Raw genomic sequence first — 50,809 nt, 5'->3', positions numbered from 1 at the left:
CTGGCGGATGAACTCCGCCAGCTGCTCCGCGCTCATCGCTTTGCCATCGAACTTGAGCTGGGCGGCCAGCCACTCCAACGCTGGCTCATCGCCCGTGGTGGCCTGATGTTGTTGGCTCAATCGCAGAGCCTTGAGCACCACCGCTGCTTTCTCTGCCGGGAAGCGGATTGCGCGCTTGGCGCGTTGTTCGAATTCGGTGAACCCCCGCCGCACCCAGAAGGTGGCGTAGGTGGAGAACCGATAACCCTTGGCCGGATCAAATTTCTCGGCGGCCCGCACCAGATTCAGCGCCGCTTCCTGCAGCGCATCGGCAGTGGTGTCGTCATGGGCGGGAAGGCTGCAGCGATGGCGCCCCCAGGTGTGAGCCACCAGGCCGAGGTTGTGGCGCACCAGTTGTTCTCGGGCCCGCAGGGCACTGCGGCGCACAGGTTTCGGTGCATGGCTTGGGCCATCGGGGTGTTGCTGCCAGCGCTGAATCCGGCGCGACAGCTCCATCACCGTGCGCTCGCACAGCGGGCGATGGGCACTGCTTGTGTTCAGCCAGGTCTTCACGGTGGAGGCAACGGGGGCATGACGGGCAGGCATGGGGAAGGGCGGCAACTGCCGCGAGCATTCCCCGTGGTTTCACCCTTGCGCCGCTGGCTCGTGTTGGGTTACTGCGATGGCGTGAGTGATGCACCCCATGCCTCACCTCCGCGGTGGATCGTGTTGAGCAGTGCTTCACCCCGTGTATCAGTGACTGCTGCACCCCGTGCCTCAGGGGTGATGCATCCCGTGCAGCACATCTATATCTCTCAAAGGGTTTAGAGAATCAATCCAAAACAACAGCCCCGAGCAGACCAACAGCCGGCTCTGTGGGGAAGAGGGAATCAGGGGACGTGCTCGATCAGAGCAAGCAATCGCTCTCGATGTCGAGCAACAAGACACCACCAGTAGCCTTCCGCACCTCGTCAGGAGCAGGTCCTCCTGAGACCCCCGTGCAGTTCTTCTGCATCCGCACTGAGGCGATCCGCCAGACCTACAGGGCCCTGCAATCCCTCAACGAGCAGCGCCAGGGATCGCTGCGGCCTGGACGGGTGATGCGCGTCGCGCAGCTCTACGGCTATTTGCAGTGGCGCAGCCGGGGCAAGCGCCAGGTTCAGGTGACGTTGCGGGATCTGGGAGCGGCATGGCTGGTGCAACCACGCCTGTTGCGCGCTGATCTTGAGGACCTGCAGAGCCTCGGCTGGTTGCGCTTTCGCAGTGATGCCAATGGCACCACGGTGCAACTCCTGAGCGATGCCCAATGCGACGAGATCACGGCGGAGGACAGCAACCCTGCAGTGGAGGAGTACTGGGAGGACGGTTCGGATGTTGAGCCCAAGAGCACACCCGCGCACAACCCGTTAATCGCTCGGTTTGTTGCCACCTACAACCAGCACAAACCCCAGAGCTGGCCGGCCTACAACCCCACGGGATCGGCCCTGGCCGGCCGGCTGCAGAAGGCGATCCGCCACGCCGGTGGCGCCGAGGACTTCTGGGCGGTGCTGATCCAGGCGCTACGGCGCATGCCTGAGTTCTGGCGCCTCACCTACCCCCAGGGCCGCAGCGGTGTGGACTGCGCCACGGTGCTCTTCTCCGCGGATCGCAAGGCGGCGGGCCTGGGGGTGGAGTTCTGGCATGTCTTCTGCTGGGGCAGCCAGAGCCAGACGGCTGGTTTATCGGGTCCATACACCCAACGGCTCTCGAGCGGCATCGGTGGGAACACTCCAGAGGTGGGCTCTGGGGTTGCACCGGCCGCACAGGAGAGCGATCTGACCAAAGCCAACCGTCTGCTCTTTTGGAACCGCGATCACTGGCATGGCCGGGGGATCGAGGCCGCCAAGCTCGATCGCCGCGAAAAGCAGCGGTTGGCAGAGCTGCTCGAGGCCCAGGGAGAAGGCACACCGGGCGCCGCCGCCGCCCAATTCAGCCAGCCCCCCAGACAGCACTGATTAGGGGCAAAGCCCCTCACGCCAACGCAACCCCAACTGCCCTGTTCATCGCCCAGCAGGCCATGTCTGACTCCAACACCAAATCGAACGCCGCCGTCATCACTGGCGACAACGCCGCTCATCAGCCGGAGATCCAGGCCACGATGCTCGGCGCCTTCGATCCGTCGCTGATTCAACGGCTGATCGATGAAGGGGTGTTCATCGAGACCGCCGCTGGCTTGATGGCGGCTGAGGTCCCGGACGTGCCGGCCGATCACTCCCTGGCGGAGCACGAGAAGAATCTCCTGGCGGCCGTCCTGGTTGGAACCGACGACCAACGCGAGCGCTGGGGTCTCTTCCGCCGCGCCATTGGCCTGCGGTTTGACGAGGTGGTGCCCGGCTCGATCTGGACCCAACCGGGGCTCAGGGCCCTGGCCCTGGAGATCGATGAGCTCTTCCGCGGCCGCCGCGACATTGATGTGCTCAATGCCAACGCCATCCGTGAGGACTTGCGCCAACGCGCCCTGGAAGGCCGCTTCCGCGGGTCGCTCTTTCAGCTGGAGGAGGCGCTTTCGGAGGTGATCGCCTGGGGTGATGACGGCCTGATCCACCCGGAGCTGGACTTCAAAATCGCCTGCCGTCTCTTCCAGAGCGCCAAGGCACGGGCGCTGTTTTATCCAGGCCTGCGCAAGCTCCTGGCGCGTGAGCAGATCGACTGCGGCATCGATGGCGAACTCGAGAGCTGCCGCCAGCTCCTCAATGACGCCACCTCGATCACCGCGGGGCGTTATCGCCAGAGCTTCCAGGTCTGCAGCGAGGCCGATGCCAGGCGCGAGTGCCTCGCGCTGGCTTCCCTCCCGGCAGAGCAACGCCCCAAGCCGATCTCCACGGGGATTCCCTCGCTGGACATCGACATGCGCGGTGGCGTGCTCCCGGGAACAGGCGACAGCACCTGGGTGTTGGCGGCAAAGTCCGGTGTGGGCAAAACCACTGTTGGCATTGCCGCCGCGATGGGTCTGGCGATCAACGGCGCCTCGGTGTTGGTGCTCTCCTGTGAACTGAGCCGCCGGGCCATCGGCGCACGGCTATTGGCCAACTACTGCCGCCGCGCCAGCGGGGTGTTCACGCCGCGCTACTCAGCCAATGAATTGGAGGGCCGCGGTGAGGTGATCGAGGGCCGCGATTTCGAGTACCTCAACCAGCTCTCTGCTCAGTTCGAACAAAGCATTGCCCCCAACGGGCAGCGGATGGGCCGGGTGCTCTACCAGTCGCACTTCTCCGCCACGGTGGAAGAGCTGGCGGCTCTGGTGGAGGACTGCAAAAGCGCTCACCCAGAGCTGGCGGCGGTGGTGCTCGATCACTTCCACGCCATGGGCCCCACGCCTGGTTACGGCAGCAACACCACCGCTGAATTGGCTGCCCGTGCAACCGCCATCAAGGCCCTGGCCGGCCGCTGTGAACTCGATGTGTTCGTGGTGGCGCAGCTGAACCGCGGCGCCTACGGCAACCCCACCGGCCCCGATGTCTCCCACCTGGCGGGGACATCAGAACTCGAGCGATATGCCTCGGCGGTGTGGCTGATCGATCGGCCCAAGGTGGATGAATTCAGCAAGCCCAAGCCGGGTGTGCTCGAAATCCACCACGGCAAGTTCCGCCACGGCCAGATGAGCGGAGAAAACGACTGCAGCAAAACCACGATCCGCATGGACCGAGCCCACTGCTACCTGGAGGCCGATGAAGCCCGGCATCTCTTCCTTGGCAGTGATCTCTACCCCGGGGTGGAGTGCCTATGAGCAGCACTGGCATAGCCAACGGCAGTGGCCAAGCCACCTTTCATCGGGTGGTTGCAGGTACGGACCGGCGCGCACCCAGCGGGCACCCCTCGGGTCGCCCGGCTGGGCTGCTTACGCCAACGGTGTTGGAGAGCGTGCGCGAGCGGGCCCAGGTGATGGATCTCTTTGGCCCCAGCGAGCTCAAGAAAGCGGGCCGTGATTTCGTGGCCCGTTGCCCTTGGCATGACGACCGCCACCCATCGCTCACGGTGAGCACCACTCGTAACCGGGTGCATTGCTTTGTCTGCGGCAAGGGCACCGATGCCATCGGCTGGCTGCAGGACCGGCAGGGGCTGAGCTTTCAGGAAGCAGTGCTGGAGCTCGCTCGCCGCACTGGCGTCAGCGTCGCTGAGGGTGATCCCGAGGCACAGGAGCGCTTTGAGCAGGAGTGGCGCGAGCGCAGGGCACTGATGGCCAAGCGCACCGAGCAGCGCACCCAGTTCCACCAGGCTCTGGTGCAACAGCTCGAGCAGGGCGGCGATGGCGCCGACTACCTCCAGGCCCGTGGCATCAGTGCCGACACCGCTCGCGCCTGGCAGCTGGGTTTTGCCGGTGGGCGCCTGGTCATCCCCCTGAACGATGCCTCTGGTCAGACGGTGGGCTTCTGCGGCCGCGCCACCGGTAACCAGGAACCCAAGTACCGCAACAGCCCGAACGACCTGTTGTTCCAGCGCAATGGGCTGGTGTTCGGGCTGGATCAGGCAGCCGATGCCGTCCGTAAAGAGGGCACGGCGTTGTTGGTGGAGGGACCGCTGGATGTGATCCAGCTCCACCAGGCCGGGTTCACGAATGCCGTGGCTTGTCTTGGCACGAGCGTGTCGGCGTTGCAGTTGCAGCTCCTCAGGCGACAGGGGATGAAGCACCTCCTGATTGCCCTTGATGGGGACAAGGCTGGGCAGGCGGCGACAGAGAAGCTGCTTGAGCAGTTGCAACCCCAGCTGATGGCCGGCGGGCTTAGTGCCTCGGTGGCGCAGCTGCCCGATGGTCAGGACGCCGATGGGCTGCTCCGCAGCAATGGATCACCAGCCATCGAGGGACTGATCGCTGGTGCACGGCACTGGCTGGAGTGGCGCTTCGATCGACTCTTGGCACCTCTGTCAGCGAGCACCGGCGAGGCATCACTCGAAACCCTGCAAGCGGTGGAGCGCAACGGTCAGGCCCTGGTGGAGCAGCTGCCCGACGGAGTCCTTCGCCGCTCAGCGGAGCAACGCCTGGAGATGGCCTTACGCAGTAGCGGCGAGCAGACCCCTGGGACCTTGCCTCCTGCCGCTGCAGCCGCTGAACCCCACACAGCTACAGCCCGCCGGCGCGCCGAGCGCAGGGCCCTGCGGCTGTTCGTCCATGCACCCGACTGTCGTGAATTGCTGCAGTGCCTCACGTTTCAGGACCCGTCTTGTCGTTCGGCGATGGAGTGGTTGGGCAGCCTGGCGGTGGTGGCAATGGAGCGCCCCATGGCACCAATGGCGCTTGAGCTCTCCTCACGCGTTCCGGGCGCCGTGGGGGCCGAGCTCGCACTGTCAGCAGCGCCGGGACCTGATGTGATCTCGGCGTTGCAACGGGAGCCTCAGGAGGAACTGCAGGCCTTGTTGGATCTGCTCGAGCCGATGGGTCCTCACACGTCAGAACCTCATCCAACGGTGGAAGAGAACAGCCCGGAACAAGCTCGGATCACCAATTGGTTTGGGACAACAGTTGCCTGTCCGCTGACTGGTGATGACAGCTTTGCGGGCGCCTAAGCCAAAACACGCCGCTCGGGCAGCAGACAGGACGCCAGGAGCAATTCCATGGCGGTTTTGAGGATGGCCAGCGAAGTCAGTGTGACGAGCAGACGAAGCATGGGCTCAAATGCAAGGGTTCGGGATATTCGGTGTCGTGAACCGGCTTAAAAGCCATTAAGACTTCAGCTGCGCCTGAATCGCTTGGTTGGTGCTGGCTTTCTCGCTGAACCAGGCCTTGAGGAGATCTTTAGCGAGAGCGCGAAGGGCTTCAGGGTCGCTCTGAGCATCGATGTCGCGCTTGAGGCGTTCAACCTCAAAGGTTTGCGCCATGGTCAGCTCGATCGGGGCCATCGGTTGGATGCGATGGGACAGGCAGAACCTATGGCGTTTCACGCTTGAGATCGTCACCTGGACTACCGAATACCTGCTCTGTCAGCAGCCACAAACGGTGACTGTTTGTGACACACTCGGCTCCGGCACGCGCTGCCTGGCTGTATTCGCTAGGACACACGAACGATGGATTGATGTCATGCGCCTGAGTTGGAGTCAGCACCTGGCAGCCGCCAGAACACTCGAACTTGCCGGGCGTGAACAGACGGGTACAGCGCTTGCCTTGATGGGGATGGCGCTCGTGATGCTTCTCCAGGACCTCCAGGGCATCAGCGCATCAGAGTCATCGGCTACAGATCAGTCCTGAGCCAGGTTGTTCTGGTAACAGCAACGACATTTTCCAGGAATCTTCCACAACATCCTGTGTTAGTTGAGCCACGGAAGTCGATCGATTCCATAGTTTGTGAGGACTTGCTGTTGCGTTCGTGTCGGATTTCCAGCACTCCGTCCAGCCAGCCAGCTTGAAATGGCAAGAAGACGGCGAGCTCTCTGCTCAGGACATTTTCAACCTGGTGTGCAGGCTGCGAGGGGTGGAGCCCGGCGAGAACAGCAATGAGCTGTGGCGACTGGGGCAGAAATATCCAAGGACCACACGCCGCCGTCCGCAAGCCAGTTGATTCGCTTGCACATGACGCACGAGGGCGATGGCAGCAGATTCGGAAGAGCACTGATCAAAGAGGCTAATCAGACCAGTTAATCCGTCTGATTGAAGCGTTCTTTTCGCTGTTGATTTGCCCACATCCACCTAATGCGTAGTTTTTGCTACGAAGAAACAGATGCCCGTCGATAACGTTGGCGCGTTGTTCACTGATGTGGTCATGTCGAGCACGCAAGAACTCACAATTGGCCAGCAGTTTGAGGTGGAACGCTTTTCTCGGGCGATTGACGCCACTGCGGATCCCGAGCAGCTGAAGGCTTTGGCGAAACAGTTGCTGCAGGCCTGGCATACGCAGAAGGCCGCCACCGAATGGGTGAAGTCTCAGCAGCTCTGATGGTCCATTGCATGACAACAGAGTCCAACAGTGCCTGGTGCTGATGCGTATGAGCGATTGTTCTGGGTCATCATCACGCCATACCCATCAGCGGCTCGTGCAGGAACGGACTCGCAGACTCCTGACTCAGCTTGACCAGGATCATCTCCGCCGGCGCATGGCGCTCGAGCCCCAACGTGCCGCTCAGGTTGATCAGGAGATGGTCCAGACGTTTGGATCATGGTTCGATCCTCAGTCATTGAATCGGCCAAGGCTGCTCTGGAACCGCAGCCATGGCGATGATTAAATCCGCCGCCAGGATCTGCTAACGCAGCACTCAAAAGGACGTGAAACGCACAATTCATGCGCTGGCGAATTGCAACAGTTGATGAAACTTTCTTTTGACAATGCGCACCTCACGTTCGATCGAGCTGCTCTCTGCGCGTTCCAGCGGATCAGGCGCCACATTTTTCTCTGAGCCGCTCGCCAGCGATGAAACCTTGATCGCGGAAGTTCGCCATAGCGAACGCGGCCAACTGTTTTGCCACCGCTTTCAGACCGATCAGTTGCAGGTGATCAGCGGCAGTCTGGATCTGATCGTGTTGCAAGATCGGCGCCTGCGTTGCATTCATCTGCGTGAGGATGAGCCGATCTGGCTGCGGATTCCACCCGGAGTGCCCCACGGTGCCATCAACCGCAGTTCACGTCCGGCGGTTGTGGTGAATGCGGTGCTGCGTCATGGCGCCAGTGATCCGCGTGACTACCAGCCGCGGGCGGTTCCCAGGGCTCTTGCCCAGATGTGGTCCGACCTGCAAGCGGCCTGAGAGCAGGGATGAAGGAGTTCGGGCGGAGACTTGCCCAAGGGCCAGGTGCCGTGTCTGGATGGTTGTTGCTTGCCCGCGATGACGCCCGAACTCGCCGCTTGCGTTTTGGAGGGGCTGCTCCTTTTGCATGAGGAGTTGTCGGTGGATCCAGAGGCCCCCTGGTACGTGGGGACGCCGGATCAGACGCAGGTGTTGCATGACGAGCTTTGGTTGCTGGCTGGTCAGCTCAATCCCAGCTCCAGCGCGGCACTGGTGGAGGCTTGGTACAGCTCCGGCCGATCTGCCTTGCTGCCCGTTGAATGCACGGGAGAGCTGGTGAGCAGCCGTCATCAGGCGGCCTGAACTGGCTGAGCTTCTTGGTTCAGAACCACTCCAGAACCGCATCCTCTTTGCGGTTCACCCGCGCCTGGGGTGTGCGGCGCTCGAACTCCAGACGAATCGAGCGCTCCTGTTCACCATCGGCGGCCACGGCCTTGATCGGATACAGCTGCTCGCCATCGCGGAAGGGCACATGCACCCGGAAGGTGCCATCGGCCTCAAGGGGAATCTCCTGCTCACCGATGGACAGGCGTGCGCTGGGTTCAGTGGCGCCGTAAACGATCAGCTCCGCATCAGCCACCAGCCAGAAGGAGCGCGGCCGCACGATGCCGCTGCCTGATTCGCTGCGGCCGCTGGCCCAGAGGCCGGCGCCGGAATCGTTGAGGGCGCCGCTGCGCGCAGAATCCTGATCCCACTCATGTAGCACTTCTGATCCCACGCGGCGGCTGCGCAGGCTGCCTGCGGTGGCCAGTTGATAGATCCGCTCGTGCTCCACCCCACCGCTCACCACCGGCTGGGCTGCGGCCATCACGGGTGCATCCAGGCAGAAAGGCACAAAGGCATCGGCCACCACGGATGCAGGCTCCAGCGCTGGCATCCGCGCCACCGAGGAGGTGGCCAAGGAGAACCAGCCTCCAGCTTTGGTGCGGTAGCCGAGTTCCACGCGGTAATCGCGGTCGCTCACGGGCATCGGAAGATGCCATTCCCGCGCGCCGCTGCTCACCACCAGCTCCTGCAGGGTGTGGGGATGGGCAGCGCCGAGGGGCAGCCCGGTGACATCCGCCACCCGCAGTGCCAGTTGCGTGGCACCCGCGGCGTTGGCGCGCTCCTCATCGCTGCTGCTGATCTCCCAGAACACATACGCCCACTGGGGATCACGGGGCAGGAAGGTGATGTGACTGGGCAGCTCTGGCGTGGCTGCAGCAGAAGAAGAAGCGGCTGACTCGAGCTTTTCGGGAGCGGTGATCACCGCAGGTCTTGAGGCCTCTGGTTGGCTCATCGCCTCAATCAGACCGTCTTTGGTTAAGCGGCTGTAGCCGCCAAGGCCGATGCGTTTAGCCAGCTCCCGCAGTTGGATCAACGTGCGGCCGCCCAGCTCACTGAGGCTGTTGCCGTTGAACTCACCACCAGAAGCCGCCATCTCACCCATCTCCAATGTGGCCAGATCATCGCCTGAAGTTCAGCGCTTAAGCGGGCTGCGTCAGCAGATCGGCATCGCTCGGAGCATGGCCAGCACAGGCTTCCTGCCGTGCCTCAGCGCGCCGCGATCTCGGGTTTGCGGAACAGGCCATCGAGGTAGTGGCGCACCACTGGCTTGTCCTGACAGCCCTGTTGAAACAGAAACCCCGCCAGCGCTGATTGCATCAGCCGGTACTGGTCCCACTGGGGGTGTTGTTCGATGAATCCCACCATCGATTCGAACAAGTCCGCCGGGAATTGGTTTTCCACACTCACATGCGGAGCCAACGCATCAGGAACCTCTGCCAACCAACACCTCATCCGATCACTCACCCATCAGCGCATAGCGGTGGTTGCGCCGTCAAAAGCCACTCTCACTGTGAGATGCACGGGCCATTGTCGTGGGACTGACTGCGCTGCAATGGTTCATACCGATTGATCGATGGACGCCCCCAGCTGTTCTGCAGCGCGCTTCCCGGCTGTCAAGGGGAGAACCGTTTTCCAGAAGAAACCCTGAAGAAGCTGTTGACAGCCTGCGTCTGTCATTGGACGCATGTGGAAAAACTGTGGAAAAGGTGTGCGGCCCTGTGGGTTGGCCCACGGTTGAGGGGTGCTGATCAATAGCAGCGGCGGTGCAAGCAATCGCGATCAGAGGCCGATCTGCTGCTCGCTCCCCATTGACCGGCGGCTGCCTGGCCCGCTCATCCAGGGATCGCCTGATGCCCCACCGGCCCATCGCGATCGGAGCGATAGCGGAGCCCGCTCTCAGGCAGCAGTTGTTGCAACCGCTCGAGCAGCCGCTCGAGCACGCCACGGCTCAGCGGCGCCCCGTGGCCCATGCCTTCTCGGCTGGTGACCAACACGCCAAGCTCACCGCGGCCCTTGAGCTCCAGCAACACCTGCACAGGCACAGCCGCACTGCTGGGCATCAAGGCCAGGGAGGCATTGCGCTGATCGAGCCAGGTGAAGGTGCCGGCATGGCCTGGATCCAGCTGCTCGAGCACCAGACGCAGCTCCCGATCGCCAGGCACTCCCGTGAGGATCGCTTCCAGGCGGGCCAAGCGCTACGGATCGAGGGAACTCGATTGTGCATGCTCCAGCGCACCACGGGCTGGTTGATGAACCGATGGGTTCAGCTGTGGCTGAGCGTCACGCCAGCTGGAGCGAACAGAAAGGTGCACTCCCCGATGCGCTCTACCTGACCATCAAGAGCGCTGACGGCGCCGGATAGGAAATCGATGATGCGCTGGGCTTCTGCCGGTGCGGCGTCATCGAGTTGGAGCAACACGCAATGGCGTTGGCGGATGGCCTCCACCGCCTCTTGGGCGTCGCTGAGCTTGTGGCTGCGCAGGATCGTGACCTGCGGGAGCCACACCCCAAAGGGGGTTTCCATGCGGAGCGCTGCCAATCCCTCAGACAGTGTTGTTGAACACCCTCGGAGCCCTCGCCAGGCGACAAGGATGGTTTCTCAACTGGTGGATGGACCGGAGATGACGGGTGCTGCCACAAGGGTTCGTGTGCATCACCACCACGTGCCTGCGGAGCGCCGCTACCGGTTGATTGATGGCTGCTGCGAACCCCATGCGCAGCTCGATGGTGAGTATCAGAGCATCGATGAGGCGATCGGTGAGGCCATCAATTGGTTGCTGGCATCGACGGGCGGCGATGAGCAGAGCTGGATCGGCGTTGAGGTCTGCACCGGCAACGGCGACTGGCGGACCTGCCGCCTGCCGATGCCGCTGCTTTGCGAACTGCGGGCAGGTCCTACCAGCTGATGGTGGTGTAGGTGATGACAGCGGTGGGCGCGAACCCTGCGCTCACCTGGCATCTGGCTTGTTCGCCCTCAGCTGTGGCTTGGGTGTAATGAATCAGGGCTTGGTCGGCGGCTTGATCAGCACTCAGGTGCGGCGCAGTGGACGGGGGTTGAGCAGTGGCCGTGTCGGCGCGCATTGGGAACAGACTTTCATCGACGCTATAAAACGACTTTGTCAATTTAGGTAGCAACAGCTACCAAATACCTGAGATTTGTTCACTGTGATACAGCTCTCGCGATTGGGGGGCTTGTGTCTTGCCTCTGCGGTTCAAGAGGTAACGGCGAGAGCCGATCGCCCATCGAGCATGTGCTCCCGCTCACATCAGCTGGCACGGCGAATGAAATGGCAGCAGCGTTGATGTGGCGATCGGCAGCTGATTCAGGTCGCTACAGGATTGGCCATGACAACAGAAGATCTCAGCGGTGTCCCTGACCCTGGCTTGACGCTTGTCGCTGGGGATGGGGCGGCCATGGAGAGCGAGTCGAGCTACCGGGAGCGTGAGGAGCGCTACCGGAGCTCTGAGGAATACGCCGCCATGCAACGGCACTATCCACAATTGCGTTTCTGGATCTCTCGCTGCCCTGGCTCTGATCTGGTGGGAGGAATGCGCCCCGATGGTTTAGGTCACCCGCAGGGATGAACAGCGATTGTCAACGCCCCAGGCATCGGTTCAGCGACCCAGGGGGAAACTGTTATTAACACAACATAATGCAGTCGGACAGAGAGGATCGGCGGGTTTTTGATTGACTGATCCCAAAGTCAAGTGATCGATTTCAGTAAGACGTTCATTTTGGTGTGAGTCTGAATGGATTGAGCTCATCGGAATCCATGGTCATCATTCAACGGCGTGATGCGTTCACAGGCCTGTGGGTTGATGTTGTCTCACGTCATTCCATCTGGAACGCCCAACGAACAGCCAGGAAGCGATGCAGAGTCACCGGTCACGACTTCAGGCTCATCGCAGCGCATAGTGGAGCTGTGCTGGAAACAGCGTTGGCCAGTGAACTCGGTCGCTGTTGTCCGATTGACAGCAAGATGACTAAACGTGCGCACTTTGGTTTTGAAGTGGAGACATGAGCAGGATTCTGTTGTGATGACGACCATTTAGCAGGGGTGGAGACCGTGATCCCACAATCTTCCAGAGAATGGACGCGATCAGGCCATCTCTGTCGCTTAGATAGAGAGAGATCAGAACACGTGACGATGTTCATTATTGAATGTCTTCATCCGGATGGATGGCGGCAAAAAGGCCGCACTGCTCAGGAGTACTGGGCGTATCAAGAGGCACAGGTCCGTTCCTGCTCAGACGGACGGACATACCGGATTATTGATGCCACAAGCCATCTCGTGGTCGCGATGGTGTCAGGCTGTCAGTCCAAAAAGAAGCAGGCCTCTGGGTCCTTGCTACTGACGTGACTGGCTGAGGGCGGCAAAGATCCAGGCCAACAAGGTGGACACGGCTGCCCCGCATGCCAAGGCAGCGATCAAGAGGTCAGTCCGCTCCATCAAGCCACATTGGCAGAGCCATCAATGGGCGCACTGCGCAACGCCTGCACGGTGTGGGATTGCTGTTGGTAGCGCCATGCGTACGTTGAAAACACAGCGCATGGTCGTGGATGGAAGAGCAGTCTTACGAAGGTGGAAGCCCCCATTGACGTGCTCGCCAGGATTCCAGATCTGCAACGCCAGCACCTCCGTTCTCCTGCTTGGCATCTGGATCATGATGAAGTCGACCAAACATGTAGCCCACACCTCGGATGGTCAGGATTAATTCCGGATCGTCTGGATCCACCTCAAGTTTGGCTCTGAGACGTGAAACAGCTGAATCAACCAATCTGCGCATTGAGATGAATTCGGAGTCATACCCCCAGACGGTTTGCACAAGTTCTCGACGAGTGAGCGTTTCACCGGCGTGACTGATGAGTACCTCCAGTAACTTCATCTCCAAGTCCGTCAGCCTGATGCGTTGCTGACCGCGGAATGCTTGACGACGCTGGAAGTCGAGATGCAAATCTCCCAGGATTAAACCCTGGGGCGCACGATCTTCATCCTGATCAAGTACGACCTCTGAGTGGCGGTTGATTCGCCTTAGGACCGCCCTGATCCGCGCCTCCAGCTCCCTGACGCTAAAGGGCTTGACCACAACATCATCAGCGCCAAGCTGGAGTGCTGTTACGCGTTCTCTGACCTCGTCATTGGCTTTAAGAAGGATGAGTGGTGTATTGGAGTGTTGGCGTAGTGTCATCAGGCTATAGAGCCACATCTCACCATCCAGGATGATCAGATGTGGGCAGGTGAGACGCAACAGGCTTAACGCGTCAGCGATATGATCAGCCGCAAGGACGCTGTGCCCAAGTGTGATCAAGCGACTCGGTAGTTCTTCGCGGATTGAGTCGTCCAGATCGACGGTCAGAATGCGCGCAGACATCGCTCTTGGTTTTGATATTGCATGGAGCCGTGAGCATCCCTGCAGAACGCGGTGTGATCTGAAATGATCTGGGTGACCGATCCCTGTATCGAAAAGCCTGGCAACGTCGCGGATCGCAGTAATCGATACGGTTCTCTGACTTTCAACAACGCCTTAAGAAGGAGCCTGCACTGACATGGAGCCTTAGTAGCTATTGCGGTTGAGCGCATGCCAGTACAGGCCACGCCAATCAGGCCGAGCGGATCCTGCGGCTCGATCTGCGCCGCCCCCGCTGTGCGCTGCGGAGGTGAGGCGTTCAGCTGCAACGGCGGATAACCAACAGGTCATCGCAACGGCAAGATATCCCATGTAACCGGGGCAATGATTGAACTCTGATTGCATTGATTCACCGATGTCAGTTCAGGACGAACATGGTGGCTTTAGTGAGTATTGGTGCCTATTAAGGGCTTCATCCAGACCGCCAAATGAGTAGTGATTGTCACATCCAGCGGTGACTCTGTCAGCTTTGATTGACTTGTGCAGGCGATAGCGCCTGTGTACTGGGTCTGGCTTCATGTTCAGGATCTAGTCGATCTGTTCATTCGCTCTCGCCATTGCGATGGAAATTCTCTTTGTTGCCCTGATCTGTACCGCCGCCTCAGTCGCAGCAGCTCGCATGGGGCGCGGGTGACGCTTTCAAGTGTCGGGGGTCGTTGGATGACGAGCCCCACGATCGAGATCACCAAGCGTTCCGCAGCGCAGAAAGCGATAGTGGGACCTGGTCACGCTGTCGACGGCAACCCAGTCAGCAATTACCCTGTCGTTTAAATCCAGCACGCGGTGGCTCCTCCCATGTTGAGCCGTGCGTGTACGCGCTGCTGCTAGGGCGCGAAAGTGTGTTCGATAGATATGTTCGTCAACAAGTTGCCATCGCCCGGCAACCTGCTCCTCAAGTCGAAACATCGGGATTGAGCGGCTGATCACAGCCTGCCTCAACCCTGAACTGGTGCCAGTTTATTTAACCTCTGCCTTGGGATCAGCATTACGGAGTCGATGCTTCTGGTCTTGACGTTCGATGTAGACCCAGGCGCGCCCCCCGGACTCCAGTGGTGCCTGTACGCGTTCGTAGTCATCAACTTCATAGGCATCCGCTTGGCTCAACTCCTCTTCCGTAACCTCAAATACAGTCCCTGGCACACGATGCCGGACATTGCCGGTTGCTCGAATCATCGGGTGTGTCGCCTGTCCGCTGACTTCGACAACCTTCGCATCCGTAATCTTGATGGCAGTGACGATGTAGCCAATGATCTCGTCGGGATGACCCTGCAAGAGCCTCCCAAAGGTGCTGAGCTGGACTCGTTCCTGCTGCAACGTCCCGTAAGAGAACAGTTGATGCATCTGCTGACCCTCAGTAGTGGTCATGTCTGCCACTGTTGGCTCCAGCCATGCGTGCTCAAGTAAATCGAGAAGGCCTGCGCTTCTGACAGCGATTTCAGGTAAATCAGTTCAACGACCTTGCGTTCACCGTGGGCTTGCTCGACTTCATGCCTGGCGGTGTATTGCCGATCGGTATTCTGAAGAATGATCCACTCTCCGCGATAAGGCGTCGCTTGATGAATGAGTGTGGCGAGTCGCGGAGTTCGATACTGCGTGGTCATGGCTGGACAGATTGCAGAGCAGGGGAGTGCTGAGCGCTTCAAGCGATCTCTAGCTCAAGCATTCGTGGTCAATGCGCACCACTGCGTATGCATTGGTACCGCAGGACAAATGTTCATCACTTGCCGCTTGATCGTTCAAGCCTCGATCAAACCGCCGCGATGGATGCAGGCGCAACGTTGGAGTGCAGCCGCTGGAACATGTAGCCCATGCCCCGGGCCGTGAGGATCAGCTCTGGATTGAGCGGATCGGGTTCCAGCTTGCCGCGTAGGCGGGAGATGTGGACATCCACCACACGGCTGTCGGAGGCGCGCTCGGGCTTGTAACCCCAGACCGCCTCCAGCATGTCGAGGCGGTTGATCGGTTCGCCGTTGCGGCTGATCAACAGCTCCAGCAAGTGAAATTCCATCCCCGTCAGGCGGATGCGCTCGCCGCAGCGGAAGGCCTGCCGGCGATTGAAATCAACGCTGAGATCACCAACCGCGATCACATTGGAGCTGGCTGAGCCAACGCTGGATCCGCCCTGGCCCTGACTTGCCCTGCGCATCACGCATTGGATGCGTGCCTCCAGCTCCTTGGGGCTAAAGGGTTTGACCATGTAATCGTCGGCGCCCAGCTCCAGCCCAGTGATGCGATCGGCCACATCGCCCAGGGCGGTGAGCATGATCACTGGAACTTCCGATTGCGCCCGGATGCGCTCGAGCACCGCAAAGCCATCGAGCTCGGGCATCATCACGTCGAGCACCACCACATCGGGTTCAACGCTGCGGAACAGCTCCAGTGCTTCTGTGCCATCCTGAGCAGCAGCCACCTGGTGGCCTTGCATCGCCAGGCGGGTTTCAAGGATGCGGCGAATGTTGGCTTCGTCGTCCGCAATCAAGATCTTGAGCGGCTCTTGAATGGTCTCCGGCATAGAAGGATTCGACTCAGGTGGTGAATAAACAGATGGCGGCGGTCGTCAGCCAGCCAGCGCTTGCTGTTGGTCCACATCCCGCTTGACCATGGCGTAATGCACCACTGGGTCGTGGTATTGACGCGGCAGGGTGGTGTGCAGCAACTGCAGGCGATTCCAGCAGACGGTGCGTTGGATTTTGTTCAGCGACGTTCCGTCTTGCACCAACATCCGCAAGGCCTTGCAATACGCCGGGTAGCTCGCTTCTAATTGAGCCACGGTGAGTGCCGGAGCTGCTGCGGTCTTGATCGACTTCATCAGTGCTAGTAAGAACCGCTCGCGGGCTGAATCCCAGCGAACCTACGCGTCCTGAGGTCAGCACAGAAGTCTTGACAGACCAAGGACTCCATGCTCAGGCGTTGTTCTTTTGTTGTTGGCGCTACATCAAGCCCGGTGAAAGCGAGTGACAGGCCCAATGCACACTTGAATAAGGACGGCAATCTAAAGAAATCCCAAAGAAGTTTTGCGCGGTGTTTCCACGCGGATTCTCCGGTCTGCTCCCAACAGAAAGCCCTCGGCGGGTGAACCGAGGGCTTTCCGGAGCGGCCTGGCGAGGGAGATGGGCGCTCAAGCAGGTGCGGCTGTCTCGTCAGCACCTGCGTGGATTGTGCGCCTTCTCGACGGCTGCGTCATCCCCGTTCAACGAATGCTCACTGTTGATCGCTGTAAGGGCAAGTCGCAGCGCGCCCTTGCACTTTGTTCATCACCTGAGCCATGACCGAGCGGTGCTCGTTCACCAGCCGGGAGCGGTTCTCACCCCCCGGCGGTCCTATGGCGCAGCACCGGGCCTTACTCCTTACACCGCGGCCCCCCTCTTGTTCTCACCAAGGCAGTGGCCCCCGACCCGCCGCGGCGTTGCAGCCCACCTGGGAGCCGAGCAGTGCACCGAGGGGAATCGCCCAGGCCCGGCCGTCATCCCGTGACATGGCGTAGGCGACAGCGCCACCACCGAGGCCACCGATCAAGCGGCCGGTGTTGCAGCGCTGGGCCTGTTGCTCTGGGGTGAGGGGCGGGGTGCCATAGGCCTGATACCCGTTGCCTGTTTGTGCGCCGTAGCCCGAGCCGTAGCTCTGGCCTGAATTGCCCGTCCACCACGGGCGCGGCGCTGATGGCGCAGCGGCGGGATAGTCCTGAACGCTGCCAGTCCAGCGCGATTGCGGGATGGGCCAGGGGCGTGCCATCGCCATCTGCGGCAGCAATGCGCTGATGGCTGCGGAGACGCCGAGGCAGCTGAGCGCCGTCCGTTGCAGCCAACGGCGCGAAAGCGGGAAGCCGGTCATGTCGTTTGAGGCGGTGTGCGAGGAGGCCAGAGCAGCCGCGCTGCTTGACCTGTCACCAGCCAAATCCGACCTGCCAGAGGAAGGGTGACTGAACCTGGATCAGGATCTGACCAGATGCGACTGTCTGATCCATCTGCCGTAAGCGCTCTGTCGCCACCCGGCGGCGGGGGTTGAGGATGTCACACGGCGCCAGGGCTTCGCGAGCCGGCGTAGCCGCTGCGCGGACACCGGCCCTGGCGCTCGCGTGATCATTGCCTTCCTTGCCGCCGCCGGGATGTGTGGCGTTGGTTCATCACGCCAAGCGTCCTCCCGCGGCTGCGGTGGCCCGGCGCATTGAGGCCCGCCTGAGGCTCCTGGAAGCGCTTGTGGTGGCTGCGTTCCGAGCGCTTGATAGATACTCGGCTTTCAGAAGATTTGCCCCGCTGCTGATACCCCAGGTGCCTGGATCTAGAGCCGTAAAGATTCAAGAAGAGAGCCTCGCAGGTCCCGTCTCACCTGGCGCATAGTACGCCCGTACTGGTACAATAAGAAGGTGATCAAGGGATGGTCTCCGCTGTTGCTGGAGCCCTTGAAAGAAATCCTTCTACGCTCATTTCCTTCCCATGCTTTCGCTTGCCCAGGCCGCCGCATTGGCGCCGCCTGATCCTTCTCTGTTTGCCTCAATCGTTCTGCCAGGCAGCGGCCAGCTCGTGGTTGTGGCTGGTGGTGGCCGTGATCTCGCCTGGCCCTCCGAGCTGATTGCCACCCATCTCCTGCGCGCCACCCGTGGTCGCCTGGTGCAGGCCCTGCTCCATGGCGCTGCCCGAGGGGCGGATCAAGCCATTGCCGCCGCCGCCGATCAGCTGGGCTGGCCGCAGATCGCTTGCCCTGCGGCCTGGAGCGAGCACGGCCGCGCCGCAGGCCCGATCCGCAATCGCCAGATGCTCGAGCGCTCATTGGATCTGGCCTCCGCTCTCCCCCTGGGGGCTGGCCTTCTGGTGATCGGCTTCCCCGGTTCCCGTGGGACCACCTCCCTGCTCGATCAGGCAAAGCGCCTCAGCCGCCGCTCGGCCATTCCCATCGAGGTGATCCAAATCCCTCAGGCGGCATAGGCCTCATCCCTTCTTCCCCCATTCCTCACACCCCAGCCATGTCTGTCGCCATTCCCGTCACCACACCTCCCGCCGATACCCTCCAGCTCCCCACCCTCTGGGAGCTCGGCACCGATCTCCAGGCCGAAACCTCTTGGATTGCTCGCCTCTCTGAACGCCTCGATACCGAGGACGACGACGAGCGCGCCCTCGCCATTGCTGATCTCGAGGAATCCCTCGCCCTGGAAGACAACAAACGCGAGGCCTTTCTCCGCAAAGCCGATGCCACCTGTTGGGTGATCGAACGCCTCCGCGCAGAAGCCAGCTACCACTCCGGCCAATCCAAGCGCTTCTCAGCCCTCGCCAAACGAGAAGACAACCGCGCTGACGCCCTCGAATCCACCCTCATCCATCTCCTCTCCCGCCTCGATCCATCCGCCACCGCCCACAACCTCCTCGATCACCGCCTCACCTCCCGCACCACAGAAGCCATCGAGATCGATGACCCCGATCTCCTCCCCCCAGATCTCCTCACCACCCAAACCACCACCACCCCCAACAAAACCTCCATCAAGGCCCGCATCCGCTCCGTCATCTCATCCGCCATCTCAGGCCTCCCCAAACCAGAAGCCGCCCACCTCGCCTTCTCCCTCTCCGCAACCGCCGTCCCCGGCGCACGCCTCATCAAACGTCGCCACTGGTCCATCACCTAGCCCCCACAGGGGGCCTCGTAATGGGGTTTTGCAGGTGCGGGCCCCACTCCCTTTTTTCCACTCCACACACACCACTTCATCGCCATGGCCATCACATCCACAGCCACTACCCACTCCGCTCCAATTCGCCGCAACGCCACCAGCCGGCCACCCACAACGCTCCAGCTGCTGCGCGAAACCCTCAGCCAAGACGCTGCTCAACCATCGCCCGCCTCTGCAACCGCCCATAGCGAGGGGGCCCCTGGCCCCGGCTTTAGTGAGAGGCAGGTGGCGTTGCTTTCGGCACCGTTGGATCGGGCCCATGTGCGGCAGCGGGAGCAGGGGCGCAGCCGGGTGAGCTACCTCGAGGGGTGGCAGGTGATTGCAGAGGCCAACCGCATCTTTGGGTTTGACGGCTGGGAGCGCTGCACCCTGATCAGCCGTTGCGTGGCGGAACACGAACGCCCGATTGGGCGTGATCGCAAAAACGGTTGGGGTGTGACCTACACGGCCCGGGTGCGCATCACGGTGACCGCCGGCAATCGCACCCTGATCCGCGAGGGCTCAGGCGCCGGCCATGGCATTGATGCCGACAAGGGCCTGGCCCATGAATCGGCGCTGAAGGAAGCGGAGACCGATGCCACCAAACGGGCGTTGATGACCTTTGGCAATCCCTTTGGCCTGGCGCTCTACGACAAGCAGCAACGGCAGGTGAGCGATGGCAAGCCGGTGGCAGCTGCAACTAAAAGCCCATCGGCTGAGATGGCTGATGTTCCCCTTCAGCCTTCGGCGATCACTGGGCTGCAAGAGCGGATCAAGGCCCTCGCCCCTGCTCGGCTCGAGGCCTTCTCCAAGGGCTTTCGCACTGCCTTCCAGGTGCCCGATACCCAGCCATCCCTGGCGGGGCTGATCACCACTAGCCGGCACAAGCGATGGATCGAGGGATTCCTGGCTGAAACCGCTACCGCCTGATTCCGGCAACCTGCCTACGATCTCTTTGGCCCTTTGAGGCAGCCGCCATGTCGACAACCAGCCAGCTGGATTGGGCGGACTGCTCCGCCGTGGAACGGGACCCCCAGCGCGTGAGCGGCGCCTGGGTGTTCCGCGGCACGCGCATCCCGGTGGCGGCACTGTTTCAGAACCTCGAGGACGGCGTTTCCCTCACGGAGTTCGTGGAGATCTTCCCTGGGGTGACGATCGAGCAGGCACGGCTGGTGCTCGAGCACGCCGCCAGAAGCACAGCTGTAGCCCTGGCGTAGTGCGCATCCTGTTTGACCAGGGAACACCTGCCCCCCTGCGGCGATCCCTCACGGCCCATGTGGTGAGCACGGCCTATGAGCAGGGCTGGTCCACCGTGACCAATGGCGATCTGATCCGCCTGGCTGAGCAGCAAGGCTTTGAACTGCTGATTACCACTGACACCAACCTGCGCTATCAGCAGAACCTTCAGGAGCGCACCATCGCGATTCTTGTGCTCTCAACCACCAGCTGGCCGCGGATCAGAGCTGCCGCCGATCAGGTGGTGGAGGTGGTGGCTGATCTGAGCGCAGGCGACTACTGCGAACTCCGCATCCCCTGAGCTTCCCTATGGAAACAGCAGACAAGGCCGGAAATATCCGGCCTGACCAACAGCGGGACGATCAAGCCCCCTGCTGCCTCATGGCATCCGCTTGGCGTTCAAGCCAATAGGCCGCGGTGTTGGAGAGGGAGCGCCCTTGCTCCGAACTGGTCTCAATCAGTGCCTGATACGTCGACCAGGGAAGGGTGATCGTGAGCCGCTGGGGCTTGCGACTGGCGATCCCGAGCGACGGGGATGCCTGGTTACGAAGTAAGCGGAGACGTGCCTCGGACATCTCAGTTAGATGAATTGCGAAGAAATTATTAAACAGCGCCTAGCTCAGTCATGCCCACAAATGGGGGGGGTAAATGTTGTCTCGGTGGAGCCTTGTATCCACATGCACCACTAGTTGCCCATGCATTTTGCGAATAGTCGAGGTCTCGCCTGGTTTCTTCAGATGCCTATACAGATTTTGCATATTTCCCATCTGCAGTAGATCTGCTGCATCTGATCGATTGCTTTTTGTTGCATGAGGGCTCTAAGAGCTGCGCTCTGCTGTGGCTGCACGCCTTCATGCGTGCGGGAACAAGCCGTCATGCAGATTATGCATGGCATTGAGCAGCACCGTGCTCCCAACAGCCCAGATCAGCGCTACGAACCAGCCGCGTTTCCCGTGGTCCTCGGCGCCTTTCCACATCGCGCCCTGCACCGTGAAGGCAATGAACAGGCCAAATGCCTGCAAGAGCCACAGAAGCGGGTAGTAGGCGTGCATCACGGTGCTGCATGCAGACTCGACTCTCGCGCATCAGCCCGGCTTGCGCTATTCCCTGATGAGGGGATGGCTGGATGGATGCCCCGATCGGTTGGAGGTGGTGGCTGACCGCTCTGCAGGCGACACCTGCGAATTGCGCATCCCATGACCTGCCCAACGGGAGCAGCAGAAAAGGCCGGCACTGCCGGCCTGGCCCTCAGCGGGCCTGATGAGCCTGGAACTCCAGCTCTTGATCGGCCTCAATCGCTCGATCAATCGCCTCCACCCTTGCGAGAAACACCGCCATCGCAGGCAGCAGCTCCTCCTCCAGCAAGGCGATCTCTTCCTCTCCATAGGGATGATCGATCCAGGGCCTGGGGATCAAGAGCCCTTTGGCGGTGTGGGTGGCAAGCAGCCATTCCACGGCCCGATAGCAGGACTCCACCAACCCAACAGGATCCTCAGGACCAAAACCAACGGCATGGCTGACCATGACGAACTGACGCCTTCCGGCGCAGCGACGGGACGCCTTCAGGACCGCTCCGCCAGTCAAGGGGCGAGTCCTTCCGCTGATGCGCGGTGAGCACCGGCCCCGCCGGGGCGATCGCGCCACAGCAACCAGTCAGCTCGCCGCGCGTCAGCCCTTGACCAGGGGCGATCCTGGAGGTGCCCGGCGCGGCGCTTCTGGTGGTGCGACTTGAGCCGGTGGGGTGCATCTGGCGGACTGCTCGCCATCTCGGTGATCCACTCCTGGCCATAGGCCTTGAGGCTCTCCCTTCTGGTCCGCACCAGCAATCGGCTCACCCCACAGCCGCGGCGGCGCGTGCCATGGAAGCGGCGTGGACCCTCCCAGCGTGCCCACTGCGTCAGAGGCGGCAAGGATCAGGCCGGGCCGCTGCGCGGTCCTTGCCGCCTCCGCCACAGCGGGCCTCGGTCGGGGTGTTCCACGCCTTCCCCTTCCATGGCACGCCCCACCGCTCCCTGCTGCGAGATCCGCTTCCTGGTGCTGCACACCTATCCCGATGGCATCAAGGCCTATGGCCATGAGCGCATCACCACCCCCATCGGTCGCCGCGGGAAGCCCGTCAAAAAGCTCCGCCTGATTCCTGCAGAAGATGCCCATGCCATGGCCCGGCACTTCCAGGGTCAAAAGGGCACCACGGTCTCCGTGATCTGAGACACCTCGGGAGGCTCCGCCTCCCGCCGGCCGGTATCCCGGCCGGTTTTCTCTGTGCTGACGCAGGGTCTGGCGGAGTGTGATCTGCGGAACCTGGCGCACTCCAGACGCCCTTGGCATGGTGAGAGACCCAGGGGTCCATCCCATGAGCTGGTCAGAGCTGGAGCGTTTTGTGGCCGATGTGGAGGCTGATGCAGCGCTCCAACGCGCTCTCAAGCACTGCCGCTCCCGCAAGGAGCTGATCCTGGCGGCACGGCGACTGGGCTACCGGATCACGCGCATTGATCTGCAGCGCGCGTGGCAGGAGGAGCAGCTGGAGCCTCAAGGACCTGCTGAAGCGAGCCGCTGAACCTCGCTCTTCATCTCTCCGCCTGGCGCTCCGCGTACCCCGCTGCCCACACCGCCGGCGCGAGCCCATCGGGCACGAGCCGCCGATAGCTCTCGCTGGCGAGCACCTCACTCACCGCCTCACCGAGGCGTTCCACCGACCGACTACCCGATAGGCGGCGGTTGAGCTGTTGATGCATCCGCAGCAGATACCAGGCCGAGCCCTCCAGCCCGGCGTTGAACTTGATCCACATGCCGGGATCGCGGCGGGCATCGAGCACAATGTCTCCCGCGTTATGGGCTTTGTCGGCCGCCGTCACCAAGAGAGACGCCTCGGGCTTGTGCTCCAGGGAGGCGATGTAGCGGGTCTTGCGCAGCAGCCAGGGCTCCTTCTCTCCGCCCACAGGTGTGCCGTTGGTGTCGGTGCAATCAAGCACCATGTCGGCCACGGCGCTGCCAAAGCGTTCGGCGATGGACGCGTGGCTCTGGCCGGCGTCCTCGATGGCGTCATGCAGCAGGGCGGCGATGGCCTGGTCTTCCGTGCCGCCGTCTTCCCACACCAGGGCGCTGACGCTGATCAGGTGGGAGATGTAGGGGATGGCCTTGCCTTTGCGGCGCTGATCCCGGTGGATCTGCTCAGCCCAGAGCAGGGCTTCCCCGTAGCGGGCGCTCACGCTCATCGAAGCCTTGGCTGATGGGTCTCCATCCTGCGGCGGCCTGGTTGGTTTTTGGTTGTGCGCTGCTCAAGGCAGATCCATCCAGCCGCAGACCCGGTTGCAGATCTCAAGCGCCAGCGGATCGTGCCGGCATCATGAGCTCCGATTCCCGGCCAAGCAGCCACACGACACGCCATGAGCCGTACACGCAACTTTCTGACTGACTTCCGAGCCTTCATCAACCGCGGCAATGTGGTTGATCTGGCTGTGGCCGTGGTGATCGGCGGGGCCTTCGGGAAGGTGGTGAATGCGGTGGTGACTTTGGTGATGGATTCATTGCTGCAACCTGTTCTCAAGGCGGCGAACGTTGACGCCATTGCCAGCTGGCCAGCCGGTGAGGTGCTGGTAGCAGCGATCAATTTCCTGGTGATTTCATTTGTGGTGTTTTTGATCGTGCGCTCGATCGAAGCCCTGCGGCGCAAGGAAGAAGCCGTTGCCCCACCCGACACTCAGGCCCAACTGGCTGCAGCGGTGACGCGCTTGGCGGATGCCCTGGATCGCCGCCAGCTCTGAAACGAGTCCGGTGTCGTTCTCTCCCCAGCGAATCCGGTCTGGCGGCCGGTTTTCTCATGCCTTGATCAGGAACGATGGCCACAATGCCTGCACTTAAACGGTGCAGGTGGCACGTGGTTTACGGGCTTTGTTGGCTTGTGCACAGAACAGATAAGCAGGTGCATCTTATTGCGTAGCGCGAGCGGAATGACCGTATATTGACGTAAACATTCTTGCCTCTGTTGTCAGCTCTTGACCGCTTTTGGATACTTGGGGTGCAGTGCTACTCAACCATGACCTCTTTCGATCTAAAGCAGGAAAAGCGAAAGGTCAAATCCACGAAGCGCATCACGATCACGATCCCCGATGCGACACTCGAAAAGCTTCTGGCGCGAAGCAGCTCAGAAGGCCGCTCGCTCAGCAACCTTGCCGCTTATATCCTTGAGCGCGGCGTTGATCAGTAGATCAGGATCCTGACTTGCCTTGGGGCAATGGTGGCAGTCGCCGTCATTGCCCTTGAGTTGATTGCGGTCAATATTCGCCGAGCTCCTTGTCTAGAGCCTCCAGTATTAATTCGTCGATGGAGCGGCCGGTCTTCAGGGCAAGCTTCTGAAAATGCTCGGCTATTTCAGTTGGTAAGTCGATCGAGAGTTGCTTGGGGAACTTTTCTGGATCGATTTCGTATGGCTGTTCTGAGGGGGATTCGCTTGTCATGCAGGATCCTCCGGGGGTTGACTTTTGATGTAAAGGTCAAAGCCCCCTTCTCGTTTGAGGTATTCAACAAGTGCTTCTTGCACTAAAGCGCTGATCTTTGCATTCCTTTGCAAGGCAAGCAGCTTTAGTGCCAGGTGATCTTTGTCTCTCAGTGTAATTGAGACACGTCCCATCAACGCGTTTTCGGTTCGCGCGAGATGCTACCAAGGGCTGTTGTCTTCTGCACTTTGCGTTTCTGCACCAAAGCGCAAAAGCACTAAGCCTGCTCTTGGGGTGTCTTGGCCCCCGATGGTTGCTCCTGCACGGCGGGGGGGGGCATGGAATCGGGATTAGAGCCTGGTTTTTGGCCGGTTGAATGGAGAGGTGCTTTGAAATGGTCGGCTTCAAAGGAATGCAGATGTCATGAATAAAGCCTCTCTGTGAGGGAGCCATGCTGCAGGACTACCGCGTTCTGGGCTCCAATCTGATGTGTCTCAATCGGCGCGCACAGGCGCCTGAGCGGCATGGCGTAAGGATGCTTACATCAGCATCGATGGCCGATCTCATCGGCATCCGTCTGCTCATTGCTGCAACCCTTGAGCAGGCTCGACTGGCCCAACTGCTCTCGCTAGACCTCTCACACATCGATCTTCTTGATCGCACGGCTGCCGCCATCAGTACCCTCTTGCCGCGCCTGCCCGATGCCGTTCTGGAGTACGCCATGAATGAGGCCGCTCAACTCCTGAATGCAGCTCCGGCCTGATCTGCTCGATCAGCGGTTCTTGCGCACGAAGCTCGAAGGCCTAGAGCGATCGATCGCATGGCGCCCATGGTCGGGTTCTTCTGCCTGATCGGCATGGGTTTGCTTGTGATCGAGCTTGCGCTCCGCATCGGGTTCCCAGGTCGTCTCGTTCTCGGCGTCTGACTCCGGCATGAACTGGTGATGAGTGGCAGACATCGTCGATCGCGTCGCTGCGTCCATCCAAGGCTCTGTTCTCCACCGAGACCGGCCCTGCTGCGGATCAGCTGGCGCCATCCATCAAAAAGGCGCCCCGTAGCGGGCGCCTTATCACCGGTTGCGGATGGTCACCTTGGCAGTTGGGGTGCCATCCGGTCGGGTACCTGTGGTTCAACGATCTCGATGGGTTTGACCCCGTGGTTGTCTCCCTGCCGTGTCGCGGCAGGGATCGAAGGGCCGAGTGACGGCACTGAGCAGAGATGCTCAAGGCTTGGCCTGCTCAGTTGTTCACTCCGCCTGGGTTATGCAGCCCAGGTTTGGACTGTGGGGAGTTTGTGGGTGGCATATGACTCAAGCTCTACGGGATGGCGCTCACGCCGCGCCATCGAGGACAAGGTTTGTGCTGGTGTTTGACGCATTTCGAGCGCACCTCCGTTGTGCGCACCGGCTCGGGTGATCCCTGGCCGGACTCTGTTGGAGGCAGAGGTGTCGGGGTGGTTACCGCTCCTCCCCTCAATTTCACGTTACGCCGATTGGTGATCAGTGGTGGGCGCGCAACGGTTCCTCTTCCCGAACATCGTGTCGCAATAGAAAACCCCCGGTGGGTAGGCCGAGGGTCCTAAGAAGTAGCCGAGTAAGGGGGGCTTGGCGCTCAGCGGGGTGCTGCGTTCAGGTGCACAACTGATCTCACTGACCGTTCACCGCCAGCTCGTGGAATGGATACGCATGATGCCCAGAGAGAGCCTCACTCCTCCTCGTCCACACCACCCACGGGGACCAGGCGCACCTGCTTGCGGCCGAGCTTGATCTCAAACTCATCGCCGGGCTTGAGGTCGAGCATGGCGGTGTAGGCCTTGCCGATCAGCAAGTTGCCATTGCCCTGCACGGTGGCGGTGTAGCTGAGCTTGCGGCCACCCTTGCCCCGGCCCACGCCATCGTTGCCCAGGCTCAGGCCTTTGGCTTCCAGCAGGGCTTCATAGAAGGCGGTGAAGTTGAGGCGCTCGCCCCCATCTTTCTTGGTGCTGACGTAGCCGCAGCTGCGCACCAGATCCGATTTGGAGACGTCGCCCAGCTCCTTCACCTTGGCGAGCAGGTCAGAACCGGTGAGCATTGGATGTCAATTGATCAATCCAGCAAAGATTAACGAAATCACCAGCCTTTCGCCCGGTTCTGCCTCGGTTGATAGCCAGTACAACAGGAGGCCTCCTTAGCCCCCCCCCCTTTTTTTGTGAATGCGCATTTCAGTGTCCGCAGAGACCTGGTCGTAGACCTAAGGCGGAGCTGGTTCATTCGATGCTCTGCAGCAAGCATTCATCTGAAGCGCTTGATCGCGGTGGGCCTCAGTCGGTAGCGGGTGGAACATCCCTCGGCCAACGTGCAACTGGGCCCCTGGGTCCAACTGCATGTGCTGATCACTGTGCAAAGCCATGCTCGTCCTTGCGGGACTGAAGGTGATGGGTGATTTGGAGCAGCAGCAGAATGTGTCCCCGATCTGGGGCCTCAGTTCCCTGGTTTGATCTGAAGCCACTAGTTGCTGTCAGCGCCCTTCGCCATCCACTGGCCCTGCTGACCATTTCACTGCTCTCGCGGGTGATGGGTGACTCGGTCGGGGATGCATGGCCCTTGTTTTGACGGTAGTTGCTTGTCCGCTTGGCTGATGGGACTGGCAATGTGGCGACAACCACACAGAGTCGCTTTCTTCTGAATTCCTTCGGAATCTCTTGAACCCGAAGCTCATCCGTAGATTTCGTTGCATTCGGGTCGGAATCCAGGACAGTGTGAACGCAACTGGCGAGATGCTGCACCCTGGTGATCGTGATTCAAAGCCGCGCAAGTGGTGAACTCGTCTGGCGTGATGAAGTTTTGAGGACTAACCACTTCAAGGCTTACATGACGGCCAAGGCGAAAGCTCGGCTGACTGGTCGCGTCTATCGACTGGTGGATCGAGATGGTGTTGTTTTGGAACAGATCATCCATTAACGCTGTGATGCCCTCCGCGACGTCTGTCGCAGCTCTCAAGCAAGCTTCGAACGGCCTTGCTGTGAAACGCCGACCGGCTGTCAGCTGAGTGTCTGTGTTGGCGTGCCGCTAATCGCCATCACCACTCGGGTTCGATCCGCCTTGTGTTGCCATTAAAAAAGGAGGCCTCCTCAGACCTCCTTGGACAAGCAGTTGTCGTCCTCTGCTCTGGCCAGGTTGTAACACCCCCTGTGGGGTTGATGCCATCAAATGCCCTGCAGCAGGCGCTCCAACCGCACCAGTTGATAGCGGTTGGCCTCTGTGGGCAGAGCGTTGTACATCGCCCAGCACTGGCGCAGCTGGGCTTCCAATCCAACCCGCACATGGTGATCGCTGTGCAGGGGGATGGTCGCCATGGCGGGAGTGAAGGTCATGGGTGATCGGGCGCAACTGCTGGAAGTGTTCCCCGCTTTGGCACGTCAGGTCCCCGCGCTGATCTCGATCCACCAGCCGCTGCCGGCGCCCTCCACCATCCAGCGGCGCCCCCAGTTGCGCTCGGAGTAGCGCTGAGCCGCTCCGCTGCCAATGGCGGTGTTCACGTAGCCGCCGTTCACCAGATCGGCTTCCCCGTTGGGGTCATGCATCAGGAACTGGCGCATAGCCGGATCCCAGCCGATTACCAGGCTCCAGTGGCCCCCGCCAGTTGGGGCAGAGACGGGCCCTTTGTGGAGCCAACCCACTGGGCAAGGGAGTCCCCGTTTGAGTTGCTCGATCAGGTCTTCGATGGAGCCGTCGGTGCGGAAGCGTGCCTGCAGGCCCAGGCTGTGGAGTGCAGCGACTTGGGCATTGGCATCAGTGGTGTCGCCATGGCGTTGCACCAAGGCCAGGTATTGATCGTCCAGTTGGCCGTTGCCTGTGAGGGCGCCGCGTTTCAGGAAGGCTGCAGCCATGGCGCAGGTGGAGGAGAAGCACATGCGCGGCCCATGGCTGGTGGCGCTGTCGTTCTGGCTCAGGTAGGGCACCGGCAGTTCGATGAGGCCTGGCGCCTCCGGCTTGGGGGGCTCAATCGATCGCGCCCCTGGAGTGCGAAACACCTCCGAGAACGCATCCCGTTGCTCCGCAGTGAGCGAGCGCTCCAGCTGGAACCAGGCCTCCTGTTGATGCGCCAATCCCTTGTGGTGATGCACCGCGTCCAGGAGGTGAATCGGCTTGTGGCTGGGAACCGGAGCTGCGGTCTTTGTTTGCTGCTGTGGAGAAGTGGCCTCTGGCATCCGTGCATGCGAAACCTCAGCAGCCCTGCGGCGCTTAAGTCCTTCCAGCGGGCCCTTGGGGCCCTTGTTCCAGCGGGGGAGCTCCTGGGCGATCACCACAGCCGGGGATTCACCGGCGAGCAGGCGCTTGCGCAAGGTGGAGCGCTCGAGGGCTCCCGCGCCGACGTTGAAGCAGAAGCTGATCAGGGACTCGCGTTGATGAGCCGTGAGGGTGACGCCGGAGAGGAGCCGATCCACTGCGCCGGCCGCCTCAGCAACGTCTTTGTTCAGCCAGGCCTCGGCCTGCTCTTGAGTGATCGTCAGCCCCGGCACGACCTCCGCGCCGGTGTGGCCGAAGCCGATGGTCCAGGGAGCACCGCCGCTGGCGGGGTCGGGATAGGCGCTCAGGCGGCAACCCTCCCAGGTTTTGAGCAAGGTCCAGCCCTCAGGGGTGAGTGGCATTGAGGTGAGGCAGAGAACCCTTGAGGGTTCCGGCGGCCTCGGAACCCTTTCAAGCAGTTCGAACGCGCTCCATGGATTCCCGCCGGCTGGTGGTCTGGATCTCCACCGGGATCCTGGGGTTCCAGGGCGCCACGTTGGCGTTTGATCTGCTCAACTGCACCGCCCTCAGCTGGCTGTATGTGCGGATGAATGGGTTGCCGGCCCTGGAACGGCGGGCTGCGGCTCCCGACGGGCGGTCCGGACTTCTTGATCCTTATGCTGCTAATCCGCCTACTAATGCATCAACGTCAGAGCATCCCGTAGCCCTGTTTTGTGCTCGTCCCCAGGGGCGCATCGATGACGCGGTGAATCAGGGACTCAGCATCCTGGCGGGCTTGGCCCTTGGTAGCTCCGTGAATGGTCGCGGTCCTGGGCAGCCATAAATCGTCTGGACGGACTTGCAGCTTCTTCGATATGTCGGTCGTGAGCCGGTCAGGGCGTTTTTCTGGCAAGATGTTCTCACCAGTCGCAGCCGATTTGTTTGGGGGAGTGTTTGGGGGTCGTTTTCTGAGCCTTTGCACCGCAAGGGATCTCGGGAATCTCCAGTTGGCTTTTAACCGATTGGTCCTGAGTTCGAATCTCAGACGACCCATTTTTTGAGATCGTTTGGACTGCAGGGGTTTAACCATGCAGCGCAAGGGATTTCAGGGTTTGCAAAATGCTTCCGAGTCGGTCGAAATGAGACCGTACAAGGACGCCGAAAACCGTAGTTGTGTCATTTCCTTGGCATAACTGCCAAGAAACTGCCAAGGACGCTCGGCGTCTCAAGGGTCGTCTCATGGCCCTTGTTCACAGAAGCGGGGAACCCTCACCTCAGTGGTTCCACCGTTATGCCTTGCCTCGTTTCTCCCCTGGAGCGCGCCAACGGGATCCTGCGACTCCATGACCTGCCCCTGCGCATCCGTGTGCGCCGCCATAGCCAGTGGCTGAGCGTCTATGAAATCCTTCCTGGTGGGGGCACGCGTGAGCGGGCCATGCGGGGCTACTCCGCCCAGAGCGACGCGGATGTGCAGCGACTCTGCGATTCGCTGGTGGAGCAAGGCCGGAGCGATCGGCCCCAGCTATGGACGGCTCTAGCCGAGCCCAGTGCTGGAAGCGCTGCCCATCTCGCGGCCCCCTGCTGGCCTGAGATCTGCGCCGCGGTAGTGGCGTTCCAACGGGGCCAGGGGGTGAACATGAACCTCGTGGGGCCCTTCAAGGGAAAGGGCTACTTCTGCCTGCTCCCGGCGGACCGTGCGGCCACGGAAGAGGACGTGCGCCGGTTTGCGCTGCACAGCAGCGAGAGCCTCAAGGCACGGCTGGACGATCCAACGGCGCCGCTGATGCCAATGGCCACGCACCGCCAGGGCTTCCGCCAGAAGCGGGAGGTGGTGTCGTTGCTCCGGCGGGCCGGCTACGGGGCGATTGCACCGGAAAGCCTGAGTGAGGAGCTCAAGGGAATGGTGAACCGCAAGAAGGGAGCGCTGGTGGCTGCCGGTGAATCCAGACGCCGCATCCCGAGCACCGCAGCGATCCGGGAGTGGCTTGATCAGGTGGTGGAAGAAGACCCGCTGTGGGGCTGGGTGTTCGCAATGGTGGCCACTTATGGGCTCAGGCCCCACGAGGTGTGGCACATCGCGGAGCTCCCCGATGAGCAGGGGATGGTGAGCATCGGTGTGGCCGCCCGCCACATCAAGGTGACCAAAACGGGCTTTCGGGTGGCATTGCCATTACCCGCCGAATGGGTGGATCGCTATCAATTGGGTGGGGAGAACGGAGAGCAGCGGCTCGAGGAACTGCGCCGCCGCTACGTGCCCAAATTCGTCAATGAAGACGGCCAGCCGTTTGATCCCGAATGTGATCTGGTGAAGCGCTGCGATAACAACGAACGGCTGGGTGCGGTGTGCTGCCACAAGCTGCGTAGCTCCGATGCCAAGGCCGAGTTTGAGCTGAAAACCAAGCTCTACGCCTGGGTGGAAACAGCACCGGCCCAGGGCAAGAAGAAAGCGCAGAAACGTAAGGAGCGCTGTGTGCCCTACGACCTGCGCCACGCCTACGCCATTCGCGCCAGGGAGACCACAACCTGGAACTACGCGGATGTGGCCGCGGTGATGGGCCATAGCCCGGAAGTGCACCGCCGCACGTATCTGAGTGAGATCACAGGCGAGCAGACGAAGGCGTCGGTAGCGCGGCGGATGCTCGGCGATCAGAGCGAAGCGGCTTGATTCAGGCTCTGCACAGACCAATCAAAAAGGGGGCCGATGGCCCCCCTTCTTGTGGTTATGGCTTGTGGAGGACAGAGCGGCAGGCTGCCAGCGACCAGAGCTGATCGGAGCAGGGAGCGGCAGGGTTCTTGCGCACCCAGTGGACGCCCTGACGGAACACCTTGCGCTGCTGCCAGCGGCAGAGTTTGGAGCGGCTGATGGTGAGGGCAGTGCAGAGCTGGCTGGTGGTGAGCCAGGCGCTGTTGGAGCTGCCCATGGCAGCCATCAGCTGATCCTCCCGAGCGCCAATTCACACCGCTGGCGGTGCCAGAGCAGGTGCGAGCGGGAACTGGTTGGGTTCTTGGACACCAGATGCCGCCCGTCCTTGAGCAGCCCCGAGCGGCGGATGGCAAAGAGGGTGGAGCGGCTGATAGCCAGATGGGAGCAGAGCTCGGCAGTGGTCAGCCAGAGGTGTTCACTCATCGGCAGCCAGGCAGACGACGCTGCGACCAGAGCGGGGCACGGGAGGCTACTGGCTGGTTCTGAACCCTCAGACCTCCTCCTCCCAGAGCCCCATCCGCTCGAGCCAGGAATCGGACTGCTCAAAGCTCCAGCCGTGATCGGCTTCCAGAACATCGGCGATGGCGACCATGACATCGAAGGAGCGGCCGTCATAGCCGCCTCGGGCGATGGCGCTGCGCTGCAGGGCCGATCCCAGTTGCAGGAGATCCAGTTCCGCCAACCAGTCGCCCTGCTCAAAGACGGCAAAGGCGTGGTCTTGCTGGAACGGCGGAAGCGTGAGCTCGTTGGCTTGGTCTTGCTGGAGAGCTGGGGGCGTCAGACAGGAGCGCGTCCAGCTGAGCATTGGCAGCAGGGTTGGGCTTCCCATTGCAGTGCACACGATTTGGCAATGATGAACATCTGCGAGGCCATTCAGCTATGGCTTGGGGAGGAGACGTAGGGAACAGCGCGTAGACCCTAGATGTTATGAAAATCAGAGGGCAAACATCCAAATAACTCTATAGCCCATTGACACTGACTGGCCGTTTAAGGTCGATATTCCACTGAAGAGATGTCCCTTGATCAAGCAAGCCAGGGTATATGAATTGATTTATGGCGTTAATAACCAACGTTTGAGCTAGCGGCTGCTTTGGTGTCTCACCTTGCGCAGCGGTGACCAGGTAAGAGCTGAATATTTTGTCGGGATTTTGACCTGCATATGCTCCCGGCTTTATGCTTTTGAGTACAATCAGGGCACCTCGTCCATCTCTAGACTCGACCGGTACATAAGCTGCGTTATTGGAGGAAATCCCATAAGACTTATTTCCGAACAGTGCGCCTCGGTTGTAATTGCCAGAAAACTCCCACCTAACATTGTCAAGGTAAATTGTGCCGACACCCGTAACCATGTCAATCTTGCCAGCAACCTGGCCTATTTCGACCTCTCCAGTAGTGGAAATCGACGAATCAAAAGGAAGGCTGCGCTTAATTGTGACCTCTGGACAAACAAAAGTTAGAATATCTCCATCTTCATTTGTGCCGATTGAAACAATGTCGTCGGAGAAATCCAGAGTCCCAGATTGACTGATGCCAAGAAAGTTTTTGGGTGAGTCCCATTGAAAGCGCACACCACTTGCCTCAAATTTCTTAGTGACCAGAGACCTACTCGAGTGGTTGTCTATAAGTTGAAGGCCGCCTACGACACTTGCAGATGCACCAAGTCTTTCAGGCTTTTGTATCTTGCCATCGCCGTTGGCATCCAGATGCGCAAGAAGATCAGCGATATCCTCGTCTTCAATATCTCGGATGTCGCCTCGAAGATCCTCGCTGTCGCTTAAAGCTGCTTCTATGAAGATGACGTCGCTATCTGCATTTTTAACTCTTACGATGTCCATGCGATTAACTGTGGAATCGCCGTTTTTACGGTCGTCAAAAAGAACACGGCCTTGGTTTTTTACTTTTAGCTTAAGCATTTTGGGTTAATTTCCTTTATGCAAATTATCATGGGCTCATTTTGAAAAGGTAGAGGCTGGGGGCAGTTCAAAAATCTGTACAATTCAACCCATGGTGGGCCTGTCACTATTTGGTTTCGTCAGCGGGTCTCACCGCTCCCCTGCACGCAGTCTTCCGCAAAGCGGTTGCCTGAAACCTTTTGCACTGCAGCCGATCTGAGCGCACATGATCATCTGTCGCCGGGGTCTCCATCACGACGGCGTAGAGAGCCTGGTCCACGCGCCGGCGCGGTTCGAGGATCGAGGGCAGAAAACTGCCTGAGCGCAGTTTCGGGATCTGGAGATCGATGTCACCCACCTGGGTGGTGAGTAGCCTGGGCCGGTAGCCGTGCTCGGCGCCGAGCACGGCAGCGACCTCCAGCTCAATCAGCTGCTGCAGGCCATGGCGCACCAGTTCAGGGATCAGCTCACCGGCAGTGCTGACATCCAGTAGCGGCGCGAGTGCAGAAGCGCCAGAATCCATCTTGAGCACGGTTCGTCTGGTTGAGGTAGTGCTCAAACCAGAGTCACGGGCCTGCCCACCCCTTGCAATGCCAGCCGTAAAGCCGGGTGCCTGACCTGCGCATTCAACCCCGGCTATGCCGGGGTTGAATGCGCAGGGAATTAAACCAATCCCGGGGACGCGGGCTCAAGCGCTGCGACAACAACGAACGCCTTGGGGCGCTCTGCTGCCACAAGCTGCGCAGCTCCGATGCCAAAGCGGAGTTTGAGGTGAAAACCAAGCTCTACGCCTGGGTGGAAACGGCGCCTGCTCAGGGCAAGAAGAAGGCGCAGAAGCGCAAGGAGCGCTGCGTGCCGTACGACCTGCGCCACGCCTATGCGATCCGCGCTCGGGAGACCACAACCTGGAACTACGCGGACGTGGCGGCCGTGATGGGCCACAGCCCAGAGGTGCACCGCCGGACGTATCTGAGTGAGATCAGTGGTGAGCAGACCAAGGCGTCTGTGGTGCGCCGCCTGCTCAGCGGCGGCAGTGAGGCCGCTGCCGGTTGATCTGTTCGGCGCAGCGCTCGGGCTGCCACAACTGATCGGAGCGCGGGCAGCAGGGGTTCATCCGAACCCAGTGCTGCCCTTCTCGTAGGAGGCCACTGTGCACCCAACGGCGCAGGGAAGAGCGGCTGACGCCGAGCTGGGAGCTCAGCTCAGGTGTTGAGAGCCAAAGGGTGCTCTGCTCACCCATCAGCTGATCCTCCCGAGCGCCAATTCACACCGCTGGCGGTGCCAGAGCAGGTGCGAGCGGGAACTGGTTGGGTTCTTGGACACCAGATGCCGCCCGTCCTTGAGCAGCCCCGAGCGGCGGATGGCAAAGAGGGTGGAGCGGCTGATAGCCAGATGGGAGCAGAGCTCGGCAGTGGTCAGCCAGAGGTGTTCACTCATCGGCAGCCAGGCAGACGACGCTGCGACCAGAGCGGGGCACGGGAGGCTACTGGCTGGTTCTGAACCCTCAGACCTCCTCCTCCCAGAGCCCCATCCGCTCGAGCCAGGAATCGGACTGCTCAAAGCTCCAGCCGTGATCGGCTTCCAGAACATCGGCGATGGCGACCATGACATCGAAGGAGCGGCCGTCATAGCCGCCTCGGGCGATGGCGCTGCGCTGCAGGGCCGATCCCAGTTGCAGGAGATCCAGTTCCGCCAACCAGTCGCCCTGCTCAAAGACGGCAAAGGCGTGGTCTTGCTGGAAGGGCGGGAGCGTGAGCTCGTCGGCTGAGGCTTGCTGGCGAGAGGGCGGCGTCAGACAGGAGCGCGTCCAGCTGAGCATCGGCAGCAGGGTTGGGACTAGAGGCAGAAGTGATCGGAAGAAGGCGAGCAAAGGGAAGGGTGTGAGGCCCAGAAGGGTTCCGATCTCGTCAGCGGGCGTGGCTGACAGAGGCAGTCGATGCCAAAGAGCCCGAGCCAACCCGATGAATCCTTGCTAGTACAGGTGTACGCATGGAGAGGATTGATGGCGGCGTCTCGAATCCGGCCCACCGCGGTGGCTGCAAGCAGTGACTGTGAGGCCTGGCCGTATCTGGACGAGGGCGTGCTGCGCACCAGCCGCAGCCGCAAGGTCTGCATGACCTGTCACTGGTTCAGGCACCACGCCGGAGCCGAGTGCATCCCGGTGCTCGCCTGCCAGTTGCACCGCGGCCAGATCGCCCAGGGCGAGCACCTGATCCGCCGCTGCCAGGGCTGGACGGATGACATGGTTCGCCAACGGGGTTGGGCGCCGGAGGTGGGCTGAGGGGTGTTCGTTCAGAAGGGTCAGCGGATTCCATCGGCTCCGGCTGAGGGCTGGCTGAGTGATGGCCGCCAAGTCCTGCACTTCAAGCCCGCGATCTGGAATCAGTGGCAGCAGGAGCTGGAGATCACCAGCGGCCAGGTGTTGCGGGATCAAGCAGTGCCGTTGCTGCAGCGGCGTGTGCGCCTCAGCCGCGAGCGAGCAGTTGAGCTCTGGCGTCAGCGCTTGGCTGAGGGGTGGAAACCGTGCACGCCGCAATGGCAACCACCGCCACCGCTGGAGCCGAGATGGGGACGCTGAGCACGCGACACCTCGTGCACCGACTAAGCCCGGGCGTTAAGAAACTCATAGCGCGCCATTGAAGAGCATTGGTCACGTTTTAGTTTCGTGCTCCCAAAAATAAGGACTGCAGCCGTTGCTATAGCCAGCTGATCTCCACCAATGGCCTACGCCTCCATAGAAATGCCTCCATTCCAGTCAGCTCCAGGCGAACAGGATCCTCGCTTTCAGCTTGATCCAAGCCGTATGCCGCAGCGGCTTGAGCTTGATCTTTCTGAGGAGTTGCTGGAGAAATTGATGAGGCAGGCAGGGCGCAGTCATCGCTCACTTCCAGAACTGATTGAGCACATTCTTTCTCAATCCTGCGTGGAGATTGTCGAGGATGCTCGATCGCATGATGCACCCTCTCTGCCTGAATGAAGGCTGCAGACTGCAGCGCTCTGCTGCATCGCTGCCGTAACTCCGATCACCTGTTTGGATCGGGCCACCATGCATCAGATGCGAGACCTTTTGTGAAGCCACAGGCGTGATGGGCTCAACCGGAAAACAAAGTAAAGATTTCAGCCATGGAGGTTGTCCTTGGCCTACGCAAATCCCTCTGACTGTCGCGGAGAGTCGCGATCCAGTCGAGCGAGCAAGCGGATCACCATCACGATCCCTCACAGCACCTTCCGCGACCTTGAAAGCCGCAGCCTTGAGGAGGGTCGCTCGCTGAGCAATCTCGCGGCCTGTCTACTGGAGCGCGCTCTAACCACGTAGACCCAGGCCAGAGGCACAAACCAAAGGCCACCTTGCTCCTACTCGGCCACCAAGGCAATGCGTGTAAACGCCGATTGCTCAGCGCCAGCGGCGGGGCGAATGTGTATGCATCAACCAAGGAGGCGCCCGAATGGACGACACGCCACCGCGCTACCAACCAGAAGCACGCTGACTGCAGGCCCCTGCTCCAACAGTCTTCACCCAACCGTGGGCAGGTCGTTCAGCCGGGCAAGAGGAGGAAAGGCACCAAAGCCACCTCAACCTGTGCGCCTGACTGATCGACACTCCGTTTGCACCGCCTTAGGTGCCCCAGGAGACCAAACAACCCACACCTGGAACGTTCGGCCCAGGCGCCAACGCCAGCAGCTTCGACCATCTACAGCCATTGGAATGTTGATTGGTTCAGGACCCCGGGCATTGCTCGGGGGTTTGATTAGGGAAATTCTGGAAAACCCAGCCCGTCTGCGCGAAAATGAACCTGTAATCGCAGACCAGGACTGGGTTGATGGGCGGCAAGCAGCTCGGTTTCACGGACTATGAGCTGACCACGGCCAAGAAGCGCACCAAGCGCGAGAAATTTCTCTCCGAGATGGAGGCTGTGGTGCCTTGGCAGGCACTCATCGATCTGATCGAGCCGCACTACCCCAAGGCGAGCAAGAAAGGCGGCAGGCCTCCCTATCCGCTGGCAACGATGCTGCGCATTCATCTGCTGCAGCAGTGGTACTCCCTCAGCGATCCGGCCATGGAAGAGGCCTTGATCGAGGTGCCCACCATGCGCCGCTTTGCCGGCATCGAGCTGATCAGCGATCGGATCCCGGACGAGACCACGATCCTCACGTTCCGCCATCTGCTTGAGAAGCATGGGCTGGGTGAGCAGATTTTTGACACCGTCAAAGCGCTCCTGGCCGCTCGGGGCGTAACCATGCGTCAGGGCACGATCGTCGATGCCACCTTGATCGCAGCGCCCAGCTCCACCAAGAACAAAGATGGGAAGCGGGATCCGGAGATGCACCAGACCAAAAAGGGCAACCAGTGGTACTTCGGCATGAAGGTCCACGCCGGCGTTGACAAGGACTCAGGCCTGATCCATTCGGTTGTCGTCACCGCCGCCAACGTGCACGACCTCACCCCGGCAGCTGAGCTACTGCATGGAGATGAGGAGGTGGTGTACGGCGATGCTGGCTACCAGGGCATCGCCAAGAGACCAGAAATGGCTGGCAAGACAGCGGAGTTCAGAGTGGCGATGCGGCCCGGCACGCGCAGGGCTCTTCCTGACACCCCGGATGGGAGGGTGCAGGATCTGATCGAGACGGCCAAAGCTCACATCCGCTCCAAGGTTGAGCATCCCTTCCGTGTGATCAAGCAGCAGTTCGGCTTTCAAAAGACCCGGCTGCGAGGCTTGGCCAAGAACCGCTGCAAAATCAACGTGCTTGCGGCACTGTCGAATCTGTACCAGGCCCGACGACAATTACTCGCGACAGTGTGAACAGGGACTTGGTGTGCCTGCACACCTCTATTTAGCCTCAAAACCAGCCGAAAGTGGCTGGATATGTGAGCCAAGGTCATCAAAAAATGGCCTCAGAGGCAATTTGCAGCCAAAACCACTCTTTCTGCTCGCTGCCGCCGCTCAAACACCGCTTGTCCAGAGTTTCCTTAGAACTGATAGATGGATACTAAAAAGCCCCGGGCGAACCGGGGCAAGAACGGAGTGGTGATCTGAATTCAGCAAGTTACTCAGGGATAAATGTTCCGGATGAACTCTGCTGCCGACGCTTGGTGTAACTGTTGAAGCTGTGGGTCAACGGGTGCCGTGTTCCCAAGGATTGTTGAGCCTCCACCCTGAATGGCTTCGAGCTCTTCGGTGTTGACTTCAATGATGTCGGTATTCATGGTGTTGGCCTTGTAGAGCGGTTGGTGTGAGATCGGAGGTGTGTTCCTCGCGATGTGTTAACCATCGCAGTACTGAGAAATCCAGACCAGATGAGGAGCGGGGTAGCTTTCGGAGAGTCTCTGGTGAAGAGCCGTGCATGAAAAAGCCCGCTGGTTAGGCGGGCTTCCGAAGGCGTTTAGAGGCTGCAAGTAAGAGGGCTTTCCTTTGTTATGTGGCCATCAGTGTTCGTCCTGACCGCAGCGTTACCAATGATGTGCGGTTGTATCTGCTTTCCGGATTTGCGTTCGAAATGCCCACTATCAATAGATGGCATAGCTTGTTAATTGAACTGCTAGATAGCCTCAGGAGAAAACAGTTTGACTGCCTGCCGATCCGCGAAAGCGATCATAACCGACCATGGTGGCTTTTCCGCGCTCGATTTCATCAGATAACAGCCTAACAACCCCTTGCCAGTATGCATCCTTGTCAAAACCACCGGCCACAACAGCCAACTCTTCATCCGAAGGCTCTACTGGTTGATGACGGAGGTCGGTAGCTTGAAGGTTGAGATCACGGTCTGCGTTGTTAGTCATGATTGAAACTCCTTGATGTGTGAGGTGAAGTCGGAGGCGTGTTCCTCTCGATGTATTCACGATCGCAGGGTTGAACGCTCAATACCAGATGAGGAGCCAGGGAGGTTTCGGGGAGTTTCTGGTGATTACAGTGCTAAAGCTGCAAAAGTCATCAAGACAACAAGAGCCCCGGGCTGTAACCCAGGGCTCCTGATGGCTGGCGGAGTGGGGTTGGCGTCAGCTCTTGCTCGCCCGCACCTCCCAGAACGCCGCACCCAGGCTGTAACTCGCCAGGCCGCTCTGCTGTTCATAGCTCTGGCGTGCCTTGAGTTGGCATTCGATCTCCTTGCAGTCGCTGGAGTAGGTCCACTGCTTGCGGCCGGGGCGGCGGTTGAGCACCAGGTCCGGCGTGATCTGGTAACCATTCCCATCCCTGCCGGCAGGCAGGAGGGTGAGCAGGTCACCGCGTAGGTGCGCCAGCCGTAGCTGTTCGCTCAGCTCCTTCTGCTCGGCGGTCAGGAGTTCTTGCTGTTGCTTCACCTCAAGTAGGCGGGTCACGCAGGTGGTGATGGAGTCAGGTGAGAAACGCTGGTCTTCCGTGCCAGAGCTTGCGGGCAGAACGCCGGCGTTGGCGAGAAGGAGCAGGGCTTCTGGAGTTCCCGGTGCGGGTTCGCCCAGGGAGACAGGAGTGGCGGTGAGGGTTGCAGTCATACGCGTGTGTGAGGTGTGTGCGAGTGGCCGAGATCTGAATCGCAAGGGGGCCTATGGCCCCTTAGGCGCCGAGGGCTTGGATTTGGTTGAGGGCTTCGATGAGTTCGTTGCGGCGCAGGCGTTCGATGGCGGTGTCAAGCGACATCCGCTTTTGGTCCTCCGGCGACACGAAATCTGGTCCAGCTGATGGTCTGCTGATGGGGGCCTTCCGTTGGCTTTTCGATCGTTGCCTCATCGGTGTGTGTCGTGACGTGGTTGTTGTGGGCTGCGGAACCTGTGCTGCCTGATTCGAGTTTTCCTTCAGGCCTCCTCACTGGGCGGCGGTGGCTGTAGGCCAGCGCTGTCCTGTGAGGAGGAACCGCCCGCCTGCGGGCGGATGAGACCGCTGCGACGTTTCCCTTTGAGCCGGTAGCTGTCGCCCCGGATCGTCAGCACGTGGCTGTGGTGCAGCAGCCGATCGAGGATTGCCGTGGCAACCACCTGATCACCAAACACCTCGCCCCACTCCATGACGGGGCGGTTGGAGGTGATCAACACGCTGCCGCGCTGGTAGCAGCGGGAGATCAGCTGGAAGAACAGATAGGCCGCGTTCGGCTCAAGCGGCAGGTAGCCGAGCTCATCGATGATCAGCAGCCGGGTTTTGGCGTACTGCGTCAGCCTTGCTTCCAGGGCGTGCTGCGCCTGGGCTTTGGCCAGGGCTGTGATCAGCTCCATCGCACCGACGTACTGGACGCTGTGACCGAGCCGCACCGCCTCCCGGCCCAGTGCCACGGCCAAGTGGGTCTTACCCACACCCGGCGGTCCGAGCAGTAGCAAGGTGTCGCCGTTGGCCACCCAACGGCAGGTGGCCAGCTCGCGGATTTGGGCCGGATCGATCGACGGCTGAGCCTCGAAATCAAATGCCTCCAGCGTCCGCACATACGGAAAGCGCGCCAGCCGCAGCGCCATTTCCATCCGCAGCTGGTCCTTGCGAGCCACCTCAGCTGTGCAGAGCCAGGTCAGCGCCTCACGCAGGTTCATCTCCCGCCTTGCCGCCTCCTCCAGGAGCGCATCGAGGCGATCGCGGATGGCCGGTAGCCGCAGGCGGGTAAGCATCGCCTCCAGCTCCTCGGTCGGCACCGGTGGCGTGATGGGTGTGGATCGGTTGCGCGGGTTGGTGCTCATGCCGCTACCTCACCGATCAGCTCGGCATAGACGGCCAGAGGCCGGGCCAGTTCAGAGCTGCGAACCATGCGCCGCTCCTGCTCTTGCTCCTGTTCTTGATCACAACGCTCGCTGGTGTCCCGCAGCGAACGCACCGCCTCGCGCCGCTGCCGTTGCGGCACCAGGCCATCCCAATGGCCGTCGATCACCTGGCGGCTACGGCTACCAGGCCGCTGACGCCTGTGCTCAGCCACGATCCTGCCGCCATGGCGGATCAGAACCTGTTGATCGCGCACCAGCACGCTCACCCGCTGGCGGATCAGCGCCTGCGGCGCCGAATACCAGTTCGCTTCCACTTCCACGCAGCAGTCGCTGTGCACAACGCGCACCAGCTCCCGCTCTGCCAAGAAGGACGGCTTGGCCTCCAGCGGCTGCAAGGCCTGGGCTTCTGCGCGCATAAACCGCTCCAGCGGCGCCTCACCCGTGGTGCCATGCACCCTCAGGTCAGCGACCTCACGGGTCCAGCGCACCAGATGGGCCTCCAGCTCCGCCCAGCTGCTGAACTCCCGCCCGGCCATGGCGTTGCGTTTGACGTACGCCACCCCACGTTCGTCTTTGCCTTTCGTCCTGGCCCGGTACGGCCGGCAGGCGCGGGGCTTGAACCCCCAGTAGCTGGCGAACTGCTCAAGCCGCTGGGCAAACACCAGGATCTGTCGTTCCGGATCGTGCTGACTCACCAGGGCGCGAGCGTTATCCACGAGCACCTCCTGAGGCACACCGCCCCAGTGCCGGAACCCCTCCTCCAGGGTTGAGAGCCAGTGGTCCTGCTTCTCGCTGCGGAACGCCCGCACCAACAGTCGCCTGGAGTATCCCAAGGTGAGCACCGCCAGGTGCACCCGCACCCGCTCGCCGCCAATACGCACCACGCACTGGCCAAAGTCCGCCTGCAGCTGCCGGCCCGGTGGCGTCTCAAACCGCACCGTCGCCACAGCTGCGTTGCGCAGCTCACGCCGCCATGGCTCAACCGCACGCTCCACCGTGCGCAGGCTCACCTTGATTCCCTTCTCACTGGCCAACTCCTGCCGCAGCACGTCGGCATTGCCGCGGTGGGCCAGAAATCGCTGCCGCAGCCACTCCCGTTGACCATCGAGAACCGAGGTGCGGCAGGGCTTGCCATAGGGCTGCCAGCCACCCTGCCGTAGGTACTTGCGCACCGTCTCCGGCGAACAGCCCAGTTCCCGGGCAATCCGTCTACGGCCCCAGCCTGCTGCCGAAAGCCGCTGCATCGCCTCCACATCCTGAGGGGTCTGCACCGGCATCTCCGCAGCCATCGGCTCCAGAGATGACGCCCCTGCGCTCACCGTGTCGTCAGGCCTGGCTCGCTCCACAGGGTGGACCAGTTTTCGTGTCGCCGCCGGACCAGTTTTTGCTGTCGCCTGACAGGCGGCGGGGAGTGAGGTGCGATCGATCGGGTAGCTGCGCAGGAGGGAGCGGAGTTCGACGACGGAGAGCTCATCCCAGAGGGGGGAGAGGTTGGGCACGCATGTCGGCTGGCTTGCCTGGGCGGGCCGTTCCTCCATCCAGGGCTCAGCTGTCGCAGCGGGCTGGGCGATGGGGAACTGCTGGCTGAGCTGGCTCACCAGTTGGGTCAGGCCGGTGATGGCCTGGAGCAGGGCGCTTTGGAGCTCGGTGGCGGCCAGCTCAGTCGCGAGCTGCACAGTGGCGCGGGTGCCGATGGCACCGGTGGCAGTGGCAACAGTCATCAGACAACAACCTGGTAGACGACAGAAGGGGTGTGGAGTTTGCGCTCGCTCTTGGGCAGTAGGCCTCCCACTCAGCGGCAAAGGGATAGGGATCGATCCCGGTGACGTCCTGGAGATCGACCTTCATTCCGTCGATGGTTCCGGGTGTGACCACATGGATGTTCTGCGCGGCCTTGCTGCAGAAGTTCAGACCGGCTTCTGAGTAGGCGTTGCTGCCCACCAGGGAGGCATTGCGGGCGTGGTAGTCGCCGATGGCGCTGGCGTGCAGGTGGCCAAAGAGTGTGTAGTCAACCGTGATGCCTTGGGCGGCGTACTTACCGGTGATCTCTTGCACCGACTTCTGCACATTCGCGCCGATCTGGTGGCCGTGCAGGCAGAGGAAGGTGCGGCCCATCACCTCAAAGAGGAGCTCGTTGGCGCGGAAGCCGCAGAAGTTGATCCCCTCCGTGCCGGCAAAGCCGCGCTTGAGGATCTCGTAGATCATCAGGTCGTAGCTGTCGGTGGCGAGTTCATCGCTCCAGCCGAGCTCTTTGTTCACGCGGCTTTCATTGCCGGTGATGCCATAGACCTCGAGCTCGAACTGCTCGCGTAGATCGAGCAGAAAGGCCCGCAGGATGTCGACGGCAAGCAGGGTTGCTCTGGAACGGTTGGTGCTGTTGGAGAGCAGCTCATCGAGGCGCCGGTCGCTGTTGAGGAAATCCCCCAGACAGGCCACCACCACCTTGCGGGCGCCATAGCTCTGGCCCAGTTGCTTGACGCGTTGGGCGAGCTTGGCCAGCCGCTGCGCCGCCACGGTGAAGTCGTAGCGGTTGGAGGGCAGTTCAACCCGCTCGTTGAAGTGCAGATCGCTCAGTTGCACGATCAGCACGGAATCCCCGCCTTCCGGGATGCGGGAGAGCGTCACACCCTGGGTAAAACCCCGCTCATCCAATAGGGAACAGAGTTCCCGGGTGTAGGCGGTGACGGCGTTCTCGATGCGGGCGTGCTCGCGGAAGGCCTTGCGCTCAATCCGGTTGGTGTCGGCCTGGGCCTGGCGGGCCTTGGCCAGGCGCACATTGAACTGCAGCAGTTCGCGGTCTTGATCGGTGTTGGCGGCCGGTGTTTGCCCCCTTCCGGGGAGATGACGGGCTGGTTGGTGGCGGTGTTTGGCTGAACCCATAAAGAAGTGCAGGTGCGGGAGGCTACTGGTGTCTCCCCTGCGTGCCGTCTGGAATGCGCAGAACCCTGTGCTGTCCTGCCATCAGCAGCTCCTTCAGAAGGGCCTAGTCCCTCGAGCAGCGTCTGCAAGTAAGGTGAGAAGACAAGTCGGATGAGCGAGCAGGCCCTGGCATCGCCTGCAGCCATCTATTGAGCCCACAGACGGCCACTCAGTCGCGGCTGAGATTCAGATCTGTTTGAGCGGGTTCAAACGTCCACATGCGTCATTGCGGTGTCCTGTCGGCACTGCGATGTGAAAGGCAGGTCTTGATAGACGACAGACATCACATGATTAACCTCACGAGCTCCCATGAACACAAAAAAACCAACTCGCCTGTTGCCTGCGATTAAATTGTTTGATTGCTGTGCGCTCACGACAGGGCGTCTGCAGTCGCCCTCCTTTCCGGAGGGGGCAGCCAAGTCGCTTGAGTTCTCTCCTCTGGATTCCGCGCAGTCACGCCGCTGGCAGCACGAACAACTGATGCAGTCGGCATGAGCAGTCTTCTCCTCCTTCTGTCTTGCATGCGCCCCCTGGATGTCGCCTGAGATCGCATGGATACAGGTGCTTGGCCTGTCAGGTGTTTTGGTGGTCGCCCTCATTCTGACAAGTCGCTTCTGATCAGCTCGATTCGATTGCGCTCAGGTTCTATGGATCAGGGCTGTGTATTGAACTCTCGTTTCAGGCTCTGAAGGCTCCACTGCTAGTAGCCGATTGGGACTCATGCCATAAGAGGCCAAGATCCTGGCTTCTTGCTCGCACGCTCAATCTCAACACAGGTGTTCTGATCTCAATGCCAACTACAGTCACTGGTATGGGAAGCGGATCCTGCGCGAGTTGCCGTTTTCTGCTGGGATTTCCTGGTCCGATCTGCCACTGTCATATCTGGCAGCGTCCATACACACTCGCTGAGGTTGCCCTGCATTCCTGCTCGCTCTGGGCACCGCGCTCGAGTCGCTAATTCAATCCCCTGAACGCATCAGCTCCTCCTGCAGCGGCACTGGCCGATGTCCACAGGCGTGCCGGCACTCCAGCCAACGCTGCAAAGGCACATTCAGTCGATCCGCGATTTGTTGGTCTGTGAGTCCCTGTGCCACGTGTTTGCGGGCCTTAATCCACAGCTCCCGCAGCCGGTGGCTGATGCGCAGCGAGAAGCCCGTGTCGCGCAGGTAGTGCAGCAACTCGCCTTTCACCTTGGGGACGAGATAGCTGGAGGGGCGATGACCGAGCGTGGGATCAAAGCCAATAGCGCCCTTACAAAGACCCTCGTAGGCGGGGCCGATCAGGTCGTCGACTGACATCGACCAGCGGCGAGCAAAGCGATGCGCCTGTTGATGCGCCAGGCCCAGGTGTTGGCAGGCAAAGGCCCGCTGCTCACTGGTCATCGGCCGGCGCAGACAGCGTTTGGACATGAGGGATGTGCAAGTGCGGGAGGCTATTGGCCTTGCCTTGAACTCCCTGCGCTGCAATGGATTGTGGTTTCGACAGACCGTGAGCGGTTGTTGCAGGTTTGCCATGCGACGACGTGTGGCTTGGGGCTGCTCGAATCGCCTGGTGCCTGTGACTAGGGTGCTGGCTCTGAGAATCCGAGCCCACCATCTATGCGGTCTTTGGTTGATTCAATACAGTCCCTGTCGGCTTTCTTGCTGGTTGCTCTCACCGTGACTGCAACCAATGGTGTTCCGTCCGCCTATGCCCAGGACGACCTTGGTGATCAGCCCGCACAGATAGCAGGAGACACCTCTGGATTTTATGTAACCGGAGCCGCTGGCGCTAATTGGCCGACTATGCGCACCAACTCTGGAGACCTGGGCACCTTTGAGGAGTTCTCAAACCCTGGAATCGCTTTGGAATTGGGTGCGGGCTATGACTTTGGCGCCATTCGTCTCGAGGCCACCTATGCCTTGGATACCAGTTATCTCAAGGGCTACAACAGTGTGGATGGGATTTATTTTGACTACTCTTCCGGAGGGCGTACCCAGATGAACTCTGCCTTTCTGAGTGGCTACTGGGATCTTCTTGCCTCCAAGAGCTGGTCTCCCTATCTGGGTGCAGGGATTGGATACTCCCATCTCTACGTTCAGCCTTTTGCTGAGCCTGGCCGGTCTTATGCAGGTGTCTCGCAATCCTTGTTGGGGTATCAGTTTAAAGCGGGTGTATCTGTGGATATCGGTGCTGATGACGCGTTATTTGCGGAAGCTGTGTACCGAGGCACTTCTCGGTTCTCAACCAATGATGGATTCGCAACCTGGAACAACGGTTCCTTTGGCAGTTGGGGTGGTCAACTTGGCGTCCGTATTGGCCTCTGAGCGCCGTTGAGGCCCTGGCTGCTTCTAGACGGCCAGAGCGTTGACTGCAGGACTGATGATCTACGCGCCATCAAATGACAGCTGTGAATTTTTCTTCCAGAGGCCACCATTGAGTTGATACCCCTCAGGATTGAGTAGAGCGCCAGCCTTCGCCGGGCGCTCCAGGATGCTGCTGGCGCCCATGTGCACGGAGTGGCGCACGACCGCCCCGAGCGGTGTCGGTCCACACGCCTGCATCACCAGAGCGATCACACCGCCAATGGCGGCACCACGAAACACAACAGGCATCAACAGATCGCAACTCCCCAAAGGTTCCGAGGGGGGCGGGGCCCCCCTTTGCGATGGGGCTGGGGCTTCGGTTGAGGGGAACTGGCTGGAAGAAAGGCTGACGGAATGGCTGGTTGCCAGTCCCGCTCGGTGGGTCAAATCACGCATTCCAACTGGCAGGTGCTGTTCCACCACCTCCAGGCATGTCACACCTGTGGCTTGCTCATCCCACGGCTGTGGCGCAGCTGATGCCACATCAGTGGGCGGTGCCCACCAAGGCCTCAAAGCCAGAACCGGTGCAGTGATTTCTTATCGCCATGACCACCAAGGTTCTGCTCACCCACCATCACCGCGATGCGATCGAGAACGCCGCCGATCGCGGCTTCTGGATGCCTCTGCCCCTTGAGGCCGAACAGATCAAGGACGTGATGTATCTCACCTCCCTCAGCTACGGCGAGATCACGCTCAAGCAGTTGGTGGAGGTCGCCAGCTTTGAACCTTGGCGTGAGCCAGATGGCATCGAACGCTGGTTGCCGTTCCTCGGCCAACGTCTCGAGCTGCCCAAACCCCTGCCCCTGGGCGATCGCCAGTTGCTCGCCGGTTGGCTGCCCCGTCAGCGCGAGGCGGTGCAGATCGTCGAACTCGAGGCACTGCTGGCGGCCAAACGTCTCAGCGATGTGTTGCCCGGCTCCGGTGCCTGTTGCCACCTGCCACGGCGGAACGAATTGGTTTCCGTTTCAGCTGCAGTGCACCATTCAGGAGCTGCGGCCTGAAACCGTTGACGCTAATCACCGTTCAACGGTGGATCATCAAGAGGCTGGCTTGAGCAGAAGGAAGCCGGCCTCTGGATGGTCGTTGAAGTAGCGAATCTCCTCCAGCCTTGAAAGGATCAGTTGGGCCGTGGCTGCATTCGAGGCATTGCCAATGGCCAGGCAGATCACCTTCGGGGGCCAGCCGAGGCTCAGACTCATTCCAAGGAAATCGTCATCCTTGGTCAGCAGCAGATAGCCCCCGGCTCTTGCTTGCTCCCACACCGAACGGTCATCGACACCGCCCAGGCCAAGGATGCGGATGTGGCTCGAATCTGGAAACGCTTCGCTGAGTCGTGGAAGCAAACGCTCAGAAAGGTTTTCGTCGAGAAGCAGCTTGATGCTCAACCCACCCCCGTGGACACCATCAAGGTGCGTTCACGTTCAGCGGCAAAGGCCATGCAAGCCAACACATCTTCATGGCTGAGCTGTGGGAAGTCCTCAAGCAGCTCGGTTTCACTGCACCCGGCGGCCAGGGTGCCCAGAACATCTCCAACCGTGAGTCGGGTCCCCCGCACGCAGGGCTTACCAAACCGGATGGCGGGGTCGATGGTGATGCGATCAAGCAGATCCATTTCTCCACGCTAAGCCCGTTGTGTGGTCATGGCGGCGGTAAAACCGGGGGCCGGTAAACGGCTCAGCGATGGATAGCCCCGCTCCTGTGCCTGTTGCCAACTGCCGCGGCGCCATGGTCTTGCCCCGGCCTTTGATGCAATCCGCAGGCCAGATCTGGCTGCCTGAGCACCCCGTGCTCGAGGCCCCACACCAGGAGTCCGCCTTGGCTGCGGGCTCCTGTTTTGCCGTACAAGGCACTGAGCCGGCGCCGCACCGTGTCGGTGCGCACCTGCAGTTGTGAGGCGATCTCGCGGGTGCTGCGGCCGCCGGCCACCAGGCGCACCAGTTGCTCCTCTTTCACAGACAGCACAACGGCTTCTTCTTGCAGCGGCGTGTTGGCGAGCAGTTGGCGGATGCGATCAGAGAGCTGCGGGTCTTCGTAGCGGCCGTTGCGTAGGAGCACAGCTACGCACTGGAGCAGGCGGCCACTGCCGCAGCTCTCGCGGCAACTGATCCCATCGGGCCTCAATCGCCAGAGCCGCACCAGCCGTTCACCGCCGATCGCGGTATCGAGGCACAGCAGGAAGCGGCACCGCTTGGCGCCGTGGCGCTCGCGCAGTTGTGTCATCAGCTCTGCGGCCCCGCCATCGGGGCTGTCGTCATCGCAGAGCACCAGCAACTTCCCTGTTTCAGGTAGCGGCAGCGCAAGGAGTTCCGCGGTGGAGCTGGCACTGAATTGCAGCTGCGGCAAGAGCAGAGCTGCGGTGTCGCGCATGCGCCGGTGGTGACTGCAGATCACCAGAGTCCAGCCATCTAGAAGGCTCTCAATTGCTGCCTTCAGGGCCTGAACATGGAGCAGTAAGTCCTCGGGTTGCATCACCCCCAGGCCAATCACCAATCTGTAGCAACAGGCCATAGACCTGGGCCACAACAGGACAAATGCCCGAGGACGACTGGTCCCCGGGCGTTGTACGGCCAGCCTGTGGCTGGTGATGGATCAGAGCTGAATCTTGAGGTTGTGCTCGGTGGCGGCCTGGCGCAACTTGTCCAGGGCGGTTGCTTCCAACTGCTCCAGTCGCTCGCCCTGCATCCCGCCCATCGAGCGGCGCAGCTGACAGGGGCTCAGAGGCGGCCGGCGCAGGTAGCGGTTGCGAATCAGGCGGTGCTCCTGTTCATCCAGGCAGCTCATCAACTGCGGCAGGGCCGCGTGTTGTGGGTCGGGCTCTTGTGTCTGCTGCTGTTCGGCTGCTTGCTGCAGGGAGGCCAGATCAAGTCGGGTGCAACCACCCTTCTCGTCGCCATCGTCCTCTGCGCCATCCAGAGATCCGGTGCGGGTGGCATCCCACTGGCGGATGAACTCCGCCAGCTGCTCCGCGCTCATCGCTTTGCCATCGAACTTGAGCTGGGCGGCCAACCACTCCAGCGAGGGTTCATCGCCCGTGCTGGCCTGATGTTGTTGGCTCAATCGCAGGGCCTTGAGCACCACCGCTGCTTTCTCTGCCGGGAAGCGGATTGCGCGCTTGGCCCGTTGTTCGAACTCGGTGAAACCCCGCCGCACCCAGAAGGTGGCGTAGGTGGAGAACCGATAGCCCTTGGCCGGATCAAATTTCTCGGCTGCGCGCACCAGATTCAGCGCGGCTTCCTGCAGCGCATCGGCCGTGGTGTCGTCATGGGCGGGCAGGCTGCAGCGGTGGCGGCCCCAGGTGTGAGCCACCAGGCCGAGGTTGTGGCGCACCAGTTGCTCCCGCGCCCGCAAGGCACTGCGGCGCACGGGCTTGGGGGCGTGGCTGGGGCCATCGGGGTGTTGCTGCCAGCGCTGGATGCGGCGGGAGAGTTCCATCACTGTGCGCTCGCACAGCGGGCGATGGGCACTGCTGGTGTTCAGCCAGGTCTTCACGGTGGAGGCAACGGGGGCATGACGAGGGGGCATGGGAAACGGCGGCATCTGCCGCGAGCATTCCCCGTGGTTTCACGCTTGCGCCGTTCGGCCGGGTTGGGTTACTGCGTTGGCCTGTGAGCGGTGAGTGCAGATTGCCCTCACTGGACCTTGATGCCCAGATGAGGTGAGTGCAGATTGCCCTCAGTGGTGGGTGCAGATTGCACTCACGGGTGAGGGCGTATTGACCTCAGGGGTGAGGGCGTATTGCACCACCATCTATATATCTCTAAAAACTCTTAGAGAAGAAAACCAAAAGAACAGCCCAAACAGCCGCTCCTCTGGGTGGGACAACACCGAGAAGACAGAAGGCGGCCGGGGGAGATGCATCGAGCCGATCCAAGAAGCCAGGCCAGCACTGGTGTTCGGGGCAACCCCCATAGCCTCTAGATACCACCACGGGCAGGCATTCCTGCATCGCCCATGCGCTTTTACGCCGTCAGCACCGAGGCCATTGAGCTGACCCATCAAGCCCTGCAGAAGCTGGATGGATCACGCATGGGTTCAGGCCGTGCCAGCCGTGCGTTGCGCGTCGCGACGCTCTACGGCCACCTGCAATGCAGAGCCAGAGGAGGGCAACCCGTCTGGCTGAGTTGCCGTGATCTGGCTAACGCCTGGCATCTGCAAACCCGTGAACTCAGGGCCGATCTACAGGATCTAGAAGCCATCGGTTGGTTGAGCTACACGAGCAGCACCAAGGGGCTCTGCATTCACCTCCATGAGCCCCAGGGGCCATGCGGCCGAGGCGATCAGAGTGCCGATGTCGCGGCCCCCGCATTGCATCTTTAAAG

At 61.0% G+C, this 50,809-nt stretch carries 71 protein-coding genes, 1 tRNA gene and 1 pseudogene (1 of these 73 cut by a window edge); 32 read left to right on the top strand and 41 right to left on the bottom strand.

All coding sequences use genetic code 11. From position 1 onward, the window contains the following. A protein-coding gene (locus CB0101_RS12195) for a sigma-70 family RNA polymerase sigma factor (RefSeq protein ID WP_010303081.1) crosses the window boundary here: on the bottom strand, positions 1 to 585 show its 5' portion. 348 nt of this gene lie to the left of the window's left edge; 585 of the gene's 933 nt are visible here — the first part of the coding sequence; its start codon is at positions 583 to 585; its stop codon lies beyond the left edge, outside the window. Between the two features lie 392 nt (positions 586 to 977). On the opposite strand from CB0101_RS12195, the gene CB0101_RS12190 reads away from it, so the two are divergent. From CB0101_RS12190 to CB0101_RS12180, 3 genes are all read left to right on the top strand, one after another. Beyond that, positions 978 to 1,973, top strand: coding sequence for a hypothetical protein (locus tag CB0101_RS12190; protein WP_010303077.1), 996 nt, complete (start codon positions 978 to 980; stop codon positions 1,971 to 1,973). A 62-nt stretch (positions 1,974 to 2,035) separates the two neighbouring features. Next, positions 2,036 to 3,745, top strand: coding sequence for a DnaB-like helicase C-terminal domain-containing protein (locus CB0101_RS12185; protein WP_010303074.1), 1,710 nt, complete (start codon positions 2,036 to 2,038; stop codon positions 3,743 to 3,745). Positions 3,746 to 3,792: 47 nt separating this feature from the next. After that, positions 3,793 to 5,520 (top strand): DNA primase, encoded by a 1,728-nt coding sequence (locus tag CB0101_RS12180; RefSeq protein ID WP_168187982.1) that lies wholly within the window; start codon positions 3,793 to 3,795, stop codon positions 5,518 to 5,520. A 156-nt stretch (positions 5,521 to 5,676) separates the two neighbouring features. Here the strand turns inward: CB0101_RS12180 and CB0101_RS15480 are convergent, their stop codons facing one another. Beyond that, positions 5,677 to 5,832: a hypothetical protein gene (locus CB0101_RS15480; RefSeq protein WP_168187918.1), complete on the bottom strand. Its 156-nt coding sequence runs from the start codon at positions 5,830 to 5,832 to the stop codon at positions 5,677 to 5,679. Here CB0101_RS15480 and CB0101_RS12175 point away from each other — a divergent pair. From CB0101_RS12175 to CB0101_RS12160, 4 genes are all read left to right on the top strand, one after another. Beyond that, positions 5,831 to 6,199: a hypothetical protein gene (locus tag CB0101_RS12175; RefSeq protein ID WP_136644138.1), complete on the top strand. Its 369-nt coding sequence runs from the start codon at positions 5,831 to 5,833 to the stop codon at positions 6,197 to 6,199. The genes CB0101_RS15480 and CB0101_RS12175 overlap by 2 nt on opposite strands. A 511-nt stretch (positions 6,200 to 6,710) precedes the next feature. After that, positions 6,711 to 6,884 carry a hypothetical protein gene (locus CB0101_RS15475; protein ID WP_168187981.1) on the top strand — a complete coding sequence of 58 codons (174 nt, stop codon included), beginning with the start codon at positions 6,711 to 6,713 and terminating at the stop codon, positions 6,882 to 6,884. Between the two features lie 479 nt (positions 6,885 to 7,363). Beyond that, the gene (locus CB0101_RS12165; RefSeq protein WP_136644292.1) at positions 7,364 to 7,687 is read left to right on the top strand and encodes a hypothetical protein; all 324 of its coding nucleotides are present in this window, start codon (positions 7,364 to 7,366) and stop codon (positions 7,685 to 7,687) included. Positions 7,688 to 7,765: 78 nt separating this feature from the next. Then, a complete protein-coding gene (locus CB0101_RS12160; protein WP_050778723.1) occupies positions 7,766 to 8,029 on the top strand; it encodes a hypothetical protein in 264 nt (87 codons plus the stop codon). Between the two features lie 19 nt (positions 8,030 to 8,048). Here the strand turns inward: CB0101_RS12160 and CB0101_RS12155 are convergent, their stop codons facing one another. From CB0101_RS12155 to CB0101_RS12140, 4 genes are all read right to left on the bottom strand, one after another. Beyond that, a complete protein-coding gene (locus tag CB0101_RS12155; protein ID WP_010303039.1) occupies positions 8,049 to 9,155 on the bottom strand; it encodes a DUF4912 domain-containing protein in 1,107 nt (368 codons plus the stop codon). Positions 9,156 to 9,259: 104 nt separating this feature from the next. After that, positions 9,260 to 9,493: a DUF2811 domain-containing protein gene (locus tag CB0101_RS12150; protein WP_029552698.1), complete on the bottom strand. Its 234-nt coding sequence runs from the start codon at positions 9,491 to 9,493 to the stop codon at positions 9,260 to 9,262. A gap of 392 nt (positions 9,494 to 9,885) precedes the next feature. Further along, the gene (locus CB0101_RS12145; RefSeq protein ID WP_010302790.1) at positions 9,886 to 10,245 is read right to left on the bottom strand and encodes a hypothetical protein; all 360 of its coding nucleotides are present in this window, start codon (positions 10,243 to 10,245) and stop codon (positions 9,886 to 9,888) included. Positions 10,246 to 10,316: 71 nt separating this feature from the next. Then, complete coding sequence (locus CB0101_RS12140; protein WP_246833764.1) at positions 10,317 to 10,592, bottom strand: cell division protein SepF; 276 nt, start codon at positions 10,590 to 10,592, stop codon at positions 10,317 to 10,319. 52 nt (positions 10,593 to 10,644) lie between these two features. On the opposite strand from CB0101_RS12140, the gene CB0101_RS12135 reads away from it, so the two are divergent. Together CB0101_RS12135 and CB0101_RS12130 are read left to right on the top strand one after the other, a co-directional pair. Continuing rightward, positions 10,645 to 10,959 carry a hypothetical protein gene (locus CB0101_RS12135; RefSeq protein WP_246833763.1) on the top strand — a complete coding sequence of 105 codons (315 nt, stop codon included), beginning with the start codon at positions 10,645 to 10,647 and terminating at the stop codon, positions 10,957 to 10,959. A gap of 478 nt (positions 10,960 to 11,437) precedes the next feature. Next, positions 11,438 to 11,638, top strand: coding sequence for a hypothetical protein (locus CB0101_RS12130; RefSeq protein ID WP_136644137.1), 201 nt, complete (start codon positions 11,438 to 11,440; stop codon positions 11,636 to 11,638). Between the two features lie 990 nt (positions 11,639 to 12,628). Here the strand turns inward: CB0101_RS12130 and CB0101_RS12125 are convergent. The 6 genes from CB0101_RS12125 to CB0101_RS12100 form a co-directional block, all read right to left on the bottom strand. Then, the gene (locus tag CB0101_RS12125) at positions 12,629 to 13,426 is read right to left on the bottom strand and encodes a winged helix-turn-helix domain-containing protein (protein ID WP_010302770.1); all 798 of its coding nucleotides are present in this window, start codon (positions 13,424 to 13,426) and stop codon (positions 12,629 to 12,631) included. Positions 13,427 to 14,419: 993 nt separating this feature from the next. Then, positions 14,420 to 14,803 carry a gamma-glutamylcyclotransferase family protein gene (locus CB0101_RS12120; protein WP_136644136.1) on the bottom strand — a complete coding sequence of 128 codons (384 nt, stop codon included), beginning with the start codon at positions 14,801 to 14,803 and terminating at the stop codon, positions 14,420 to 14,422. Positions 14,804 to 14,823: 20 nt separating this feature from the next. Beyond that, positions 14,824 to 15,063, bottom strand: coding sequence for a hypothetical protein (locus CB0101_RS12115; RefSeq protein WP_010302990.1), 240 nt, complete (start codon positions 15,061 to 15,063; stop codon positions 14,824 to 14,826). Positions 15,064 to 15,209: 146 nt separating this feature from the next. Then, positions 15,210 to 15,974: a response regulator transcription factor RpaB gene (gene rpaB, locus CB0101_RS12110; protein ID WP_010302987.1), complete on the bottom strand. Its 765-nt coding sequence runs from the start codon at positions 15,972 to 15,974 to the stop codon at positions 15,210 to 15,212. Positions 15,975 to 16,019: 45 nt separating this feature from the next. Then, positions 16,020 to 16,271 carry a DUF3136 domain-containing protein gene (locus tag CB0101_RS12105; RefSeq protein ID WP_010302984.1) on the bottom strand — a complete coding sequence of 84 codons (252 nt, stop codon included), beginning with the start codon at positions 16,269 to 16,271 and terminating at the stop codon, positions 16,020 to 16,022. Positions 16,272 to 16,834: 563 nt separating this feature from the next. Further along, positions 16,835 to 17,293, bottom strand: coding sequence for a hypothetical protein (locus tag CB0101_RS12100; RefSeq protein ID WP_136644135.1), 459 nt, complete (start codon positions 17,291 to 17,293; stop codon positions 16,835 to 16,837). A 602-nt stretch (positions 17,294 to 17,895) separates the two neighbouring features. Between CB0101_RS12100 and CB0101_RS12095 the strand changes: the two genes are divergently transcribed. The 5 genes from CB0101_RS12095 to CB0101_RS12075 all read left to right on the top strand — a co-directional run bounded on the left by CB0101_RS12095 (position 17,896) and on the right by CB0101_RS12075 (position 20,634). Next, complete coding sequence (locus CB0101_RS12095) at positions 17,896 to 18,384, top strand: SLOG family protein (protein WP_010302974.1); 489 nt, start codon at positions 17,896 to 17,898, stop codon at positions 18,382 to 18,384. 38 nt (positions 18,385 to 18,422) lie between these two features. Continuing rightward, complete coding sequence (locus CB0101_RS12090) at positions 18,423 to 19,076, top strand: siphovirus Gp157 family protein (RefSeq protein ID WP_010302970.1); 654 nt, start codon at positions 18,423 to 18,425, stop codon at positions 19,074 to 19,076. An 84-nt stretch (positions 19,077 to 19,160) separates the two neighbouring features. Beyond that, complete coding sequence (locus CB0101_RS12085) at positions 19,161 to 20,027, top strand: RAD52 family DNA repair protein (RefSeq protein WP_010302965.1); 867 nt, start codon at positions 19,161 to 19,163, stop codon at positions 20,025 to 20,027. 47 nt (positions 20,028 to 20,074) lie between these two features. Next, a complete protein-coding gene (locus CB0101_RS12080) occupies positions 20,075 to 20,314 on the top strand; it encodes a DUF433 domain-containing protein (RefSeq protein WP_010302960.1) in 240 nt (79 codons plus the stop codon). Continuing rightward, on the top strand, positions 20,314 to 20,634 hold the full coding sequence (locus tag CB0101_RS12075) for a hypothetical protein (protein ID WP_010302956.1): 321 nt from the start codon (positions 20,314 to 20,316) through the stop codon (positions 20,632 to 20,634). The genes CB0101_RS12080 and CB0101_RS12075 overlap by 1 nt, the downstream gene beginning before the upstream one ends. Positions 20,635 to 20,695: 61 nt before the next feature. Here CB0101_RS12075 and CB0101_RS12070 read toward each other — a convergent pair whose 3' ends face one another. The 4 genes from CB0101_RS12070 to CB0101_RS12055 form a co-directional block, all read right to left on the bottom strand. Continuing rightward, on the bottom strand, positions 20,696 to 20,908 hold the full coding sequence (locus CB0101_RS12070) for a hypothetical protein (protein WP_010302954.1): 213 nt from the start codon (positions 20,906 to 20,908) through the stop codon (positions 20,696 to 20,698). Positions 20,909 to 21,184: 276 nt separating this feature from the next. Further along, positions 21,185 to 21,385 (bottom strand): hypothetical protein, encoded by a 201-nt coding sequence (locus CB0101_RS12065; RefSeq protein ID WP_010302952.1) that lies wholly within the window; start codon positions 21,383 to 21,385, stop codon positions 21,185 to 21,187. 196 nt (positions 21,386 to 21,581) lie between these two features. Then, a complete protein-coding gene (locus CB0101_RS12060) occupies positions 21,582 to 21,809 on the bottom strand; it encodes a hypothetical protein (RefSeq protein WP_246833762.1) in 228 nt (75 codons plus the stop codon). Positions 21,810 to 21,913: 104 nt separating this feature from the next. Next, positions 21,914 to 22,243, bottom strand: a complete 330-nt coding sequence (locus tag CB0101_RS12055) for a hypothetical protein (RefSeq protein ID WP_136644134.1) — start codon at positions 22,241 to 22,243, stop codon at positions 21,914 to 21,916. 82 nt (positions 22,244 to 22,325) lie between these two features. On the opposite strand from CB0101_RS12055, the gene CB0101_RS12050 reads away from it, so the two are divergent. Then, positions 22,326 to 22,541 (top strand): hypothetical protein, encoded by a 216-nt coding sequence (locus tag CB0101_RS12050; RefSeq protein ID WP_010302948.1) that lies wholly within the window; start codon positions 22,326 to 22,328, stop codon positions 22,539 to 22,541. A gap of 145 nt (positions 22,542 to 22,686) precedes the next feature. Next, the gene (locus CB0101_RS12045; protein ID WP_010302945.1) at positions 22,687 to 22,890 is read left to right on the top strand and encodes a Nif11-like leader peptide family natural product precursor; all 204 of its coding nucleotides are present in this window, start codon (positions 22,687 to 22,689) and stop codon (positions 22,888 to 22,890) included. Between the two features lie 10 nt (positions 22,891 to 22,900). Here CB0101_RS12045 and CB0101_RS12040 read toward each other — a convergent pair whose 3' ends face one another. Continuing rightward, a complete protein-coding gene (locus tag CB0101_RS12040; RefSeq protein ID WP_010302942.1) occupies positions 22,901 to 23,548 on the bottom strand; it encodes an HD domain-containing protein in 648 nt (215 codons plus the stop codon). Between the two features lie 171 nt (positions 23,549 to 23,719). Here CB0101_RS12040 and mscL point away from each other — a divergent pair, with 171 nt between their 5' ends. Both mscL and CB0101_RS12030 read left to right on the top strand, forming a co-directional pair. Next, entirely contained in the window at positions 23,720 to 24,097 is a 378-nt protein-coding gene (gene mscL / locus CB0101_RS12035) for a large conductance mechanosensitive channel protein MscL (protein ID WP_010302940.1), read from the top strand. A gap of 272 nt (positions 24,098 to 24,369) precedes the next feature. Beyond that, positions 24,370 to 24,540: a hypothetical protein gene (locus CB0101_RS12030; RefSeq protein WP_010302937.1), complete on the top strand. Its 171-nt coding sequence runs from the start codon at positions 24,370 to 24,372 to the stop codon at positions 24,538 to 24,540. A 67-nt stretch (positions 24,541 to 24,607) separates the two neighbouring features. Here the strand turns inward: CB0101_RS12030 and CB0101_RS12025 are convergent, their stop codons facing one another. Continuing rightward, positions 24,608 to 24,790 carry a ribbon-helix-helix protein, CopG family gene (locus CB0101_RS12025; RefSeq protein ID WP_010302934.1) on the bottom strand — a complete coding sequence of 61 codons (183 nt, stop codon included), beginning with the start codon at positions 24,788 to 24,790 and terminating at the stop codon, positions 24,608 to 24,610. 430 nt (positions 24,791 to 25,220) lie between these two features. On the opposite strand from CB0101_RS12025, the gene CB0101_RS12020 reads away from it, so the two are divergent. Continuing rightward, positions 25,221 to 25,532, top strand: coding sequence for a hypothetical protein (locus CB0101_RS12020; protein WP_136644133.1), 312 nt, complete (start codon positions 25,221 to 25,223; stop codon positions 25,530 to 25,532). A 9-nt stretch (positions 25,533 to 25,541) separates the two neighbouring features. Here CB0101_RS12020 and CB0101_RS12015 read toward each other — a convergent pair whose 3' ends face one another. Both CB0101_RS12015 and CB0101_RS12010 read right to left on the bottom strand, forming a co-directional pair. Then, a complete protein-coding gene (locus tag CB0101_RS12015; protein ID WP_010302929.1) occupies positions 25,542 to 25,727 on the bottom strand; it encodes a hypothetical protein in 186 nt (61 codons plus the stop codon). A 745-nt stretch (positions 25,728 to 26,472) separates the two neighbouring features. Then, on the bottom strand, positions 26,473 to 26,838 hold the full coding sequence (locus tag CB0101_RS12010; protein WP_010302926.1) for an AbrB family transcriptional regulator: 366 nt from the start codon (positions 26,836 to 26,838) through the stop codon (positions 26,473 to 26,475). Between the two features lie 698 nt (positions 26,839 to 27,536). On the opposite strand from CB0101_RS12010, the gene CB0101_RS15470 reads away from it, so the two are divergent. Beyond that, the gene (locus CB0101_RS15470; protein ID WP_168187980.1) at positions 27,537 to 27,707 is read left to right on the top strand and encodes a hypothetical protein; all 171 of its coding nucleotides are present in this window, start codon (positions 27,537 to 27,539) and stop codon (positions 27,705 to 27,707) included. Between the two features lie 245 nt (positions 27,708 to 27,952). Here the strand turns inward: CB0101_RS15470 and CB0101_RS15465 are convergent, their stop codons facing one another. Beyond that, entirely contained in the window at positions 27,953 to 28,120 is a 168-nt protein-coding gene (locus CB0101_RS15465) for a hypothetical protein (RefSeq protein WP_010302923.1), read from the bottom strand. Between the two features lie 45 nt (positions 28,121 to 28,165). Further along, positions 28,166 to 29,398, bottom strand: coding sequence for a glycoside hydrolase family protein (locus CB0101_RS12005; RefSeq protein ID WP_010302920.1), 1,233 nt, complete (start codon positions 29,396 to 29,398; stop codon positions 28,166 to 28,168). A 71-nt stretch (positions 29,399 to 29,469) separates the two neighbouring features. On the opposite strand from CB0101_RS12005, the gene CB0101_RS12000 reads away from it, so the two are divergent. The 3 genes from CB0101_RS12000 to CB0101_RS11995 all read left to right on the top strand — a co-directional run bounded on the left by CB0101_RS12000 (position 29,470) and on the right by CB0101_RS11995 (position 31,641). Then, entirely contained in the window at positions 29,470 to 29,820 is a 351-nt protein-coding gene (locus CB0101_RS12000) for a hypothetical protein (RefSeq protein ID WP_010302916.1), read from the top strand. A gap of 114 nt (positions 29,821 to 29,934) precedes the next feature. After that, positions 29,935 to 30,029 (top strand) — tRNA-Lys (locus CB0101_RS15460). Positions 30,030 to 30,267: 238 nt separating this feature from the next. Further along, positions 30,268 to 31,641 (top strand): hypothetical protein, encoded by a 1,374-nt coding sequence (locus tag CB0101_RS11995; RefSeq protein ID WP_010302915.1) that lies wholly within the window; start codon positions 30,268 to 30,270, stop codon positions 31,639 to 31,641. A 55-nt stretch (positions 31,642 to 31,696) separates the two neighbouring features. Here CB0101_RS11995 and CB0101_RS11990 read toward each other — a convergent pair whose 3' ends face one another. From CB0101_RS11990 to CB0101_RS11970, 5 genes and pseudogenes are all read right to left on the bottom strand, one after another. Beyond that, positions 31,697 to 31,897 carry a hypothetical protein gene (locus CB0101_RS11990; protein WP_136644132.1) on the bottom strand — a complete coding sequence of 67 codons (201 nt, stop codon included), beginning with the start codon at positions 31,895 to 31,897 and terminating at the stop codon, positions 31,697 to 31,699. A gap of 8 nt (positions 31,898 to 31,905) precedes the next feature. Then, the gene (locus CB0101_RS11985; protein ID WP_136644128.1) at positions 31,906 to 32,103 is read right to left on the bottom strand and encodes a hypothetical protein; all 198 of its coding nucleotides are present in this window, start codon (positions 32,101 to 32,103) and stop codon (positions 31,906 to 31,908) included. A 67-nt stretch (positions 32,104 to 32,170) separates the two neighbouring features. Next, positions 32,171 to 32,485 carry a hypothetical protein gene (locus tag CB0101_RS11980; protein WP_136644291.1) on the bottom strand — a complete coding sequence of 105 codons (315 nt, stop codon included), beginning with the start codon at positions 32,483 to 32,485 and terminating at the stop codon, positions 32,171 to 32,173. A 154-nt stretch (positions 32,486 to 32,639) separates the two neighbouring features. Further along, positions 32,640 to 33,593, bottom strand: a complete 954-nt coding sequence (locus CB0101_RS11975; protein ID WP_136644131.1) for a hypothetical protein — start codon at positions 33,591 to 33,593, stop codon at positions 32,640 to 32,642. 196 nt (positions 33,594 to 33,789) lie between these two features. Next, positions 33,790 to 34,095 (bottom strand): annotated as a pseudogene (locus CB0101_RS11970) (transposase); the annotation flags it as partial. 128 nt (positions 34,096 to 34,223) lie between these two features. Between CB0101_RS11970 and CB0101_RS11965 the strand changes: the two are divergent. Further along, complete coding sequence (locus CB0101_RS11965) at positions 34,224 to 34,625, top strand: hypothetical protein (protein WP_010302884.1); 402 nt, start codon at positions 34,224 to 34,226, stop codon at positions 34,623 to 34,625. Here the strand turns inward: CB0101_RS11965 and CB0101_RS11960 are convergent. From CB0101_RS11960 to CB0101_RS11950, 3 genes are all read right to left on the bottom strand, one after another. Further along, the gene (locus CB0101_RS11960) at positions 34,594 to 34,812 is read right to left on the bottom strand and encodes a helix-turn-helix domain-containing protein (protein ID WP_136644129.1); all 219 of its coding nucleotides are present in this window, start codon (positions 34,810 to 34,812) and stop codon (positions 34,594 to 34,596) included. The genes CB0101_RS11965 and CB0101_RS11960 overlap by 32 nt on opposite strands. Beyond that, positions 34,812 to 35,009 carry a hypothetical protein gene (locus CB0101_RS11955; protein WP_136644128.1) on the bottom strand — a complete coding sequence of 66 codons (198 nt, stop codon included), beginning with the start codon at positions 35,007 to 35,009 and terminating at the stop codon, positions 34,812 to 34,814. The genes CB0101_RS11960 and CB0101_RS11955 overlap by 1 nt, the downstream gene beginning before the upstream one ends. Positions 35,010 to 35,076: 67 nt before the next feature. Continuing rightward, positions 35,077 to 35,391: a hypothetical protein gene (locus tag CB0101_RS11950; protein ID WP_136644127.1), complete on the bottom strand. Its 315-nt coding sequence runs from the start codon at positions 35,389 to 35,391 to the stop codon at positions 35,077 to 35,079. A gap of 213 nt (positions 35,392 to 35,604) precedes the next feature. Here CB0101_RS11950 and CB0101_RS11945 point away from each other — a divergent pair, with 213 nt between their 5' ends. The 5 genes from CB0101_RS11945 (at position 35,605) to CB0101_RS11925 (ending at position 38,374) form a co-directional block, all read left to right on the top strand. After that, entirely contained in the window at positions 35,605 to 35,853 is a 249-nt protein-coding gene (locus CB0101_RS11945) for a galactose oxidase (RefSeq protein ID WP_246833761.1), read from the top strand. Between the two features lie 3 nt (positions 35,854 to 35,856). Further along, the gene (locus tag CB0101_RS11940) at positions 35,857 to 36,150 is read left to right on the top strand and encodes a DUF1651 domain-containing protein (protein ID WP_136644125.1); all 294 of its coding nucleotides are present in this window, start codon (positions 35,857 to 35,859) and stop codon (positions 36,148 to 36,150) included. A 141-nt stretch (positions 36,151 to 36,291) separates the two neighbouring features. Continuing rightward, positions 36,292 to 36,549: a hypothetical protein gene (locus CB0101_RS11935; protein ID WP_136644124.1), complete on the top strand. Its 258-nt coding sequence runs from the start codon at positions 36,292 to 36,294 to the stop codon at positions 36,547 to 36,549. 153 nt (positions 36,550 to 36,702) lie between these two features. Next, positions 36,703 to 36,888, top strand: a complete 186-nt coding sequence (locus CB0101_RS11930; RefSeq protein ID WP_210409957.1) for a hypothetical protein — start codon at positions 36,703 to 36,705, stop codon at positions 36,886 to 36,888. Between the two features lie 505 nt (positions 36,889 to 37,393). After that, positions 37,394 to 38,374, top strand: coding sequence for an IS5 family transposase (locus tag CB0101_RS11925; RefSeq protein ID WP_136643901.1), 981 nt, complete (start codon positions 37,394 to 37,396; stop codon positions 38,372 to 38,374). Between the two features lie 746 nt (positions 38,375 to 39,120). Here the strand turns inward: CB0101_RS11925 and CB0101_RS11920 are convergent. The 6 genes from CB0101_RS11920 to CB0101_RS11895 all read right to left on the bottom strand — a co-directional run bounded on the left by CB0101_RS11920 (position 39,121) and on the right by CB0101_RS11895 (position 45,554). Beyond that, positions 39,121 to 39,351 carry a hypothetical protein gene (locus CB0101_RS11920; RefSeq protein WP_136644122.1) on the bottom strand — a complete coding sequence of 77 codons (231 nt, stop codon included), beginning with the start codon at positions 39,349 to 39,351 and terminating at the stop codon, positions 39,121 to 39,123. Positions 39,352 to 39,567: 216 nt separating this feature from the next. Continuing rightward, entirely contained in the window at positions 39,568 to 40,041 is a 474-nt protein-coding gene (locus CB0101_RS11915; RefSeq protein WP_010302865.1) for a hypothetical protein, read from the bottom strand. Positions 40,042 to 40,341: 300 nt separating this feature from the next. Beyond that, the gene (gene istB, locus CB0101_RS11910) at positions 40,342 to 41,205 is read right to left on the bottom strand and encodes an IS21-like element helper ATPase IstB (protein WP_136643950.1); all 864 of its coding nucleotides are present in this window, start codon (positions 41,203 to 41,205) and stop codon (positions 40,342 to 40,344) included. After that, positions 41,202 to 42,947, bottom strand: a complete 1,746-nt coding sequence (gene istA, locus CB0101_RS11905) for an IS21 family transposase (RefSeq protein ID WP_136644121.1) — start codon at positions 42,945 to 42,947, stop codon at positions 41,202 to 41,204. The genes istB and istA overlap by 4 nt, the downstream gene beginning before the upstream one ends. Beyond that, on the bottom strand, positions 42,886 to 44,106 hold the full coding sequence (locus tag CB0101_RS11900) for a hypothetical protein (protein WP_136644120.1): 1,221 nt from the start codon (positions 44,104 to 44,106) through the stop codon (positions 42,886 to 42,888). Before CB0101_RS11900 ends, istA begins: the two co-directional genes overlap by 62 nt. A gap of 998 nt (positions 44,107 to 45,104) precedes the next feature. After that, on the bottom strand, positions 45,105 to 45,554 hold the full coding sequence (locus CB0101_RS11895) for a sigma factor (protein WP_246833760.1): 450 nt from the start codon (positions 45,552 to 45,554) through the stop codon (positions 45,105 to 45,107). A 231-nt stretch (positions 45,555 to 45,785) separates the two neighbouring features. Here CB0101_RS11895 and CB0101_RS11890 point away from each other — a divergent pair, with 231 nt between their 5' ends. Continuing rightward, entirely contained in the window at positions 45,786 to 46,451 is a 666-nt protein-coding gene (locus CB0101_RS11890; RefSeq protein ID WP_246833759.1) for an outer membrane protein, read from the top strand. A 60-nt stretch (positions 46,452 to 46,511) separates the two neighbouring features. On the opposite strand, the gene CB0101_RS11885 is transcribed toward CB0101_RS11890, so the two are convergent. Then, on the bottom strand, positions 46,512 to 46,739 hold the full coding sequence (locus CB0101_RS11885; protein WP_136644119.1) for a hypothetical protein: 228 nt from the start codon (positions 46,737 to 46,739) through the stop codon (positions 46,512 to 46,514). 296 nt (positions 46,740 to 47,035) lie between these two features. On the opposite strand from CB0101_RS11885, the gene CB0101_RS11880 reads away from it, so the two are divergent. Continuing rightward, positions 47,036 to 47,491: a hypothetical protein gene (locus tag CB0101_RS11880; RefSeq protein ID WP_010302826.1), complete on the top strand. Its 456-nt coding sequence runs from the start codon at positions 47,036 to 47,038 to the stop codon at positions 47,489 to 47,491. 36 nt (positions 47,492 to 47,527) lie between these two features. Here CB0101_RS11880 and CB0101_RS11875 read toward each other — a convergent pair whose 3' ends face one another. The 4 genes from CB0101_RS11875 to CB0101_RS11860 form a co-directional block, all read right to left on the bottom strand. After that, positions 47,528 to 47,875 (bottom strand): DUF5615 family PIN-like protein, encoded by a 348-nt coding sequence (locus tag CB0101_RS11875; protein ID WP_010302823.1) that lies wholly within the window; start codon positions 47,873 to 47,875, stop codon positions 47,528 to 47,530. Beyond that, on the bottom strand, positions 47,872 to 48,102 hold the full coding sequence (locus tag CB0101_RS11870; RefSeq protein WP_010302820.1) for a DUF433 domain-containing protein: 231 nt from the start codon (positions 48,100 to 48,102) through the stop codon (positions 47,872 to 47,874). The genes CB0101_RS11875 and CB0101_RS11870 overlap by 4 nt, the downstream gene beginning before the upstream one ends. A gap of 62 nt (positions 48,103 to 48,164) precedes the next feature. After that, positions 48,165 to 48,857 carry a LuxR C-terminal-related transcriptional regulator gene (locus CB0101_RS11865; protein WP_246833757.1) on the bottom strand — a complete coding sequence of 231 codons (693 nt, stop codon included), beginning with the start codon at positions 48,855 to 48,857 and terminating at the stop codon, positions 48,165 to 48,167. Positions 48,858 to 49,079: 222 nt separating this feature from the next. Continuing rightward, complete coding sequence (locus CB0101_RS11860; protein WP_010302812.1) at positions 49,080 to 50,012, bottom strand: sigma-70 family RNA polymerase sigma factor; 933 nt, start codon at positions 50,010 to 50,012, stop codon at positions 49,080 to 49,082. Positions 50,013 to 50,441: 429 nt separating this feature from the next. On the opposite strand from CB0101_RS11860, the gene CB0101_RS11855 reads away from it, so the two are divergent. Beyond that, on the top strand, positions 50,442 to 50,807 hold the full coding sequence (locus CB0101_RS11855) for a hypothetical protein (RefSeq protein WP_210409956.1): 366 nt from the start codon (positions 50,442 to 50,444) through the stop codon (positions 50,805 to 50,807). The last annotated feature ends 2 nt before the right edge of the window (positions 50,808 to 50,809 follow it).

The sequence above is a fragment of the Synechococcus sp. CB0101 genome (assembly GCF_000179235.2).
GTDB lineage: Bacteria > Cyanobacteriota > Cyanobacteriia > PCC-6307 > Cyanobiaceae > Vulcanococcus.
Note: the sequence above shows the minus strand (reverse complement) of the source record. Positions and strands in the feature narration are given on the sequence as shown.

Coding starts and splice junctions, on each gene's coding strand:
- CB0101_RS11865 (WP_246833757.1), bottom strand. CDS start 48,857: ATGCGCGACACCGCAGCTCTGCTCTTGCCGCAGCTGCAATTCAGTGCC.
- CB0101_RS12065 (WP_010302952.1), bottom strand. CDS start 21,385: ATGCACGCCTACTACCCGCTTCTGTGGCTCTTGCAGGCATTTGGCCTG.
- CB0101_RS12070 (WP_010302954.1), bottom strand. CDS start 20,908: ATGTCCGAGGCACGTCTCCGCTTACTTCGTAACCAGGCATCCCCGTCG.
- CB0101_RS12020 (WP_136644133.1), top strand. CDS start 25,221: ATGCTGCAGGACTACCGCGTTCTGGGCTCCAATCTGATGTGTCTCAAT.
- CB0101_RS12045 (WP_010302945.1), top strand. CDS start 22,687: ATGAGCTGGTCAGAGCTGGAGCGTTTTGTGGCCGATGTGGAGGCTGAT.
- CB0101_RS11960 (WP_136644129.1), bottom strand. CDS start 34,812: ATGGGTGAGCAGAGCACCCTTTGGCTCTCAACACCTGAGCTGAGCTCC.
- CB0101_RS12005 (WP_010302920.1), bottom strand. CDS start 29,398: ATGCCACTCACCCCTGAGGGCTGGACCTTGCTCAAAACCTGGGAGGGT.
- CB0101_RS11855 (WP_210409956.1), top strand. CDS start 50,442: ATGCGCTTTTACGCCGTCAGCACCGAGGCCATTGAGCTGACCCATCAA.
- CB0101_RS12085 (WP_010302965.1), top strand. CDS start 19,161: ATGGCCATCACATCCACAGCCACTACCCACTCCGCTCCAATTCGCCGC.
- CB0101_RS11870 (WP_010302820.1), bottom strand. CDS start 48,102: ATGGATCTGCTTGATCGCATCACCATCGACCCCGCCATCCGGTTTGGT.
- CB0101_RS15475 (WP_168187981.1), top strand. CDS start 6,711: ATGTCGAGCACGCAAGAACTCACAATTGGCCAGCAGTTTGAGGTGGAA.
- CB0101_RS11920 (WP_136644122.1), bottom strand. CDS start 39,351: ATGACTAACAACGCAGACCGTGATCTCAACCTTCAAGCTACCGACCTC.
- CB0101_RS11985 (WP_136644128.1), bottom strand. CDS start 32,103: ATGAGTGAACACCTCTGGCTGACCACTGCCGAGCTCTGCTCCCATCTG.
- CB0101_RS11880 (WP_010302826.1), top strand. CDS start 47,036: ATGACCACCAAGGTTCTGCTCACCCACCATCACCGCGATGCGATCGAG.
- mscL (WP_010302940.1), top strand. CDS start 23,720: ATGAGCCGTACACGCAACTTTCTGACTGACTTCCGAGCCTTCATCAAC.
- CB0101_RS11990 (WP_136644132.1), bottom strand. CDS start 31,897: ATGGGCAGCTCCAACAGCGCCTGGCTCACCACCAGCCAGCTCTGCACT.
- CB0101_RS11965 (WP_010302884.1), top strand. CDS start 34,224: ATGCGCAGGGAATTAAACCAATCCCGGGGACGCGGGCTCAAGCGCTGC.
- CB0101_RS12135 (WP_246833763.1), top strand. CDS start 10,645: ATGGTTTCTCAACTGGTGGATGGACCGGAGATGACGGGTGCTGCCACA.
- CB0101_RS12125 (WP_010302770.1), bottom strand. CDS start 13,426: ATGTCTGCGCGCATTCTGACCGTCGATCTGGACGACTCAATCCGCGAA.
- CB0101_RS12000 (WP_010302916.1), top strand. CDS start 29,470: ATGGATTCCCGCCGGCTGGTGGTCTGGATCTCCACCGGGATCCTGGGG.
- CB0101_RS12155 (WP_010303039.1), bottom strand. CDS start 9,155: ATGGGTGAGATGGCGGCTTCTGGTGGTGAGTTCAACGGCAACAGCCTC.
- CB0101_RS12175 (WP_136644138.1), top strand. CDS start 5,831: ATGGTCAGCTCGATCGGGGCCATCGGTTGGATGCGATGGGACAGGCAG.
- CB0101_RS11860 (WP_010302812.1), bottom strand. CDS start 50,012: ATGCCCCCTCGTCATGCCCCCGTTGCCTCCACCGTGAAGACCTGGCTG.
- CB0101_RS12090 (WP_010302970.1), top strand. CDS start 18,423: ATGTCTGTCGCCATTCCCGTCACCACACCTCCCGCCGATACCCTCCAG.
- CB0101_RS12185 (WP_010303074.1), top strand. CDS start 2,036: ATGTCTGACTCCAACACCAAATCGAACGCCGCCGTCATCACTGGCGAC.
- CB0101_RS12100 (WP_136644135.1), bottom strand. CDS start 17,293: ATGACCGGCTTCCCGCTTTCGCGCCGTTGGCTGCAACGGACGGCGCTC.
- CB0101_RS12050 (WP_010302948.1), top strand. CDS start 22,326: ATGGCACGCCCCACCGCTCCCTGCTGCGAGATCCGCTTCCTGGTGCTG.
- CB0101_RS11995 (WP_010302915.1), top strand. CDS start 30,268: ATGCCTTGCCTCGTTTCTCCCCTGGAGCGCGCCAACGGGATCCTGCGA.
- CB0101_RS12160 (WP_050778723.1), top strand. CDS start 7,766: ATGACGCCCGAACTCGCCGCTTGCGTTTTGGAGGGGCTGCTCCTTTTG.
- istB (WP_136643950.1), bottom strand. CDS start 41,205: ATGAGCACCAACCCGCGCAACCGATCCACACCCATCACGCCACCGGTG.
- CB0101_RS12025 (WP_010302934.1), bottom strand. CDS start 24,790: ATGACAAGCGAATCCCCCTCAGAACAGCCATACGAAATCGATCCAGAA.
- CB0101_RS15465 (WP_010302923.1), bottom strand. CDS start 28,120: ATGACCTTCACTCCCGCCATGGCGACCATCCCCCTGCACAGCGATCAC.
- CB0101_RS11895 (WP_246833760.1), bottom strand. CDS start 45,554: ATGTCCAAACGCTGTCTGCGCCGGCCGATGACCAGTGAGCAGCGGGCC.
- CB0101_RS11935 (WP_136644124.1), top strand. CDS start 36,292: ATGGCCTACGCCTCCATAGAAATGCCTCCATTCCAGTCAGCTCCAGGC.
- CB0101_RS11915 (WP_010302865.1), bottom strand. CDS start 40,041: ATGACTGCAACCCTCACCGCCACTCCTGTCTCCCTGGGCGAACCCGCA.
- CB0101_RS12120 (WP_136644136.1), bottom strand. CDS start 14,803: ATGCATCAACTGTTCTCTTACGGGACGTTGCAGCAGGAACGAGTCCAG.
- CB0101_RS11900 (WP_136644120.1), bottom strand. CDS start 44,106: ATGGGTTCAGCCAAACACCGCCACCAACCAGCCCGTCATCTCCCCGGA.
- CB0101_RS11980 (WP_136644291.1), bottom strand. CDS start 32,485: ATGCTCAGCTGGACGCGCTCCTGTCTGACGCCCCCAGCTCTCCAGCAA.
- CB0101_RS12095 (WP_010302974.1), top strand. CDS start 17,896: ATGCTTTCGCTTGCCCAGGCCGCCGCATTGGCGCCGCCTGATCCTTCT.
- CB0101_RS12105 (WP_010302984.1), bottom strand. CDS start 16,271: ATGAAGTCGATCAAGACCGCAGCAGCTCCGGCACTCACCGTGGCTCAA.
- CB0101_RS11950 (WP_136644127.1), bottom strand. CDS start 35,391: ATGCTCAGCTGGACGCGCTCCTGTCTGACGCCGCCCTCTCGCCAGCAA.
- CB0101_RS12115 (WP_010302990.1), bottom strand. CDS start 15,063: ATGACCACGCAGTATCGAACTCCGCGACTCGCCACACTCATTCATCAA.
- CB0101_RS11975 (WP_136644131.1), bottom strand. CDS start 33,593: ATGCTTAAGCTAAAAGTAAAAAACCAAGGCCGTGTTCTTTTTGACGAC.
- CB0101_RS12040 (WP_010302942.1), bottom strand. CDS start 23,548: ATGAGCGTGAGCGCCCGCTACGGGGAAGCCCTGCTCTGGGCTGAGCAG.
- CB0101_RS11885 (WP_136644119.1), bottom strand. CDS start 46,739: ATGCCTGTTGTGTTTCGTGGTGCCGCCATTGGCGGTGTGATCGCTCTG.
- CB0101_RS12010 (WP_010302926.1), bottom strand. CDS start 26,838: ATGCTCACCGGTTCTGACCTGCTCGCCAAGGTGAAGGAGCTGGGCGAC.
- CB0101_RS12080 (WP_010302960.1), top strand. CDS start 20,075: ATGTCGACAACCAGCCAGCTGGATTGGGCGGACTGCTCCGCCGTGGAA.
- CB0101_RS11925 (WP_136643901.1), top strand. CDS start 37,394: ATGGGCGGCAAGCAGCTCGGTTTCACGGACTATGAGCTGACCACGGCC.
- CB0101_RS11955 (WP_136644128.1), bottom strand. CDS start 35,009: ATGAGTGAACACCTCTGGCTGACCACTGCCGAGCTCTGCTCCCATCTG.
- CB0101_RS12015 (WP_010302929.1), bottom strand. CDS start 25,727: ATGTCTGCCACTCATCACCAGTTCATGCCGGAGTCAGACGCCGAGAAC.
- rpaB (WP_010302987.1), bottom strand. CDS start 15,974: ATGCCGGAGACCATTCAAGAGCCGCTCAAGATCTTGATTGCGGACGAC.
- CB0101_RS12030 (WP_010302937.1), top strand. CDS start 24,370: ATGACCTCTTTCGATCTAAAGCAGGAAAAGCGAAAGGTCAAATCCACG.
- CB0101_RS15480 (WP_168187918.1), bottom strand. CDS start 5,832: ATGGCGCAAACCTTTGAGGTTGAACGCCTCAAGCGCGACATCGATGCT.
- istA (WP_136644121.1), bottom strand. CDS start 42,947: ATGACTGTTGCCACTGCCACCGGTGCCATCGGCACCCGCGCCACTGTG.